Origin of the sequence: Bacillus sp. FSL W7-1085, from assembly GCF_038595035.1 — a bacterium.
Taxonomy (GTDB): domain Bacteria; phylum Bacillota; class Bacilli; order Bacillales; family Bacillaceae; genus Bacillus; species Bacillus altitudinis.
This window is the reverse complement of sequence record NZ_CP152000.1, coordinates 2,547,397-2,605,067: the sequence shown is the minus strand read 5'-3', so window position 1 is coordinate 2,605,067 and position 57,671 is coordinate 2,547,397. Positions and strand designations below refer to the sequence as shown.

Genomic DNA, 57,671 nt, shown 5'->3' with positions numbered 1-57,671 from the left:
TTTTTATGACAAAAGAAGATGCTCTTCAATCTGAAGCGTTTAAACAATGGGTACAGGATGAAACGAAGAAGAAATGGGTCTTTGATTCCAAAAGAGCGGTTGTTGCGCTCAGATGGCATGATGTTGATCTTAAAGGTGTCGATAACGATGTCCTGCTCGCTTCCTATGTGGTCAATCCGCAGAAATCCTATGAGGACGTTGCAAGTGTGGCGAAGGAATATGGCCTGAACATAGCCCTTTCCGATGAAAAAGTTTACGGAAAAGGAGCGAAACAGGCGATTCCACCTGAAGAAGAGCTAAAAGACCATCTTGGAAGAAAAGCAGCAGCGATCTCTGCGCTGCATGATTTGACCCTTGAAGCGTTAGAAAAAAATGATCAGCATGAGCTGTATGAAGATTTAGAGCTGCCTCTTGCCCTCATCTTAGGTGAAATGGAATCTCTTGGGGTAAAAGTGGATGTTGAACGTCTTCAGAAAATGGGTGAAGAACTCACGAAGAAGCTGAAGGAATATGAAGAAACCATTCATCGGTTAGCAGGAGAAACATTTAACATCAATTCACCGAAGCAACTTGGTGTGATTTTATTTGAAAAATTAGGACTGCCGGTTATCAAAAAGACCAAAACAGGCTACTCTACGTCTGCGGATGTCCTTGAAAAGCTTGAAGACAAGCACGAAATTATTCGGTCCATTCTGCATTACCGTCAAATAGGAAAGCTGCAATCTACTTATGTGGAAGGCTTAATGAAAGTGACGCGCAAAGATACGCATAAAGTGCACACAAGATTTAATCAGGCACTTACACAAACAGGAAGATTAAGCTCAACAGACCCAAACCTTCAAAACATCCCGATTCGTTTAGAAGAAGGCCGAAAAATTCGTCAAGCGTTCGTTCCGTCAAAAGAAGGCTGGCTCATGTTTGCAGCTGACTATTCTCAAATTGAGCTGCGTGTACTCGCGCACATTTCTCAAGATGAGAACTTGATTGAAGCCTTTACGCAAGATATGGATATTCACACGAAAACAGCCATGGATGTGTTCCATGTCTCAGAAGAAGAAGTGACTTCCTCTATGAGAAGACAGGCCAAAGCTGTCAACTTCGGAATCGTATATGGAATTAGTGATTATGGACTGTCTCAAAACCTTGGGATTACAAGAAAAGAAGCAGCGGCCTTCATTGAACGTTATTTAACAAGCTTTAAAGGCGTGAAAACCTATATGGAGGACATCGTGCAGGAAGCAAAACAAAAAGGGTATGTGACCACGCTTCTTAAACGCAGACGATATATCCCAGATATCACAAGCCGTAATTTTAATGTGAAAAGCTTTGCGGAAAGAACGGCAATGAACACACCGATCCAAGGCAGTGCTGCCGATATCATCAAAAAAGCGATGATTGATATGGCACGAAAGTTAAAAGAAGAGAATCTGCAGGCAAATCTGTTATTGCAAGTGCACGATGAACTGATCTTTGAAGCGCCAAAAGAAGAAATCGCCATATTAGAAAAAATCGTCCCTGAAGTCATGGAAAACGCACTTCAGCTCGATGTGCCACTAAAAGTCGATTTCGCTTCAGGTCCATCTTGGTACGACGCAAAATAAAGAGAGAGAAAAAGGAGCGAGGAGCATGCCGGAATTACCAGAGGTTGAGACCGTCCGGCGCACTCTTCAGCGGTTAGTCAAAGGAAAAACGATTGAAACGGTCGATATCAAATGGCCAAATATCATCAAACGTCCTGGGGAACCGGAAGAGTTCGCTAGAAGGATGGTAGGAGAAACCATTCAAACCATTGAAAGAAGAGGGAAGTTTCTACTCTTTCATTTAGACCACTATGTGATGGTCTCCCATTTAAGAATGGAAGGGAAATACCGTGTACATGAAACTGGTGAGCCTTATGATAAACATGTACACGTCGTCTTTACGTTCACAGACGGTACCGAACTTCGGTACCATGATGTCCGTAAATTTGGGACGATGCATCTATTTCAGCCAGGCGAAGAAGAAAAAGAACTTCCGCTATCACAGCTGGGGTATGAACCTTTTTCAGACTCATTTACACCAGACTATTTATGGGAGCAATTAAAGAAAACCTCCCGCGTGGTCAAAACGGCTTTACTTGATCAAAAAATCGTGGTTGGCCTTGGTAATATTTATGTAGATGAAGTGCTGTTTAAATCAGGCATTCATCCAGAAACAAAAGCGAATCAGCTAAGTCTTGCATCTTGCAAGGTGCTCCACAAACATATTATAGACACGCTTCAAGTGGCTGTTGATGCAGGAGGTAGCACCATTCGTTCCTACATCAATTCACAAGGTGATATTGGGACTTTTCAATTACAGCTTCTTGTATATGACCGGCGGGGAGAACCTTGCCAGACGTGCGGCAGTATCATAGAGAAAACAGTGGTGGGAGGGCGCGGCACTCATTTTTGTGTGACCTGCCAAAAACGCCCTTCATAAAGGTAAGCCGTCAGCATGCTTCCTTTTTGCCATGCATACGATAAAAAACATTCTTTTTTCAGTAAGGTGTAGACTGACACACAGCCCACCTGCTCTTCATATAGTGAAGAAGAGTCTAAGGACGCCTAGAGACTCTTGATCATCGTTGCATGAACAGAAAGGAAGAGTACAGGTATGATTTCGTTTTCGCTTCTGTTTTTAGCTATTGCCGTCAGCATTGACAGCTTTTCTGTAGGTTTTACGTATGGTCTTCGCAAGATGAGGATTCCATTTAAAGCCATCGTTATTATTGCTTGCTGTTCAGGAATTGTGTTGCTCATTTCCATGCTGATTGGCAGCCTGCTCACGACATTTCTCCCTGTCTCAGTGACAGATAAACTGGGTGGAGGCATTTTAATTGCCATCGGACTTTGGGTTCTGTATCAATTTTATAAACCAGCGAAAGAGCGTGATTTGCTCCTTCATGAAAAAACACTTCTCAATGTAGAAGTGCAGTCTCTTGGGCTTGTCATTCATATTTTACGAAAGCCTACAAGTGCAGATATTGACCGCTCTGGCACCATTAATGGAATGGAAGCGGTGCTTCTTGGAATTGCTTTATCCATCGATGCATTTGGTGCAGGGATTGGTGCAGCGATTCTTGGTTTTTCTCCAATTGTCATGAGCATCACGGTCGCTGTGATGAGTTCTCTTTTTGTATGCATCGGACTGCGTGCAGGTCATTATTTGGCCAATTGGCGCTGGATCGATAAACTCGCATGCTTACCAGGGCTGTTGCTCATTTTAATTGGGGTGTGGAAGCTGTAAAGGAGGAAACGAATTGACGCTCGTCATTGGATTAACAGGCGGGATTGCTAGCGGAAAAAGCACAGTCTCGCAGATGATAAAAGAGAAAGGCATTCGGGTGGTGGATGCTGATATCATTGCAAAAGAAGCGGTTTCTAAAGGATCGGCTGCCCTTCATCAAATCGTTCAAACTTTTGGTGAAGAGGTTCTTCTGCCAAATGGTGAACTGAACCGGCAGCAGCTTGGTGCGATCATTTTTTCTGATGAAGAGAAAAGAAAAAAGCTCAATGCCATCGTTCATCCTGAAGTCAGAAAGGAAATGCTCGAGCAGCGTGATGAAGGGGTGAGCAACAATGAAACATTCGTTGTGCTTGATATCCCGCTCCTATTCGAGAGCAAGCTGGAAGGTCTAGTCGACCGCATCATCGTTGTGTACACGACGCCTGAATTGCAGCTGTCGCGGCTCATGAATCGAAACGACCTGAGCGAGGAAGAAGCACTGAATCGCATTCACTCCCAGCAGCCTCTTGAGGAAAAATGCCAAAAAGCAGACCGCGTGATAGAAAACACAAAAGATCTTGCTTTTATTAGAAAGCAATTAGAGAACATATTAAACGAATGGGAACATACAGATAAGTAAGAGTACATACAGTACTCTTCTTTTTTTATGCTTTTTTCGTCAATTTCATTGCAAAGAACAGCCCTTTTTTGAAAATATACGTTTATATACTGGCAATTACATTCTAATGTGATATACTAATTTCATAAATAAATTTATTGAGTATAACACATAATAGAGGAGTGACCTGTTCATGAAGGTAAAAGCAGCGATCAATGGGTTTGGCAGAATTGGACGCATGGTCTTCAGAAAAGCAATGCTTGATGATCAAATTCAAATTGTAGCGGTGAACGCAAGCTATCCTGCCGAAACGCTAGCACATTTAATTAAATATGACACAAATCATGGACGTTACGAATGCGATGTGACAGCAGAAGATGACGCGTTGATTGTCAATGGCAAAAGAGTGCTTTTGCTCAATAATAGAGACCCAAAGCAGCTCCCATGGGGAGAGCTTGGGATTGATATCGTGATCGAAGCAACAGGGAAATTTAATTCAAAAGATCAAGCGATGGGCCATATAGATGCCGGAGCGAAAAAGGTCGTACTTACAGCTCCAGGTAAAAATGAAGACGTTACAATTGTAATGGGTGTCAATGAGGATGATCTTGATCCTGAAAAGCACGTCGTTATTTCAAACGCATCTTGTACAACAAACTGTTTAGCGCCAGTTGTCAAATTGTTAGATGATGAATTTGGCATCGACAACGGCTTAATGACAACGGTTCATGCTTATACAAATGATCAAAAAAATATCGACAACCCCCACAAGGATTTGCGCCGGGCAAGAGCATGTGCCCAGTCCATCATTCCAACGACGACGGGTGCCGCTAAAGCGCTTTCTTTAGTGCTGCCGCACATGAAAGGGAAATTACATGGACTTGCACTTCGCGTACCGGTTTCAAATGTATCGATGGTTGATCTTGTGGTCGACTTGAAAAAAGATGTCACAGCAGAAGAGGTAAATGCTGCCTTTGCAACGGCTTCAAAAACATCTCTTGCTGGCATATTAGACTACACAGATGAACCACTTGTCTCCACAGACTTTAACACAAACCCTTATTCTGCTGTCGTTGATGGACTTACAACGATGGTGATGGAAGGCAGAAAAGTAAAAGTTCTTGCATGGTATGACAATGAATGGGGCTATTCTTGCAGAGTGGTTGATCTTGTAAAGTTTGTTGGTTCCCAGATGAAAGAGCTTTCAGCTGTTTGAAATGAAGAAGACTGAACGTCCCTTTTCAAGAAATGAGAGAAAATCCCACTAAAAACACAGCTTGCAAAATGGGTCTAAACAAAGTATACTATTTTTCGTGAACTTCTTGTTCGCAGACTCATTCGGGTATACTTAAAGGGTTAGGACCTCTTTGGACTAACTTTCCCCCGTGGTATATGTCCGGTCCGGCTGCTTAGAACTTCACTCTTTCATTCTTGTTTAAGGGGGGTCCATGATGGAAACAATCGGACGTCACGTTATCTCCGAGTTATGGGGATGCGACTGTGATAAACTGAACGACATGGATTTTATTGAAAAAACGTTTGTAAATGCAGCTTTGAAATCAGGAGCTGAAGTAAGAGAGGTTGCTTTTCACAAATTTGCACCTCAAGGAGTAAGTGGAGTTGTCATTATTTCTGAATCTCATCTGACAATTCACAGCTTTCCTGAACATGGTTATGCGAGCATAGATGTTTATACTTGCGGCGATCTAGATCCGAATATTGCAGCAGATCATATCGGAGATGAACTAGGTGCTGAAACAAGAGAAAACATCGAAATTCCTCGAGGCATGGGACCTGTACAAGTGAAACAGGCGCAAGCCAAAGCACTGTAAACATAAAAAAGATTGCAATGGGAGCTGGCCAAAAGCATTAAATGCCTTTGTGTTATGCTCCTTTTTATATTTGTTCCATACACGACATCCAGCATGATCCAACCTGTCTATACTTTTGTTCTAGGAAAACAAAGGTTTTTTTTATAAAATAAAGAAGAGGGTTTATGACAAAGGGGATACGTGTATGACTTTAGGACAAAAGCTCAAACGATTCATTTCAAATCATACAGAAACATCTGACCATCATCCAGTGTCAGAGCTGAAAAGCCATTACTACAAATCGACACAAACTCAAGTTTTCCAAGCGGTAGAAGCCGTTCTTTCAAGAAACGATTCCTATCAAGTGACATCTGTTTCAGCAGAACGAGGTGAAATCAGCGCAAACATACGAACGCCGAAAAAAGCTTTTCTCGTGGCGACTGTCATTTCAATTCGTCCTTTTGAAACAGCTGTCGATTTTAATGTGACAACAGAAACAGCACTGCCAACAGACTTTGGCTACAGTCAAAAGGCTGTTTTGTCCCTTTATAAAGAACTAGACAAACAACTTCCAAGAAGAGATCGGAGCTGATGAAATGAAATGTCCCACATGTCAGCACCTTGGCACAAGGGTGCTTGATTCAAGACCAGTAGATGAAGGGAAGTCCATCCGTCGCAGAAGAGAGTGTGAAAGCTGTCAATATCGCTTCACGACGTTTGAAAAATTAGAAGAATTGCCATTGATTGTGGTGAAAAAAGAAGGAATTCGAGAAGAGTTCAGCCGGGAAAAGATGCTGAGAGGTCTCATTAAAGCATGTGAAAAACGTCCTGTCGCTTTAAAACAGCTCGAGGATGTCTGCTTTAACATCGAGAAGGAATTGCGTAACCAAGGCATGTCAGAGGTGAAAAGCGAGCTTGTAGGGGAAATGGTGATGGACGAGCTGGCGAAAATTGATGAAGTGTCTTACGTCAGGTTTGCCTCGGTATACCGTCAATTTAAAGATATCAATGTATTTATTGATGAATTAAAAGATTTATTAAAGAAAGAACGCTAAAAAAGAGCTGAAGATTCTTCATGCTCTTTTTCCTGCGTAAAGCGTAAAACGCAAAAAGAGTGTACAATGAAGACAACCGTATTAAGGGAGGATCAGCATATGACAGAGCATTGGAAGGAAGTGCTAGCCGTCGATCCGTATGTCGTCAAAAGCGCTTCATTGCTCGGTGACATCGATAGACAGCTTATTACTCTTTTATATCAGCCGCTTATTGGCATGTCCGCTTTCAGTTTATACATGACGCTGTGGGGAGAGCTGGAACAAAATCGAATGTGGGGGAAACCCGCACCTCACCGTCAGCTGATGGTGATGCTGCAAACGAATTTAAATGATATTTTTGAGGAGCGCTTAAAGCTTGAAGCGATCGGATTACTCCGCACATATGAACAGGAAACGGAAGAAGGCAGACTGTTTACATATGAGCTCGTGCCGCCGCTGAGACCGGATGAATTTTTCCAAGACGGTATGCTGAATGTCCTTTTGTATCATCGGGTAGAGAAAGCAAAATATATGCAGCTTCGTGATTATTTTTCTTATCCAGGAGTTCCTGCTGATGCAAAGAACATCTCCCGATCGTTTGAAGAAGTGTTTCACGTCTTGCAGCCAGGAGAGCGCAAGATGACAGAGGAAATCAATCAGGCGTCATCGCTTGACGAGGGCTACGAATATGTGACAGTTGGCTCAAGTCAGCCTGCACCGCTTTCAGATGAATCTTTTGATTTTGATCTATTGTTAGCAGGCATGTCGGATATGATGATTCCGAGAAAAGCTTTGACAAAGCAAGTGAAAGAGACAATTAAGAAGTTAGCGGTCGTCTATGGCATCACCCCGCTGCAAATGCAAAATATTGTCGCAGGTGCCTGTGGTTCAGATCAGATGATATCAACTGAGGATCTGCGAAAAGCAGCGAGAGACTGGTATCAAATTGAATACAGAGGTGAACAGCCGAAGCTGATTGATCAAAAACAGCCAAGGCATTTACGTCACAATGTCACGCAGAATTCAGGTGCAGATGCGCCTGATGCGAAATTGATTGAAAAGCTTGATCATATTTCGCCTAGAGAGCTTCTAAAAGATATGGCAGATGGCATTGAGCCGACGTATGCAGACTTAAGAATTGTTGAAGATATTATGCTTGAGCAGCAGCTAGAGCCTGGGGTCATGAATGTCCTGATCTACTATACACTGCTAAAAACCGATATGAAACTGTCCAAAACATATATGCAGAAAATCGCCGCCCACTGGGTGCGAAAGAAAATCAAAACAGTGGCAGCTGCTATGAAAATTGCCAAAGAAGAGAATAGGCAAATGACAGAATGGGCGCAGCAAAAAAATAAGCGTCAATCATATGGGTCAGGAAAAGTGATCCGCGAGGAGAAACTGCCTGACTGGATGAAGGAAGCTGAAACGAAAGAACAGCCAAAGGAACAGACAGATAACTTGTCTACAGAGGACCTCGAACGAGAAAAAGAAAAATTGTTAGATCAGTTTAATAATATGAAAAAGTACAATGCACATTAATGTGAGGTGAGATGGAGATGAAACCGATCGGTCGTTCATTTGATCAGCTAAAAGGGCGGGTAGATTTTCGCGTGAGATACAATCAGATTAAAGAAAGTGTCCTAGCTGATGAAGATGTAAAAGCTTTTTTAAAGGAGCATCAAGAGGACATCCAAGAAGACATGATCAATCGCAGCTTGAACAGGCTCTTTGAATATGTACAACAATCAAAGGGTTGTTCTTACTGCTTAGAGGAAGAGAATGTAAATGTCATTTTAGACGGGTATCACCCGAAGCTTGTGATCAAAGGTCAAAGCATTGATATTGAATATTCCCCTTGTCCTGTCAAACTGCGGCTTGATAGACAGAAAAAACAGCAAGAACTCATGAAAAGCATGTACATTCCGCAGAATGTTCTTCAAGCGACGTTTGCTGATTTAAATGTGGTTGGAAGACAAGAAGTCATTCAAAAAGTAGGTCAATTCCTGCAAAGTTATGATGAAACAGGTAAGGGAAAAGGCCTCTATTTACATGGAAAGTTTGGGGTCGGAAAAACATTTATTCTGGCAGCGATTGCGCAGCAGCTAGCGGTAAAAGAGTATCCATCTCTCCTTGTATACGTGCCTGAATTTGTGAGAGAGTTAAAAAATTCGTTAGCTGATCATACACTCGAAGAGAAGCTGAATATGGTCAAATCTACACCAATTTTAATGCTTGATGATATTGGAGCAGAGTCGATGACAAGCTGGGTACGAGATGAACTTTTAGGAACAATCTTGCAATACCGCATGGCAGAGCAGCTGCCGACTTTTTTCTCTTCTAATTTCTCACCGAATGAGTTAAAGCATCACTTTACGTACTCACAGCGCGGGGAAAAAGAAGAGGTGAAGGCAGCTCGATTAATGGAACGTATTCTCTACCTAGCTGAACCAGTTCTGCTTGAAGGAGAAAATCGCCGTCATTTATAAAAAGATAGGTCACGTGAAGGGGAGCGGATGAAATGAATAAAAGAAAATGGCTGCTTTTCCTCGTGATTGGGGTTCTAGCTGCTGTGCTATGGTGGCTCAACAAACAGCATTTTCAACTGTCGCCGAAAGATGTGAAGAATTGGATTCTTCAATTTGGGATGCTGGCTCCCTTTGTCTTTCTTTTCTTATCACTTTTTCGTCCATTTGTGCTTGTCCCTCTCACCGTCTTTTCGCTAGCAGCAGGTTTGGCATTCGGCAGTGTCCTTGGGACCATTTATGCCTTAGCTGGTGCGACAGCAGGTGCAACAGGATCTTTCCTGCTTGCCTCAACCTTCCGTTCAAACAAGCAGGAAACCGAATCAAGCAATCGGAAGCTAAAAGCGGTGACGTCCCGTATTCAAGAGCATGGATTTCTTTATATCCTCTTATTACGCATTGCGCCCATTCACTTTGATTTTGTCAGTTATGCCGCAGCAGCTTCACGTGCGAATTATCGTGCATTTGCGGCGGCGACTTTTTTAGGATTGATACCTGGTACTGTGGCGTTAAATGTCCTTGGATCAAGCTTTGTGAGCGGAAATTATGCCGCCTTAGCGATTGTTTGTTTGATTTATTTGATCTTTATCTCAGTGCCACTGATTTTAAAAAGAAAGATGCCTGATTTATTTTAGGCGTCTATTTTTTATGTTCTCCCCATATATATGTAACAGATGTCGTTAGGGGGGACAAACATGCTTGAAATAATCTTTGAAGATGAATATGATACCGCCGCTTTTTTACATCTTGCTGAACACTTTGACAGTCGGCATCACATTTCGATTCAACAAGGGAAAGACCGGCTTCTCATAGAAGCGAAAAAATCAGGAGAAGCCATTGAGCACATTGTGCGGACATTACTGATTCACTTTTTTTTGGAATGCAAAGAAAATGAACGCATGCGCAGCATCCTTGAAAACACATACTTATTTAAAGATCCAGAAGAGCAACACCAAATTCTTTCAATCGCCCATAGCATCATGAAAGGGGATCTAGATGATATTCCTGGAATTCATCAAGACCCACCGAGGGAGGATCTGTTAAAAAAAGAGCTTGAGACGATTTCTTTACAGAAAGGTGTTTTTTCCATTGGTTCATTTATGACATTTAGGCTCTCAGCGTATGACAGAAGGCTGAAGAACTATGTTGAAGTATCCATCGAAGAATATAAAATGGAACAAGAATATCAAAACTTTATTCAATCCCTTCGAGACTATGTGATGTCAAGAGAACCTAAGCTTGAAAAAGTACATGTTGTGCATCAGGACCGCCTGATGATTTGGGAATTTCGGTACGCTTCTGAGCGTGATCAAAAACAATACATAGACAGACAGTTTGTAAGAGAGCATCCAATGTATATTGATTCGCAGTTGATTGCACCGCTTGTATCCATTGCGCCACAAAAGATTGACCTATTTACAGATGATACAGGTCACTCGATGGTGCAAACCATTCAAAATATTTTTCAAGAAAGAGTTGAGGTATTCCCTTCTCATTCGTTTCAGGAACAGCATGTTCAATTTGTTCCTAGTCATTTGGAAAAGAAAAGTGAAAAGCTTTCTTGATTTTCACGAAAAAACGTTTTATAATACGGTGTAACTTCATACAGAGACCGTATTGATAAGGACATGAACAAATGAACACCCGCTTAAAGAGAGGGAAGCCGTGGCTGAAAGCTTCCTAGCAGAGGACCATTTGCTTTACCACCTTTGAACATCAGCTGTGAACTGTTTAGTAATAGCTGACGGGAATTCCCGTTATTGAACCACAAGCCGTATTTGCTTTTGACAAAGCAAGCTGCAAATACGGGAAAAAGGGTGGAACCACGATTCCGTTTATTCAACCTCGTCCCTTTCCAGGGGGCGGGGTTTTTATATTGCCAAAAAAAGGAGTGACTAGAGATGTCAGAACAAATTCAACTTACATTTCCAGATGGAGCAGTCAAGGAGTTTGACAAAACAGCTACAACAGAAGACATCGCGGCATCAATTAGCCCAGGCCTAAAGAAAAAAGCGCTTGCCGGTAAATTGAACGGCAAAGAAATAGATCTGCGTACGCCGCTGTTAGAAAGTGGAACAATCGAGATCATCACAGATAAGAGTGAAGAAGCGCTCGATATTATGCGCCACAGCACAGCGCATTTGCTTGCACAGGCAATCAAACGCATTTATGGAAAAGAGCATCACGTCCAGTTTGGCGTAGGCCCTGTCATCGAAAATGGCTTTTACTATGATGTCGACATCGATGTAGCGATTACACCTGAAGATTTACCAAAGATTGAAAAAGAAATGAAAAAAATCATTAACAGCAATTTGCCGATTGAGCGCATTGAAGTTTCAAGAGAAGAAGCGAAAGCACGCTTTGAAGCAATTGGCGATGAATTGAAGCTAGAGCTGTTAGAAGCAATCCCAGAAGGCGAAGCCGTCACAATTTATGAGCAAGGTGAATTCTTCGATCTATGCCGTGGTATTCACTTGCCGTCTACAGGGAAAATCAAAGAATTCAAGCTGTTAAGCCTTGCAGGTGCTTACTGGAGAGGCGACAGTAACAACCAAATGCTTCAGCGTATTTACGGAACAGCTTTCTTCAGCAAAGAAGAATTAAACGAGCATTTACGTCTGCTTGAAGAAGCAAAAGAGCGTGATCACCGTAAACTAGGCAAAGAATTAAAACTGTTTGCGAACTCTCAAAAGGTGGGCCAAGGTCTTCCGCTCTGGCTGCCAAAAGGGGCAACAATTCGCCGCGTCATTGAGCGTTATATTGTTGATAAAGAAGTACGCCTTGGTTATGAGCATGTGTATACACCCGTTCTTGCGAGTGTAGAATTGTATAAAACATCAGGCCACTGGGCGCATTATCAAGAAGACATGTTCCCTGTGATGGAAATGGACAATGAAGATCTTGTTCTCCGTCCAATGAACTGTCCGCACCATATGATGATTTATAAAAATGAACCGCATAGCTATCGCGAATTGCCAATTCGGATTGCAGAGCTTGGCACAATGCACCGTTATGAAATGTCAGGTGCTTTATCCGGCCTTCAGCGTGTTCGCGGGATGACATTAAACGATGCCCATATCTTTGTTCGTCCAGATCAAATCAAAGACGAATTCATTCGTACAGTTCGTTTAATTGAAGAAGTATACCAAGACTTCGGCTTAAATGATTATACGTTCCGCTTATCTTACCGTGATCCAGAAGATACTGAGAAGTATTTTGACGATGATGCAATGTGGAATAAAGCACAGTCTATGCTGAAAGATGCAATGGACGAGCTTGGACATGACAACTATGAAGCAGAAGGCGAAGCGGCATTTTATGGTCCGAAGCTTGACGTCCAAGTAAAGACAGCTCTTGGAAAAGAAGAGACTTTGTCTACTGTACAGCTAGACTTCTTACTTCCAGAGCGTTTCGATCTCACATATATCGGAGAAGATGGAAAACACCATCGTCCAGTTGTCATTCATAGAGGAGTTGTGTCCACAATGGAACGCTTCGTTGCCTTCTTAATTGAAGAATACAAAGGAGCTCTTCCAACATGGCTGGCACCTGTACAATTCCAAGTCATCCCGGTTTCACCATCTGTCCATCTAGATTACGCGAAAAAAGTGCAAGAACGTTTGCAGCTTGAAGGACTGCGTGTAGAACTAGACAGTCGTGATGAAAAAATAGGATACAAAATTAGAGAAGCGCAAATGCAAAAGATTCCGTACATGCTGGTTGTCGGTGATCAAGAAGCAGAAAATGGCGCGGTCAATGTAAGAAAATATGGGGAACAAGATTCAGAAACAATGGACCTCGAAGCTTTTGTGAAACATGCAGTAGCAGAAGCAAAAAAATAATGAAGGCGAACGAAACAGTCAGTGATCTCATCTATTGAGGTTGCTGGCTTTTTTCTTATGGAAAAAAATTCTCCACTAGTGATCCAAGTACGCAAATGATACGTTTAGATAGTACGAAAGTATGGGTAAGTATGTACTATTAGAGAGAGGCAAATTGGGGGAATGAAAGCGATGATTCAAACAACAAACACTTTATCAACACAAGTATTAGAGCAATCAGCCGTTCTTCGAGCGTTAGAACACTCACTGGCGATGATTGAATTTGATGTCACAGGTAAGGTCCTATGGGTCAATGATATTTTTGCAAAAGCCATGAAATATTCAAAGGAAGAAATGATTGGTTTAAAGCATAGACAGTTTTGTCCTCCGCATATTGCAGAAGACGCAAGTTATCAAATGTTTTGGAAGCGTTTGAAGAATGGTCAAGTGTTTCAGGAAAAGGTGCAGCGGATCACGAAGTACGGTGACACCTTATGGCTTGAAGCGACGTATACGCCAGTGCTCGATGAAGAGGGGAATGTAGTGGCTGTCGTGAAAGTGGCAACAGATATTACGGAGAGAGAAAACACAATGAAGCAGGTAGTAGAAGACCTAAAGGATATGTCTGCAAAATTAATGGAGCGAGCGGAAATCGGCATCCAGCATAGTCAAAGTGTAAATGCTTCTTTTGAACATATCGCGAATGAAACTGATCAAAACATGAGTTTGCTAGAAGGGTTAACAGAGCAGGTGGAGTCGATCAGCTCAATTGCTACAACGATTAACAGTATCGCTTCCCAAACGCAGCTGCTCGCATTGAACGCGGCCATAGAAGCTGCGCATGCGGGTTCCTATGGAAATGGTTTTAGTGTCGTCGCGGCAGAAATCCGTAAGCTTGCGACAGATTCAAAGGAAGCGATCGTAAAGGTGGATCGTTATGTGAAGGCGATCCATTTAGAAGTTGAAAAGGTCAGCAACGGAACAAGCCGTGCAAAGACAAGCGTGTTTACAAACCGGGATCTTGTCAAGCAGGCAAGCGAGGAATTCATGAATGTAGGAGAAGCAGCACGCGGCTTAGATCGTCAAGCACAAAGTTTAGCAGCAATTGTATAGCCCAAAACGAAAAAACACCCAATCTCGATCAGGAGAAGGGTGTTTTTCCTATGGTTTATTTTAAAATATCAAACAATTCGTGTAAGTCTTTAATTTCATAATCTGGTGTCACATCTGTTTCATTTTTCTTGCCATGACGATTGATCCAAACGGTTTGGATGCCAGCGCGAGAAGCGCCGAGAATATCTGTTTTTGGATTATCTCCTACCATGATGACGTCATCTTTTGTGAGATTTAACAGCTGAAGGCAGTGCTCAAAGATGCCAGGATCAGGCTTTCCTTTTCCGTAATCTCCTGAAATCACAATTTCATTAAAGTAAGGGGCAAGTTCCGGAACACCTGCAAGTTTTTCTTTTTGCAGACTAGGATCTCCATTTGTTAAAAGGAGTAATTCATAGGTGCCCTTCAGGCGCTCTAAAACAGGATACGTTTCTTCATAGACATACGGGCGTTTTCTACGCTCTGCTGCAAAGAAATCTGCTAAGTATTGACCAAATGCTTCATCATCAATTCCTGCCTCTTTTAAGCCGTTCGTCCAAGCATTTTTGCGATACTCTGGTGCAAGGGCGTTCAGCTTTTGAAAGCCTTCGCTAATTGGCTCACTAAAATTAGACCACAGTCCTTCAAAAGGATTAATGCCAATCATAACAGTATAATCATATGTTTCATAAGAAGAGTACAGCTTTCTTGCTTCTTCACGCACAATCTGTTCAAACGATTCTGGATCAAGTCCATATTTCTTTTCCGCTTCCCTGCATGTTTCCTGAAAAGTGGTATGAATGCTTTTTTCATCCCAAAGCAAAGTATCATCTAAATCGAAAAATACGGCTTTCATGATCTTCTCCCTTGTTATGTATGTAGTTACCCTCAATTGCATGTGACAGGCTCATGTTCATTTTACAATAGAAGTTTTAGAGTTTAAATAGATTATTTAGTAATAAAAAAAGTGCACAAAAATGTGCACTCTTACATTATTTTGATAAATCAATGGTCTTATACTTACCGCCAGTCCATCCTAGTCCTGATGAGACTTGAAGCGAGAATTTCTTTTCGTTTGGAACTTCAAAAGCAATTTTACCTTTTTTAGATAATTTAGGATTTATTTGTTTTAAGAAGAAACTTGAATCGATATCATTGACATACATGTTATTTGTTGCGAGTGATTTGTATTCTGTACCGTCTTTGCCAATTAACCTAAACATCTCAGTATCTACCGTTCTATCTTTTTTACCTGTATTTATGACCGTTACCTCAACAATCACGAATTTGCCGTCTGTCGTTACATCGCTCATATACTGTTTTTGTAAAGATTTCGCTTCTGTTACGCTGTTTACTTGATAAGTAAAGTCTTCGACTGCTACTTTATCTCCAATTTTATGCGTTTTTTCTTTATTATTTTTCTTTTCGCTACTCGTTACTGCATTTTTAGAACCAGTATTTGATGTATTATCTTTTTTGTTGCCGCCCCCAGCCATACAAGATACAAAGATAATAATCAAAATGAGAATAATGATACTAAGACACCCAATCTTAAAAAACTTTTTCAAATAAATCCCCTACTTTTCCTTATTTTATTAAATGAATTTGAATACCTCACCAATGATAAGTCTAAAGGATTATAAAATCAATCATTTTTTTGAAAAAATAGATATAATATCCTTTTTTATATGGAATATGATTTATATTTTGGTTTATTTTGTGTATACAACTTGATTTATATCGGTGTGTTAATGAAATATTGAAGGAATTGAAGAGACTTTATTTTCTTTTTAAATAAGTCTTGCCCAAAACGTTTCGTCATGCTAAAATGAAAAAGTTGTTTCAAGAGTTCGGTTACTTGACGGACAAATGAAAATTGTGTAGAATAGTTAACGAATTGAATAGATATCACAAGCAGAAGCACCCGCTTCTCACCTGATTGACACATGTTTGTAGTTGACAGGTTGACCGTACATTTATTTTTTCATGCAAATGTTCGCAGTGTGGGTGTTTTATATGCCCACACTTTTTGTTTGCCTGTAAAACATACAACGAAATGGTCAAAATGAATTGTGAACTCAATTCAAAATCTCATGGAGGTGGCTCACTATTAGCAAAGATCAATTAGTTAATGAAGGTATTCGTGCGCGTGAAGTTCGTTTGATCGGACAAAATGGCGATCAGCTGGGGATTAAAACCCGCCAGGAAGCTCTGGAAATTGCTACGAAAGCCAATCTTGACCTTGTGTTAGTTGCTGCAAATGCAAAACCACCTGTTTGCCGAATCATGGACTACGGTAAGTTCCGATTCGAACAACAGAAGAAGGAAAAAGAGGCACGTAAGAATCAAAAAATCATTAGCTTAAAAGAAGTTCGGTTGAGCCCGACAATCGATGAACATGATTTTAACACGAAGCTCCGTAATGCAATCAAATTCCTTGAAAAGGGCGATAAAGTGAAAGCTTCTATCCGCTTTAAAGGCCGTGCGATTACGCATAAAGAAATCGGACAGCGCGTGTTAGACCGTTTCTCTGAAGCTTGCGCTGAAGTAGCAACAGTAGAAACAAAACCTAAGATGGACGGACGCAGCATGTTCCTCATGCTTGCACCAAAAGTCGAAAAGTAAAAGTAACAGAGGGAGGAAACATCCAATGCCAAAAATGAAAACTCACCGCGGATCTGCTAAACGTTTCAAAAAAACAGGTTCTGGTAAACTTAAACGTTCTCATGCGTACACAAGTCACTTGTTCGCTAACAAATCTACAAAGCAAAAACGTAAATTGCGTAAGAGCGCAATCGTAAGTGCTGGAGATTTCAAACGTATCAAACAACAACTTGCAAACATCAAGTAATCTGGAATAGGAAACATAGGAGGGAATTACAATGCCAAGAGTAAAAGGCGGAACTGTGTCGCGTCAGCGTCGTAAAAAGGTTCTTAAATTAGCAAAAGGTTATTTCGGTTCAAAACATAGATTATATAAAGTAGCAAACCAACAGGTGATGAAATCTGGAAACTACGCTTTCCGTGACCGTCGTCAGAAAAAACGTGACTTCCGTAAACTATGGATCACTCGTATCAATGCTGCAGCTCGTATGAACGGTCTTTCTTACAGCCGTTTAATGCATGGCTTAAAGCTTTCTGGTATCGAAGTAAACCGCAAAATGCTTGCTGATCTTGCTGTGAATGACCTAAACGCATTCAACCAGCTTGCTGATGCTGCAAAAGCACAACTAGACAAGTAAGTCATATAAAAGATCATTCCGCCAAGGAGTGGTCTTTTTTTCTCATCATGTGAGGTGAAATCAATGAATATCGCTCTGATCGTGCTGCTCATCTCAGTCAATGTCTATGGGTTTTGTCTCATGGGAGAGGATAAACGCCGGGCGAAAGCACACAAATGGAGAATATCAGAAGCGCACTTATGGAGTGCCGCAGTACTTTTTGGTGCTGCTGGGTCATTTCTTGGCATGCAGTATTTCCGTCATAAAACAAAGCATCCTGCCTTTCAAATGGGTATGCCTGCTTTAATTGTTGTCCAATTGGTGATATTGGTCTATCTCAATCTCATCTGAAAAGGGAGCAGACGCCGTTAAGTCGGCGTGTCTGCTCCCTTTTTTTGTTTGATTTTTTTGATGGGCTGATCCCAATCAATTTTTGTTTGAGGATACCGTTCAATGATGTTTTCCTCAAGTTTTTCAAAGTCTTCTAATGTGAATTCATTTAGCTTCTCAGGTGACTCCGTCCAAACGTAAATGGAGTGGACAAACAGAGGATGATCCTTAGAAGGAACATGCTTCTCCCCTTCAAACAAGACACCTTTATAGACGAAATTAAAATTTTTGCGGGCATTTTGCTGTTCGTCCATAAAATAAAAGCCTTCTTTTAATTGTGCTTGTTTCAGCTTTCTTCTCGGGTTTGAGAAGAATTTTACCGCCATGTAGAAAATATAGACAAGCAATGCAACAAGAGCAAGTCTAATGAGGATGACAAACATGACAGGATGCACCTCCAATACCGTTATCTGATGTACTACGAATGAGAAAGACAAAAGGTTTCAACTTTTTTAAAAAAAATATTTCGATTAACGAAAAAATATTCATAAAAAGATCGTATTGAACGAAAGAGGTTTTGTATAATAAGAATGCACCATGAAGAAAAAGGAGGATACACAGAATGACAAAACTAGATCAAACATTAACTATGCTGAAAGACCTAACGGATGCAAAAGGGATTCCAGGAAATGAACGTGATGTAAAAAAAGTCATGCAGTCATACATAGAAACATATGCGGATGAAGTCTCTACAGATCGCCTTGGCAGCTTAATTGCTAAGAAGGAAGGAAATGCAAATGGGCCTAAAGTGATGCTTGCTGGCCACTTAGATGAAGTAGGATTCATGGTGACAAAAATCGATGACAAAGGCTATATTCGTTTTCAAACGGTCGGTGGCTGGTGGTCACAAGTTATGTTGGCGCAGCGTGTCACCATTGTGACGAAAAAAGGAGACATTACAGGTGTGATTGGTTCTAAACCGCCACATGTCTTATCACCAGAAGCACGAAAGAAATCAATCGAAATCACAGATATGTTCATTGATATTGGGGCTTCGAGCAAAGAACAGGCAATGGAATGGGGCGTCCTCCCTGGAGATCAAATCGTACCTTACTTTGAGTTTACGGTAATGAATGACGAAAAAATGCTTCTTGCAAAAGCCTGGGACAACCGTATCGGCTGTGCAGTAGCGATTGATGTCATGAAGAATTTAAAGGATACTCAGCATGAAAATATTGCATACAGTGTAGCAACTGTCCAAGAGGAAGTTGGCTTACGCGGAGCTAAAACAGCTGCAGCTACAATCCAGCCTGATATTGGATTTGCTATTGATGTTGGAGTAGCAGGTGATACACCAGGTATTACTGAAAAAGAAGCAACAAGCAAACTTGGCAAAGGACCAACGATTGTTGTATTCGACGCTTCCATGGTTTCTCATAAAGGGCTTCGCGATTTTGTTGTCCAAACTGCAGATGAATTAAACATTCCTTATCAATATGATTCCATGCCAGGTGGAGGAACAGATGCTGGAGGTATTCACTTAACAGGTCATGGCGTTCCATCACTATCCATCGGGATTCCAAGCAGATATATTCATACCCATGCAGCCATGATTCATCGAGATGATTATGAAAATGCGGTGAAGCTTTTAACAGAAGTCATCAAAAGACTTGATCAAAAAACGGTCGAACAAATTACGTACGGTTCTTAATGATGAAACCTTTCCTCAGTATGGGGAAAGGTTTTTTAATTGCGTTGAATTTCCCAGGAAATGAACTTTGGAATGTAAGTTGTGTCAAAAGAACTGTTTTCAGTAAATGAAGTGATATTTTTCTAGTGAGGAAGGCACATGTGATCCATCTTGTATTTATGTAAGATGAAATCAATAAAAAAGGACAGAGCCAATTGAGGCTCTGTCAAAAGAGAGTTTATGGAAGTAGGTGAAGCTTATTTTAGATTAAATCAATTATTCCTATTTGTAAACTCGGTTTTAAAAGAAAGAAAAATCACTCAATTTATGTTATATTTGTAACAAATTGTTTATAAAAAGGGGATGGTTAAATGAATGCGGTTTCAATTGTGATAGGATCGATGTGTATTTTAGCGATTGCCTATCGCCTCTATGGCACGTTTATGATGGTGAAGGTATTAAAGGTCACAGATGATCATCCTACACCGGCTCATGCACTCGAGGATGGGAAAGATTATGTGCCAACAAACAAATGGGTCACATTTGGGCATCACTTTGCTGCAATTGCCGCTGCTGGTCCATTAGTTGGTCCGATTTTAGCCGCACAATTTGGGTATTTACCTGGTCTCCTTTGGCTCTTAATTGGAGCGGTGATTGGCGGAGCTGTTCATGATCTTGTGGTCTTGTTTGCTTCGATGCGAAAAAAGGGGAAATCACTATCCGAGGTAGCGAAAGAGGAGCTTGGTCCTGTGGCAGGATTTTGCACAGGGCTCGCCATGTTATTTATTATTACAATTACAATGGCAGGACTGTCCATGGTTGTGCTTCATGCTTTAGAACGAAATCCTTGGGGAACCTTTGCAGTTGGTATTACCATTCCAATAGCGATGGGAGTCGGCCTTTATTATAAAAAGACTGGCAATTTAAAGCTGGCGACATCTGCGGGATTCATATTACTGATGTTGGGGGTATTCCTTGGACCGAATATTCAAGGAACAGCACTTGGAGAAATGTTAACACTTGATACAAAAACGCTTGCCCTTGCCCTGCCAATCTATGCGTTCTTTGCTGCGGCCCTGCCGGTTTGGTTGCTTTTGGCACCAAGAGACTATTTAAGCAGTTTTATGAAAATTGGTGTTTTCATCGCGCTGATTGCGGGAATCTTTGTGGTTAATCCAACCATCCAATTTCCGGCGTTTACGGAGTTTGTAAATGGAGGAGGGCCTGTCTTAGCTGGACCTGTATGGCCTTTTATTTCGATTACCATTGCTTGTGGTGCGATTTCTGGTTTTCATGCATTTGTTGGCTCTGGCACAACGCCAAAAATGCTAGATCGTTGGAGTGATATGAAGCCGGTGGCGTTTGGCGCGATGCTCGTAGAATGTTTAGTGGGAATCATGGCGTTAATTGCCGCTACTGCGCTTCATCCGGGAGATTATTTTGCAATTAATAGTACACCTGAAGTGTTCCGTACGCTTGGTATGAGTGTCGAGAATCTTCCTCAACTAAGCAAAGAAATCGGTCTTGACTTAGAAGGAAGAACAGGTGGAGCTGTTACATTAGCTGTAGGGATGGCGTACATCTTTACGGGTATTCCGTTCTTTAGTCATTTGGCCTCTTATTTCTTCCAATTCGTGATTATGTTTGAAGCCGTCTTTATTTTAACGGCGATTGACGCAGGAACCCGTGTCGCGCGATATTTGATCCAAGACTTCTTTGGAGAAGCATATAAACCGTTGAAACGAAATGACTGGGTACCAGGGTCAGTCTTTGCAAGTGCACTTGCTTGTTTTATGTGGGGATACTTGCTTTACTCTGGAGACATTGGATCCATTTGGGCACTCTTTGGCGTGTCAAACCAATTAATGGCCTCGGTCGGATTAATCATTGGGGCGACGGTTGTATTAAAAATTGCGGATAAAAGACGGTATATGTTGACTTGTTTAATTCCACTTGCTTACTTATATGTGACGGTGAATTATGCGGGTTATTGGATGGTTGCGAATGTCTATCTCAATCCTGAAGCATCTGGCTACAGTGTACTGAATGCCGTGCTTTCGATGATTATGCTGATTTTAGGTTTTGTCATTATCGTGTTCGCTATTAAAAAGTGGATCGAGATTTGGCGCGATCCAGCTCTTCGAATGGAGACGCCAATCACTGGCTAAATGAACAAAGCCGGCTTGCTCATAGATAAGCAAACCGGCTTCTTGTTATTGCTGATGCTCAGGCTTTAAGCCCTGCTCTAATGTTTCAAGAATTTCATTTTTTTCATCTTCTGATGCCTCTTGCCATAACACCTCAAACAAAACGCCAAGACCTGGCAGCATTTTTTCCTCGCCACTTTGAATCGCATCTAAAATTGTATGCTCAAGCTGCTCTTGATTATGACCAGTAATGTTTTGAATCACTGCGCCTCTTAAATTAAAATCCATTGCCCACACTCCTTTTTTGATGGTGATAGCCCTATTCTGTCTCAAAGACAGGTTTATTATGTAGTGTGCTTGAGATATAATAAATTCATGATATTTAAAGGAGTTAAAGTCGCTTGAAATATATAGAATCAGCTAAAAACGCACACATTAAACAATGGAAAAAGCTCCATACAAAAAAAGAACGAACGAAAACAGGGCTATTCCTTGTTGAAGGAAAACACTTAGTAGAAGAAGCATTGAAAAGCGGGGTTGTAAAAGAGTTAATGGTCGCAACGCCTGACATGCTCCCTGCTGACATCGAGCCTGACATTGAGCTGTATGAATTAAGTGAAGAGGCTTTTACTGCGATGACGGAAACGGAAACACCTCAGCAAATCGCAGCGGTTTGTACAATTCCTGTATTTGAGGAGAAAAAGTATGAACGAATGCTTCTGTTAGATGCAGTGCAAGATCCGGGGAATTTAGGCACACTCATTCGGACAGCAGATGCAGCGGGGCTTGATGCTGTGGTCCTAGGGGATGGAAGCGTTGATGCGTTTAACGGAAAAACGCTCCGTTCAGCACAAGGGTCTCATTTTCACCTGCCTATCTTCAAACAAACGCTACAACAGACAATTCCAGCATTAAAGGCGCAAGGCATATCTGTATATGGCAGTGCTTTGAAAGATGCGAAAGAGTATAGACACATAGCATCAGAAGGTCCATTTGCGTTAATTGTAGGCAACGAGGGAGCAGGTATTGATCCAGAGATTCTTCAAATGACAGATCAAAATTTATATGTTCCAATGTACGGACAAGCGGAATCATTAAATGTGGCTGTGGCAGCAGCGGTTCTTGTCTATCATTTGCGCGGATAGTGTTGCATCACGTCCTATTTTTCACTATAATGAAACTAATATTTTAAAAACCATGATAGAGGAAGATTGTTTCACGGAGCGTCCTAATAGGGAGAATGCATCGTAGACTGAAAGTGCATTTAAGGAATGCTGAAACAGGAATTCACCTCTGGAGTTGTCACCGGGACCGCAGGTTTTGCGTAAAGGTGGACCGGATTCGTTTGATTCCGTTATGTCAATGAAGCTTATTCGCACATATATTTGTGCTTAACAAGGGTGGTACCGCGACCACAACTCGTCCCTTCTTTTTTGGAGGGGCGGGTTTTTTTATTGTCTTCAAACAATCAAACACCCGTTTATTCAGACGGTTTTTTATATTAAAAGGAGGATAACACTCATGCAAGAAACGTTAAAACAGCTTGAAACAGAAGCGATAGCGAAGGTAGAAGCAGCCAGCTCGCTCAAAGAAGTCAATGATATTCGTGTTCAATATTTAGGGAAAAAAGGTCCGATTACAGAAGTGCTGCGCGGAATGGGCAAGCTTTCCGCTGAAGAAAGACCAAAAATGGGCGCACTTGCAAATGAAGTGAGAGAGCAGATTGCTGGTGCCATTGCTGAAAAAAATGAGCAGCTAGAAGCAGAAGAAGTGAAAAAGAAACTGGCTTCTCAAACCATTGATGTCACATTACCAGCAAGTCCGATCAAAATCGGGGCAAGGCATCCATTAACGATTGTCGTAGAAGATATTGAAGATTTATTTATCGGCATGGGCTATACCGTTGAAGAGGGCCCAGAGGTAGAAACAGATTACTATAACTTTGAAGCGCTCAATCTTCCAAAAGAACATCCGGCACGTGATATGCAGGACAGCTTCTATATTACTGAAGACACACTCATGAGAACGCAAACATCACCCGTTCAAGCGCGTACACTTGAGAAATATAAAGGCCAAGGTCCTGTGAAAATCATCTGCCCTGGTAAGGTATATAGACGTGACAGCGATGATGCCACTCACTCCCATCAATTCATGCAAATTGAAGGACTTGTGGTCGATCACAATATTAGCATGAGTGACCTCAAAGGGACGCTTGAGACAGTCGCAAGAAAAATGTTTGGTGAAGATCGTGAAATTAGACTGCGCCCAAGCTTTTTCCCATTCACAGAACCTTCCGTTGAAGTTGATGTGTCATGCTTTAAATGCGGCGGGAAAGGCTGTTCTGTATGTAAAGGAACAGGCTGGATTGAAATTTTAGGTGCAGGAATGGTTCACCCGAATGTATTGAAAATGAGCGGATTTGATCCAGATACTTACCAAGGCTTTGCTTTTGGAATGGGTGTTGAACGTATTGCCATGCTGAAATACGGCATAGATGACATTCGTCATTTCTACACAAATGATATTAGATTCACGAAGCAATTTAAGCAGGACTAAGAGGAGGAAATCAACATGTTTGTTTCATATAAATGGTTAGAGGACTATGTCGATTTAGAAGGCATTCAGCCGGATGAATTAGCAGAGAAAATCACAAGAAGCGGAATTGAAGTGGAAGCCGTTGAGTATAAAGGCGAAGGCATCAAAGGTGTTGTCGTTGGACACGTCATTGAACGTGAACAGCATCCGAATGCGGATAAATTAAACAAATGTCTTGTTGATATCGGCGAAGACGCACCGGTGCAAATTATATGCGGGGCTCCAAATGTGGATAAAGGACAGCATGTGGCCGTCGCAACGGTTGGTGCAGTCCTTCCTGGAAACTTTAAAATTAAAAAAGCAAAACTGCGCGGTGAAGAGTCTCATGGCATGATTTGTTCTCTGCAAGAATTAGGCGTAGAGAGCAAGCTCGTACCAAAAGAATATGCAGAAGGTATCTTTGTTTTCCCGAATGACGTGAAACCAGGAGATGATGCCCTTCAAGCGCTTCAATTAGATGACGCGGTACTTGAACTTGGCTTAACACCAAACCGTGCCGATGCCCTTAATATGCTAGGAGTGGCTTATGAGGTTGCTGCCATTTTAGGGAGAGACATCAAGCTTCCTGATACAGCGCATGACACTTCTTCTGAAAAAGCAGCAGACTATATTTCTGTTAAAATTGAGGATCAAGAAGCGAATCCACTTTATGCAGCGAAGATCATTAAAAATGTAAAGATTGGACCAGCACCACTTTGGATGCAAACAAGATTGATGAATGCAGGTATCCGCCCAATTAACAACGTCGTGGATATTACGAATTTTGTCTTACTTGAATACGGTCAACCTCTACATGCCTTTGATTATGACCGGTTTGGTTCAAAGCAGGTGGTCGTTCGTAAAGCGGCTGAAAATGAAATGATTCAAACTCTGGATGAACAAGAACGTACATTGTCTTCGAAGCATCTTGTCATTACAAATGGCACAAAAGCGCATGCTGTTGCAGGTGTCATGGGCGGTTTTGAATCAGAGGTGCGTGATGAGACGACAACGATTCTTTTAGAAGCGGCATATTTCAACGGTCAAACCGTCCGTCAAGCATCTAGAGACTTAGGGCTTCGCAGTGAATCAAGCACACGATTTGAAAAAGGGCTCGATCCGCAGCGGACGAAATCAGCAGCCGAAAGAGCAGCGCAATTGATCAGCATCTATGCAGGTGGTGAAGTGTTAAGTGGTACAGTTGAGGAAAACCACCTTGAAACAAGTATGAATGTCATCCACGTATCAACTGAGCGTGTGAACAAGGTGCTTGGCATGAGCATTTCAAAAGAAGATATGATTCAGATTTTCAACAAACTAGGCTTTACTGTGGGCGAATCAAATGATGTGCTTGTCGTAACGGTTCCTTCCCGCAGAATGGATATTACGATTGAAGAGGACCTCATTGAAGAAGTCGCGAGATTATACGGCTACGACAATATTCCATCTACACTGCCTACGACAGCTGGTACCGTTGGCGGTCTCACGCCATACCAAGTGAAGCGCAGAAAGGTGAGACGTTTCTTAGAGGGCGCAGGGCTTTCTCAAGCGATTACGTATTCATTAACGAATCAGCATAAGTCCACAGCCTTTGCTTTAAATTCAGCTTATCAAACAAGACTTTCCCTGCCAATGAGTGAGGAACGCAGTGTGCTGAGACAAAGCCTTCTGCCGAACTTACTTGATTCTGTCGCATATAACTTAGCAAGACAAGCTGATTCTTTTGCCTTTTACGAAACGGGTTCTGTTTTCTTAGCGGAAACGGAAGGTGCAAAACCAGTAGAGAAAGAGCATGTGGCAGGTGCTCTGACAGGTCTTTGGCATAAAAATCTTTGGCAGGGCGAGAAAAAAGCTGTCGATTTTTATGTAGCGAAGGGTATTGCAGAAGGGCTGTTTGAAAAGCTTGGTGTATCAGAAGAGATCACGTATGTTCAAGCAGAGCGTGAGGGCCTTCACCCAGGACGTACAGCCGATGTTCATTTAAATGGAAAAGTGATTGGCTTTGTAGCTGCACTTCATCCAGTAGTGGAAAAGGAATTAGATTTAAAAGAAACGTATGTATTTGAATTTGATTTAACAGATGTAATGACGTCTGAAACAGAGGATATGAAATATACGGCTATTCCGAGATTCCCAGCAGTGACAAGAGACATCGCACTTGTCGTAGATCAGCATATTTCAAGCGGACAGCTTGAGCAAGTCATTTATGAAGCTGGCGGCCAATTGCTCACAGACCTTTCCGTCTTTGATGTGTATGAGGGTGAGCATATGGAAGAAGGCAAGAAATCTGTTGCATTCTCTCTGCAATATTTAAACCCAGAACAAACGTTGACCGAGGAAGAAGTCACGGCTGTTCATACAAACGTATTGAAAGCATTAGAAGATACGTATCAAGCCGTCTTGCGCGGATAATAAAAAGAGCTATCGCTTTATGGGCGATAGCTCTTTTTTGATTATAACCATTTTTTCGCTTTTTGGGTGTTGGCAAAATGAAGTTTTGTAAATTGGCGTAAAGCCTCTTCGCCGTGCTGTTTCATCAGCTTTGCTGCCGCTTTGTCAACATGCGGACCGGCCCCTTTTGGAATGTCAAAGCCCGCTGCTTTTGATAATTTATCCATTTCAATTAAAAAAGCATACCTTGCAATAATAGAAGCTGCAGCAACCGATAAGTGGATGCCTTCTGCTTTCGTACTAAAATATGTACGCTCCCGAATGATCTTTTTCCCTGCAAGGTGCCTGAAATAAATGCCTGGTTCGGCAAATTGGTCAATGAGAATGGCTTCTGGTTTCTTGCCATCCAGTTTTTCTAGCACGGAGGTGATGACTTGGTTATGAAGCAGTGCCTTCATTTTCCCTTGGCTCATGCCCTTTTCCTGCATCGCATTGTATTTTTCATTCCGAAGCACGAGAAGGCTGAACGGGATGGTTTTGATCAAGTCTTTGGCAATGTTGATAATCTGCGGATCTTTTAGTCCTTTTGAGTCTTTCACCCCGAGCTCTTTCATGAGAGCAAGCTGACTGGAATCAACATAAGCCGCACAGACCGTAATGGGTCCAAAATAATCGCCAGTACCGACCTCATCTGAGCCAATAACCGACATGGAAGCGATGCCGGGTGGTGGGCTGTACTGTGTGATGGATGGCGTTTTTTTGCTTTTTGTTTCAGCTGTTTGTAAATGGTTGAACTGACTCGCTTCAGCTTCTGCCTTTTGTCCTTGGAACAGTACTTTTCCAGATTTGTAGGCTGTAATCGTACAGCCGGGAACCTTTGCTTGAAATAGAGCGCCTGGCGGCAAAGTGTCAGTTAAATGCTGAGCGTACACGCTCTTCATTTTTTTCATGTCTTCTGATGTTGCTTTTAAGACGGATTGGGGCACAGTGGATAACTCCTTTTTACCTTGATATCATTGATTTCTAAAGTGTACCATAACAGGGAAGGGCTCGTCTTTCCATTCAATGTCTAAACATGTTATGATAGAGACTAGGATTCTCGTGGAATGGAGGAGAAACGTTGTCTGACGGCGGTAAAACGAAAACAACAGTTGAGATTTACGGACAGTCCTATACGATCATCGGTCAAGAAACGAAGATGCATATGCGACATGTTGCTTCAATTGTTGATGATAAAATGAGAGAAATCAATGAAAAAAATCCATACCTTGATATAAACAAATTAGCTGTACTGACAGCAGTCAATGTCGTCCACGACTACTTGAAATTAAAAGAGCAATACGAAAAACTAGAGCTTCATCTAAAAGAAAAGGAATGAAATTACCGTGATCGATATCATCATTTTGTTTTTGCTTCTTATGGGAACGCTTGTCGGTCTAAAACGCGGGTTTATTCTTCAATTTATTAAATTGATTAGCTTTGTTGTTTCTATTTTAGTGGCTTCTATGTTTTATCAGTCACTTGCACCACAGCTTACGTGGATTCCAGCACCTAATTTTAGCGGCGGTCAAGCGCAGCTCGCTTTCTTTAGTGGGAATCTAGAAACAGCTTATTATAATACCATTGCGTTTATCATTCTGTTTATCTTGACCAAAATCCTGCTCGCTATCATCGGCGGATTGCTCACAACCATTGCAAGTATCCCTGTGATTAAACAGGTCAACAAACTACTTGGCGCTGTTTTAGGATTTCTTGAAACCTATCTATTTGTGTTTATTCTATTGTTTGTGGCTGCATTACTTCCAGTCGATGCGCTTCAAACCATGATGAGCAAATCAATGTTAGCAGATGTGATCGTAAATAGCACCCCTTACCTGTCCGGTCTTGTCAAAGACCTCTGGTCGACGTATGGAGTTTAAGAACTTCTCCTTTCTTGGAGAAGTTTTTTTCTCATTCCATGACAGAAAGTTGTAGGATGAAGGGAAAGTTTGTATATTTATATAGGAAGATGCCAAAGCGGCTGGAGGATGAGAGATGAATAAAAAAGATATTATCAAACTTCTTGAAACAATTGCAGTCTATATGGAGCTAAAAGGAGATAATCCTTTTAAAATTTCTGCCTTTCGTAAAGCAGCTGCGGCACTGGAACAAGATGACCGCAGTCTTTCTCAAATAGATGACCTATTAGCATTACCCGGCATTGGAAAAGGAACCTTTGCTGTGATCACAGAGTATATCGAAAAAGGACAGTCTGAAACACTCGAACAATTAAAAAAAGAAGTGCCTGAAGGACTTGTCCCGCTCTTAAAATTGCAAGGACTCGGTGGGAAGAAGATTGCTAAGCTCTACCAAGAGCTTGGTGTTCACGATGCACAGTCTTTAAAAGAAGCATGTGAAGCGGAAAAAGTACAAACGCTTGCTGGGTTTGGCAAAAAAACAGAAGAAAAGATTCTTGCCGCTCTTGAGGAGGCAGGAAAGCAGCCAGAACGACTGCCAATTGGTTTTGCATTAGATGTGGCAGAGCGAATTGATCATGCGCTGGAACAGATGGAGGGAATCATCCGCTTTTCAAGAGCGGGTAGTTTAAGACGTGCGCGTGAAACGGTCAAAGATTTAGATTACATCATTGCGACTGATAATCCTGAACAAGTGAGAGAACAACTTGTTGCTCTTGATGATGTCAAAGATGTCATTGCGAGCGGTGATACGAAGGTATCGGTCATGCTTGCACTTGATTTTGAAATCAGTGTAGATTTCCGGCTTGTGACAACAGACCAATTTGCAACAACACTGCACCATTTCACTGGCTCAAAAGATCATAACATTCGTATGCGCCAGCTTGCGAAGGAGCGCGGTGAGCGTATTAGTGAATATGGGGTTGAAACGATCGAAACTGGGGATGTGAAAACATTTGAAGACGAAAGCGCTTTTTATGCACATTTCCAACTTCCGCTCATTCCGCCAGAAATTCGTGAAACCGGAGCAGAGATTGATACGTATAAAGAAAGTATGCAATTTGTAGACCGAAAAGATATCAAAGGCGATCTTCATATGCACTCGACATGGAGTGATGGCGCTTTTTCTATTCGCGAAATGGCAGAGGCATGTATCGCAAAAGGCTATGAATACATGGCGATCACAGACCACTCACAATATTTAAAAGTAGCAAACGGTTTAACAAAAGAACGTTTGCGTTTGCAAGCAAAAGAAATTGACAAGCTGAATCAAGAATTCGAGCATTTTCACATTTTCAAAGGGGTCGAAATGGATATTCTGCCGGATGGATCGTTAGATTATGATGATGACTTTCTAGCAGACATGGATTTTGTCATTGCGTCTATTCATTCTAGCTTCTCTCAGCCGGAGGAAGTCATTATGGAGCGCCTAGAAAATGCCTTGAATAATCAGCATGTGGATTTAATTGCTCATCCAACTGGCCGTTTGATCGGTAGACGAGACGGCTATGCCTTAAATATTGATCAGCTCATAGAGCTTGCGAAAAAAACGGGCACTGCACTGGAACTCAACAGCAACCCGTCAAGACTTGATTTAAAAACAGAGCATTTAATGAAAGCAAACGAAGCGGGTGTGAACATCATGATCAACACAGATGCACACAACATCGCCATGCTCGATCATATGGACGTCGGTGTCACAGCTGCAAGAAAGGGCTGGACACCAAAAGCAAATGTCGTGAATACATTTTCACTCAATGAGATGAAAAAGTTTTTAACGCGTGACAGGTAGTCGTTAGGAGGCTGGACCATGCTGCAACAAAAAGTGTTAGCATCATTAGAATTTCATAAAGTAAAAGAAAAAGTCATGTCCTATACTGCTTCGACTTTAGGGAAAGAAAAAGCGCAGGACTTAATACCACTCACAGATATCGAGAGCATTCAGCATCTGCTAGAAGAGGTAGCAGAAGCGCAAGATGTGATTCGTTTAAAAGGATCTGCGCCATTTGGCGGGTTAACGGATATTAGACGAGGCGTCAAACGAGCAGAAATAGGCAGTATATTAAGCCCTTCTGAGCTGATGGAAATTGCGGCGCTGTTATATACCACAAAAAACATGAAGCACTTTCTCGCCTCTATGTATGAGGACGGAGTAGAGATACCCCGTCTTCATACATATGCAGAATCGCTGATTTTACTGCCAGACGTGAGAAAAGAAATCGAAAGCTGTATTGGTGATAATGGAGAAGTGCTTGATCACGCAACACCAGCCCTCCGCACCATACGAACGCAGTTACGATCACTAGAATCAAAAGTACGAGATAAATTAGAATCAATGATTCGTTCACAATCTGCCTCGAAAATGCTGTCAGACACCATTGTGACCATTCGTAATGATCGGTTTGTCATTCCCGTAAAACAAGAGTACCGCTCGAATTATGGAGGGATTGTTCACGATCAATCTTCTTCAGGCGCAACTCTTTTTATTGAGCCGCAAGTGGTCGTAGATTTAAATAACACCTTGCAGCAAACTCGCCTAAAAGAAAAGCAAGAGATTGAAAAGATTTTGCAAATGCTGACAGCGAGTGTGTCAGAGCACATTGATGAATTGCTTCATAATGTGAATGAACTTCAGACATTAGATTTTATTTTCGCCAAAGCCAAATATGCAAAAGCAGAAAAAGCCACAAAACCTACTGTGAATAACCAAGGGGAGATTTATTTAAAACGGGCAAGACATCCCCTATTGCCCCGAGATCAGGTTGTGGCAAATGATATTGAGCTAGGGAAAGATTTTTCTACGATCGTCATCACAGGTCCAAATACAGGCGGTAAGACCGTCACTTTAAAAACACTCGGACTTCTTACGCTGATGACGCAGGCAGGTCTTCATATTCCAGTCGAAGAAGGATCAGAAGTGGCTGTATTCGATCAAGTCTTTGCTGATATTGGAGACGAGCAGTCTATTGAACAGAGCTTGAGTACATTCTCATCTCATATGGTCAATATTGTGGATATCTTAAAGCATTTGACGTCTAATTCACTTGTGTTATTTGATGAATTAGGTGCGGGGACAGATCCTGCTGAAGGTGCAGCACTTGCGATGAGCATCTTAGATGAAGTTCATCAAACAAATGCGCGCGTCATCGCAACGACTCACTATCCTGAGCTGAAGGCATACGGGTATAACCGAGAAGGCGTCACAAATGCGAGTGTAGAGTTTGATATTGAAACCTTATCCCCTACATATCGCTTGCTCATCGGGGTGCCGGGACGAAGTAATGCATTTGAAATTTCCAAGCGTCTAGGACTGCCTCATCATTTAATTGACCGTGCAAAAGCAGATATGCACGCAGAACATAATGAAGTCGATCAGATGATTGCTTCATTAGAAGACAGCAAAAAACAAGCAGAAGAAGAACTGCATGAGACGGAATTCTATAGAAAAGAAGCAGAGAAGCTCCATAAAGAACTGCAAAAACAAATCCTTGAATGGAATGAACAAAAGGACAAACTGCTGGAAGAAGCTGAACAAAAAGCGGCAGAAAAAATTGAACAAGCAACAAAAGAAGCAGAAGAGATTATTCAAGAGCTTCGGTCCATTAAAAGTGAGCATCGTTCATTCAAAGAACATGAACTCATTGATGCGAGAAAGCGTCTTGAAGAAGCTGTCCCTGAGTTTGACCGTAAGAAAAAACCAGAGCCAGTGAAAAAAGCAGCAAGACAGCTAAAGCCAGGCGATGAAGTCAAAGTGCTGACGTTTGGCCAAAAAGGAACGCTCATCGAACAAACGGGTAACAAAGAATGGAGTGTCCAAATGGGCATTCTAAAAATGAAAGTAAAAGAAAAAGATATGGAATTTATCAAATCAGCACCGGAATTTAAACAAGAGAAAGCCATCACGGCGGTCAAAGGAAAAGACTATCATGTATCACTTGAGCTTGATTTAAGAGGAGAGCGTTATGAGAATGCCTTAAGCAGAGTCGAGAAATACTTAGATGATGCCGTCTTAGCTGGCTATCCGCGCGTGTCGATCATTCACGGTAAAGGCACTGGCGCCTTGAGAAAAGGGGTCCAGGAATTATTAAAACAGCACCGTAGTGTAAAAAATGCTCGTTTTGGAGAACAAGGCGAGGGAGGATCAGGCGTCACCATCGTCGAATTAAAGTAAAAAGGAGAAAACGCATGAAAGCCTTTTGGGAAAATGAACTTGTGGAAATTGCCGCCTATTACAGCGTGGCCGTCCTATGTCTTGTCTTATTTCTTACCATATTTGAACTCGTGACCTCCTATAAAAACTGGGAAGAGATTCAGCGGGGGAACTTAGCTGTTGCTATGGCAACCGGCGGGAAGATTTTTGGGATTGCCAATGTCTTTCAGCATTCCATCGCCCAGCACAACTCGCTTCTTCAAATGGTCGGATGGGGCGTATACGGCTTTGTGATGCTGCTCGTCAGCTATTTCATTTTTGAATTTTTAACACCACGATTTAAAGTAGACAAAGAGATTGAGAATGATAATAGAGCGGTCGGGTTTATTTCACTCATTATTTCTGTTGGGCTGTCTTATGTAGTAGCAGCCGGCATTTAAGGAGACGACATGGAAAAACTAGCCAAAGTATTAATTGTAGTTGCCTGCACTTTTGCGGTTATTGGTGCTGTTTACATGTTCCTGTAAAATGAAGAATACATTCTAGAAAGCTGTCAGGGAAAACCTTGACAGCTTTTCACTCATCAAAGGCGGCGAATCAGAATGAATCAAATCTTGCAAAAAGACGAACTCATAAAGCGCATTGACAGTTGTCTCAAAAAGACATCTCTTCCCCAAGACATATATGAACCGTATATTGCACGTCCTTTTCAAACGACTGGTTTTTTTGATGATTTGAGCCCCTATATTGAAATTGATCCAGCCGGCTATATTCTTATTCAATATGAACGAGGGATTAAAGTGCTTCATAAAAGAACAAAAGAGGCGGATGAAGTCGTTTATTGGATTTTAGAAGACACCATCTTTCTAACTGTGTATCTAGACATGATGAGACAATATCAAGTGGACAACATCCACACACATTTACCTAATGACCCTAGTATCCATAAACAGATTGTGGAGAGAGTCCATGAGTCATTTCGTGCGATCGGTGGATTATACGAAAAGTGGCATCATGAAGGGAAAAGAGCCTCTATAGAAACACCGGCGAAAAAATGAAGATGTGTCATGGAACGAGCTCGATTTGAAAAAAGCAAACAGCCATAAGGAAAAGTTTGCTATAATAAAATAGTACGAAAGTTCAGGAAGGAGGGTTTTTATGCAGTCAGATAAACGTTGGCTTCTGCATTACCCGAATCAAATTCCCCACGAACTCACCATCCCAAATGAAACGTTGCAATCTTACTTATTCAGCTCCGCAGAGGCAGCACCTGAGCATACAGCCATTCATTTTTTAGGAAAAAACATCACCTACCAGCAGTTACAAGAAGATGCACTGAAATTAGCCAGTCACTTGATTGACATCGGTGTCAAAAAAGGCGACAGAGTAGCGATTATGCTGCCAAACTGCCCGCAATCGGTGATTTCTTATTATGCGGTTTTAATAGCAGGCGGCATTGTCGTTCAAACCAATCCGCTTTATACGGAGAAAGAACTGGAATATCAAATGGAGGACAGCGGCTCTAAGGTGCTGATCACTCTCGATCTACTGTATCCAAAGGCCTATAAAATGAAAGCGCTGACAAGTATGGAACATTTGATCATCACAAAATTACAAGATTACTTGCCATTTCCGAAAAACATATTGTTTCCGATTGTCCAGCGAAGGAAAAACAACATGGTCATCCAAGTGGAGAAGAGTGAGACCATTCATCATTTCTCACAGATCATGAAAGAATCGTCAGGAGAACGGATTCCGCAAATATCCTTTCAACCGAAAGAGGATGTCGCAGTTTTGCAATATACAGGCGGAACGACCGGTTTACCAAAAGGGGTCATGCTCACACACGAAAATATAGTAGCCAATACAGAAATGTGTGCATCCTGGATGTATAAAACGAACCGCGGAAAAGAACGGATTCTTGGGATCATTCCGTTCTTTCATGTATACGGCATGACGACCGTGCTAAACCTTGCAGTCAAAGAAGGTCATCAAATGATTCTTCTTCCGCGTTTTGATGCAGCGGATGCCTTGAAGACCATTGAAAAACAGAAACCGACGCTGTTCCCAGGAGCACCAACGATGTATATTGCCCTGCTTCATCATCCGAATATTGAAAAGTATGACCTATCATCCATCACCGCATGCTTAAGCGGATCGGCCGCTCTTCCTGTTGAAGTCAAACAGAGTTTTGAAAAACTAACAGGAGGAAGGCTGGTGGAAGGGTATGGACTTTCAGAAACTTCTCCTGTCACTCATGCCAATTTCTTATGGGGAGCGAACAAAATAGGAAGTATCGGGTGCCCTTGGCCGAATACAGATGCCGGTATTTATTGTGAAGAAACGGGTGGACTCAAAGCGCCATATGAGCACGGAGAGATTATCGTCAAAGGTCCTCAAATCATGAAAGGATACTGGAATCAGCCGGAGGAGACAGCGGCAGTGTTAAGAGACGGCTGGTTTTTCACAGGAGACATTGGGTATATGGATGAGGATGGTTTTTTCTATATCGTAGACCGGAAAAAGGATGTCATCATCGCGAGCGGCTATAATATTTACCCAAGAGAGGTTGAAGAAGCCCTTTATGAGCATGAGCTTGTACAAGAAGTTGTTGTGGCGGGTATTCCAGATCCGTATAGAGGGGAAACAGTAAAAGCCTTTGTTGTCCCGAAAAAGGATGCCTATGTAACAGAGGATGAACTGGATCGTTTTGTTAGAACAAGAATTGCCTCATTTAAAGTGCCGCGTGTCTACGAATTTAAGGAATCACTGCCTAAAACGGCTGTAGGGAAAATCTTGCGCAGAGTGTTAATTGAAGAAGAAAAAAGAAAGCAATCATCTTCAACAGAAGAACCAGTCGATCGATGAGAGAATGAACCAGCATCATCCGGTCAAGCGGCCGGATGATTTGAATTGTACGTGTCTGCTCTGGTATGCTAAAGGTTGAAAAGAAAGAAGAACATCACTTGACAAATCACTCGTTTCTTTTTAACATAAAGTTATGAATGAATGCTCATTCAATTTAGAAAGGGACGAAGCACATTGAAGCAGAAAAGACCGAAGTACATGCAAATTATTGATGCAGCCGTTGTGGTGATTGCAGAGAACGGCTACCATCAATCACAAGTTTCAAAGATTGCCAAACAAGCAGGGGTAGCAGACGGAACCATTTATCTCTATTTCAAAAACAAAGAGGACATTTTGATCTCGTTGTTCAAAGAAAAAATGGGACAATTCATCGAACGGATGGAAACAGATATTCAAAAGAAACCGTCTGCCAAAGAAAAGCTTCTTCTCCTTATTCGAGAACACTTTCGCCTGCTATCGCAAGACCATCATTTGGCTCTTGTGACACAGCTTGAACTCAGGCAGTCAAACCTTGAACTGCGCCAAAAAATCAATGAGGTGCTGAAAGGGTATTTAAATATGCTAGACTCCATTTTAACCGAAGGAAAGAAGACAGGAGAATTTAGACAAAATCTAGATGTCCGCTTAGCGAGACAAATGGTATTTGGAACGATTGATGAAACCGCTACAACATGGGTCATGAATGATCAAAAGTATGACCTGCCTGCACTCGCAGAAAGTGTACATGATCTTCTCTTAAACGGAATACATCAATCTTAAAGACAATTGAAAAAGGATGATTGACATGGAAAAAATACTTAGCTTACACCAAGACGAACAGACAGCACTCATCACGATTCAACACCCACCTGCAAATGCCTTATCCTCTCAGCTTCTCACTGAACTCAACGACATGTTTGATCAGCTTGAGCAAAACAGTGAAGTGAGAGCTATTGTCATTCATGGAGAAGGTAGATTTTTCTCAGCAGGTGCTGATATTAAAGAATTTACGACCTTGCAGGAAGAGTCTGATTATGCCAGCCTTGCAGACAGAGGACAGCAAGTGTTTGAACGAATTGAACAATGTCCAAAACCGGTGATTGCTTCCATTCACGGGGCAGCATTAGGCGGCGGGCTTGAGTTGGCGATGTCGTGTGATATTCGAATCGCAACAAAAGATGCAAAGCTGGGACTGCCGGAATTAAATCTCGGTATTATCCCAGGATTCGGCGGAACGCAGCGCCTGCCTCGCTATGTTGGATCAGCTAAAGCACTTGAAATGATGGGAACAGCTGAGCCGATTACAGGAGAAGAAGCATTTGCCTGCGGACTTGTTTCAAAACTTGCGGAAACAGAAGAAGAAGCGCTGGAAACAGCCAAAACATTGGCTGCGAAATTTGCAGCGAAAAGCCCTAAAACACTTGAGTATGTGCTTGAGTTATTGAATGCGACAAAAGTGTACTCATATGATGGCGGAATGAAGCTGGAAGCCAAAAAGTTTGCTGAGGTGTTCCAGTCGAATGATGCCAAAGAAGGCATCCAGGCTTTTATCGAAAAGCGTAAACCGAATTTTAAAGGGGAATAAGGGATTAGTACGACACAAGGGGGAGAAATGAATGAATATTTTTGTTTTAATGAAGCGTACGTTTGACACGGAAGAGAAAATCTCTATTCAGTCTGGTGCTATTCAAGAAGATGGGGCAGAGTTCATTATTAATCCTTATGATGAGTACGCAATTGAAGAAGCGATTCAGCTTCGGGATGAGCACGGGGGAGAAGTAACGGTCGTGACAGTTGGCAATGAAGATGCGGAGAAACAGCTTAGAACAGCACTTGCAATGGGCTGCGATCAAGCCGTTTTATTAAATGTTGAAGATGATTTGGAGGAGTGGGATCAGTTTTCCGCTTCTACGATTCTATATCACTATTTCAAAGATAAAGAAGCTTCCTTAATTTTAGCAGGGAATGTAGCGATTGACGGCGGGTCTGGACAGGTGGCCCCGCGTCTTGCTGAATTACTCGGCTTTCCATATGTCACAACCATTACAAGTATTCAAATTGACGGCGGCTCAGCTTCAATTGAGCGAGATGCAGAGGGTGATGTGGAAGTGATTTCTGCCGAGCTCCCGCTAGTGGTCACCGCGCAGCAAGGTCTCAATGAGCCTCGTTATCCATCGTTACCAGGCATCATGAAGGCAAAGAAAAAGCCTTTAGAAGAATTAGAATTAGACGATCTAGATTTAGATGAAGACGATGTGCCATATAAAATCAAAACCATTGAACGTTTTTTACCGGAGAAAAAAGAGGGTGGCAAGGTGCTGAGCGGCGAGCTTCAGGATCAGGTCAAGGAACTGACAGACCTGCTAAGAAATGAAGCAAAAGTCATCTAAACATCCACTTTACGATATCACGAGAACAAGGGGGAGCTTAAAGGATGAGTAAAAAAGTTGTTGTACTTGGAGAAAGTCGTGACGGTAAATTAAGAAATGTGACTTTTGAAGCGATTGCTGCCGCTCGCGAGGTGGCTGATGGCGGTGAAGTGATTGGCGTTTTAATAGGGGATCACGTCAAAGATCAAGCGGATGAACTGCTTTATTATGGAGCGGATCATGTGATGATCGTCGAGCACCCGCATCTTTCTTATTATACGTCTGATGGTTTTGCGCAGGCGCTTCAAGCAATATTAGATCAAGTCAATCCTGATGCAGTGCTCTTCGGTCATACATCGATCGGAAAAGACTTGTCACCTAAAATAGCTGCACGCCTGCAAACTGGCTTAATTTCAGATGCAATAGATGTAAGCGTTACCGGTGAACATCTTGTTTTCACTAGACCGATTTATTCAGGAAAAGCTTTTGAAAAAGTCATTTCAACAGATCGTCTGCTTTTGGCTACTATCCGCCCAAACAACGTGGCACCACTGGAGCGTGATGCGTCACGCAGCGGAGAAGTAACGCCAGTTTCTGTCGATATTCAAAACCTAAGAACGATCGTGAAGGAAGTCATTAAAAAAACATCAGAAGGTGTAGATTTATCTGAAGCGAAGGTCATTGTCGCAGGAGGCAGGGGGGTCAAGAGCAAAGAAGGCTTTGAACCGTTGAAAGAACTTGCCCAAACGCTTGGCGCAGCAGTCGGTGCCTCGCGTGGTGCATGTGACGCTGACTACTGCGATTATGCCCTGCAAATTGGTCAAACCGGTAAAGTGGTCACACCTGACCTTTACATTGCCTGCGGGATTTCAGGAGCTATTCAGCATTTAGCCGGTATGTCCAACAGTAAAGTCATTGTTGCGATCAACAAAGACCCAGAAGCTGAAATCTTCAAAATTGCCGATTACGGAATTGTCGGTGACTTATTCGAAGTCGTTCCGCTTTTAAATGAAGAGTTAAAAAAGATGAATATCCATTCTTAACGCTCATACACTCAGAATGCCTAGGTATTCTGGGTTTTTTTGTATGTCATCACGAAACAAAGGAGCGGTTTACAAGTGAATGGGACAGTAAAAGTGAATGAAGTGATTGGACGCATTTCTAAACACATCTATGGACACTTTCAAGAGCATTTAGGAAGAGGAATTTATGACGGCATTTGGGTAGGGAAAGACTCATCGATTGACCATATTGAGGGGATTCGTACCGATGTACTAAAGGCACTTCAAGCCTTACATATCCCGGTGCTGAGGTGGCCGGGCGGCTGTTTTGCAGACGAGTATCATTGGGCAAACGGCGTCGGTGATCTGAGTGAACGAAAGCCGATGGTGAATACTCATTGGGGTGGCACCGTTGAATCAAATGCGTTTGGTACACATGAATTTATGAGACTGTGTGAATTACTTGAATGTGAGCCTTATATTTGTGGAAACGTTGGAAGCGGCTCTGTTCAAGAATTAGCAGAATGGATTGAATATATCACATTTCCTAAAGGGACACCTATGTCGGATTGGCGGATTCAAAATGGAAAACAAGAACCGTGGGAGCTGACGTATGTTGGTGTAGGCAATGAAAGCTGGGGATGTGGTGGAAATATGACGCCAGAGTATTATGCAGACTTATATAAACGCTACCAAACGTATGTGAGAGAGTTTGCTGGTCAGCGCATTTACAAAATCGCATGTGGTGCGAATTCAAATGATGTGAATTGGACAAAAGTATTAATGGAGCGTGCAGCGCCATGGATGGATGGGCTCAGTTTGCATTACTATACGGTCCCAGGAACATGGGAGAAGAAAGGGTCAGCGACTGATTTTGATGAGGATGAGTGGTTTACAACGCTGAAAAAGGCGTCTGAAATGGAGCGGCTTGTTGTAGATCACGGAGAGATCATGGATCGTTATGACCCAGACAAGCGAATCGGGATGATTATTGATGAATGGGGGACATGGTATGATCCAGAACCGGGGACAAATCCAGGGTTTTTGTATCAGCAAAACACATTAAGAGATGCTCTAGTCTGTGCCTTGCATTTTCATATTTTTCATCGCCATTGCCAGCGGATTCATATGGCGAATATTGCCCAGACCGTCAATGTGCTGCAAGCGATGGTGTTAACGCAGGACGAAAAGATGCTCCTGACACCTACCTATCACGTATTTCATATGTTTCAAGTGCATCAAGAAGAAGAAGCGCTTGAAGTAGAATTGAATGCTCCTTCGTATGAACGCCGGGGTGAAAAAATCCCTCAAGTCAGTGTGTCAGCCTCGCGGTCATCTGACAAGATGCATATTAGTTTATGTCATGTGAATCCTCATGAAAAAGCAGACGTATCTCTTGCGATAGAGGGAATCGTTGCAAAAACGAAGGTCACTGGCCGTGTGCTGACTGCTGATCGGATGAATGCGCACAACACGTTCGATGATCCTCATTCCGTTCAGCCTGCGGACTTTCGGCAATTTGCTGTTAAGCACGGCGAGCTGACTATTGATCTGCCGCCTATGTCGGTTGTAATGTTGACCGTCGATCTGGCTTGATCGCATATTTCAATGTTTGATGAGAAGAATGTTGGGGCATCATACATTGTAAATGAAGCGGAAAGGGAGTCATGTCATATGCTTAGAACCATTCTGATGATCATCGGTGCGATTGTTGTTATTGGTGCGATCATACGGTTTGTTTTTTAATTCATTTCATAAAAAATGATTCGTAAGCATTTCATTCGCAAGTCACATTGGTAGATGCTATACTAAAAAGCATAATTTACATTGGAGGAATGAATAATGGCAATCGTAAAAGCTACTGACGCAACATTTTCACAAGAAACTGCAGAAGGTGTTGTTCTTGCAGATTTTTGGGCACCTTGGTGCGGACCTTGTAAAATGATTGCTCCAGTTCTTGAAGAACTTGATCAAGAAATGGGCGATAAAATGAAAATTGTAAAAATTGATGTGGATGATAACCAAGAAACTGCTGGTAAATACGGCGTTATGAGTATCCCAACACTTCTTGTTTTAAAAGACGGTGAAGTCGTCGAAACGTCTGTTGGTTTCAAACCAAAAGAAGCACTAGCTGAGCTTGTAAACAAACATCTATAAACCGATCTATGCCCACGTGGCATGATCTCGAAAGCGGTTCTCGTATAGTCGAGAGCCGCTTTTCTTTCATCGTGGTATAAAACAAATGTTCGTGATACACTAGAAGGAGTGAAAGAGGAAAACAAGGACGGATGAAAAAATGAACAAATTGATCAAAGAAAAGCTGTCAGTCTTACCTGATCAACCAGGCTGTTACTTAATGAAAGATAGACAAAATACGATCATTTATGTGGGAAAGGCAAAGGTATTAAAAAATAGGGTCCGCTCTTATTTTACAGGATCTCATGATGCCAAAACGCAGCGGCTTGTCAGTGAAATCGAAGACTTTGAATACATTGTCACCTCTTCAAATATTGAGGCACTTATTTTAGAGCTGAATTTAATCAAAAAATATGACCCGAAATACAATGTCATGCTCAAGGATGACAAAACGTACCCTTTTATTAAAATTACGAATGAACGTCATCCTAAGCTGATTGTCACCCGCAATGTGAAAAAGGATAAAGGGAAATACTTCGGTCCATATCCAAACGTACAAGCAGCAAGAGAAACGAAAAAGCTGCTCGACCGTTTATATCCACTTAGAAAATGTGCGACACTCCCTGACCGAGTCTGCCTTTATTATCATCTTGGACACTGTCTTGCTCCGTGTGTGTATGATATTTCTGAAGAAACGAATAAACAGCTCGTCGACGAAATCACAAGATTTCTAAACGGAGGACATCAGCAAATCAAGAAAGAATTAACAGAGAAGATGCAAGAAGCGGCCGAACAATTAGAATTTGAGCGGGCAAAAGAGCTGAGAGATCAAATCGCATACATTGACTCAACGATGGAAAAGCAAAAGATGACGATGAGTGACTTATCCGATCGCGATGTGTTTGCCTATGCTTATGATAAGGGCTGGATGTGTGTCCAAGTCTTCTTCATCAGACAGGGAAAATTAATTGAACGTGATGTCAGCCTATTTCCGATGTATCAAGACCCTGAGGAAGAATTTCTCACGTTTATGGGGCAGTTTTATGAAAAGAACAACCACTTTCTGCCGAAGGAAATTTTGGTGCCAGACAGCGTCGATCAAGAATTGATTGAGCAATTGCTTGAAACGAATGTTCATCAGCCGAAAAAAGGAAAGAAAAAGGATTTGCTTTTACTTGCCCACCAAAACGCCAAAATCGCTCTCAAAGAAAAGTTCTCGCTTATAGAGCGTGATGAAGAACGGACAATTGGTGCAGTGGAGCAGCTTGGCGATGCACTCAATATTTATATGCCATACCGGATTGAGGCGTTTGATAACTCCAATATCCAAGGAGCAGACCCCGTATCCGCTATGGTTGTCTTCCAAGACGGGAAGCCGTATAAAAAAGAGTACCGAAAATACAAAATTAAAACCGTTGAGGGCCCCGATGATTATGCCTCCATGCGTGAAGTCATTAGAAGGCGGTATACCCGTGTGTTAAAGGATGAACTGCCGCTTCCTGATTTGATTTTAATTGACGGAGGAAAAGGACAAATCAACGCAGCCATAGATGTGCTCGAAAATGAATTAAATCTGTCTGTTCCTGTGGCAGGTCTAGTGAAAGATGAAAAACACAGGACATCGAATCTTATGATGGGTGATACGCTTGAAATTGTTGCGCTCGAGCGGAATAGTCAGGCCTTTTATTTATTGCAGCGTATTCAAGATGAAGTGCACCGATTTGCGATTAGTTTTCACCGGCAGCTGCGCGGGAAGAATGCATTCCAGTCTATTCTAGACGATGTCCCAGGTATCGGGGAAAAGCGCAAAAAGCAGTTACTTAAACATTTTGGCTCTGTGAAAAAGATGAAAGAAGCCTCTATCCAGGATTTTCAGGACGCTGGTATTCCGAAACAAACGGCTGAACTTTTAATGGAGGCATTAAAAAAATAGATTGTACTTTTTCCAAAAGTCTGTTAAGATGTGACTAATTTAATAAATGAACGTGTTGTTTGTTGAAGATAGAGGTGCGAACTTCAAGAGTAAGCCTTCAGAGATCGAGGGGATCTAGGAAGAGGGCTGAAAGGGGAGCGTCGCCGAAGTGAATAAAATCCACTCATTTTATTCGCTGGCTGTACATTGAAGAAATGTAGGGCTGTCAAGAATTCATTTCTTGGAGGGCTATCTCATTGTTTGCATCGTTTGATGATGATTTTAAAGCAATGGGAGATTTGTTCTCTCATTGCTTTTTTATTTGCAGTGCAGAGAGCAGTCTCCGCAGCCTCTTCTCTCACACGTGATCTTTTGGAAAAGGGTGGTAGACATGGGACTAATTGTACAAAAATTTGGTGGAACATCTGTTGGATCGACAGAAAAAATTCGCAATGCCGCAGAGAGAGTCATCGCTGAACGCGAGGCAGGAAATGATGTGGTCGTGGTTGTGTCTGCGATGGGCAAATCAACGGATGTTCTAGTAGACCTAGCGAAAGAACTCACAGATGATCCAAGCAAAAGAGAAATGGATATGCTACTGACAACTGGTGAGCAGGTGACCATTTCATTATTAGCGATGGCGCTCCAAGCAAAAGGTTATGATGCGATTTCCTTTACAGGCTGGCAAGCTGGGATGAAAACAGAGAAGGTGCACGGAAATGCAAGAATCGTGGACATCGATGAAGAAAGAATCCAAGAAGAACTGAGTGCGGGAAAAGTCGTCGTTGTAGCAGGTTTCCAAGGAATTGCGGATGATCTACATATTACAACACTTGGGCGTGGTGGATCAGATACGACAGCAGTGGCACTAGCTGCGGCACTCAAAGCGGACAAATGTGATATTTATACGGACGTACCAGGTGTGTTTACAACAGATCCTCGTTATGTACCGTCTGCGCGAAAACTTGCAGGAATTTCTTACGATGAAATGCTTGAGTTAGCCAATTTAGGAGCAGGTGTGCTGCATCCGAGAGCGGTCGAATTTGCGAAAAATTATCAAATCCCACTAGAAGTCCGTTCTAGTATTGAAAATGAATCGGGTACGTTAATTGAGGAGGAATCATCCATGGAACAAAATTTAGTTGTAAGAGGCATTGCATTTGAAGATCAGATGACACGCGTGACGGTATGTGGCCTTTCAAGCGGTTTAACAACGCTATCGACGATTTTTACGACACTTGCAAAGCAAAATATCAATGTCGATATCATCATTCAGTCTGTCACAAGCACCAATCAGACCTCCATCTCTTTCTCTGTGAAAACGGATGATTTGTCTAAAACAGTTGAAGTATTAGAAGAATACAAAGGTGCGCTTGGTTATGAGCAGATTGAGACAGAAAGCAAATTAGCCAAAGTATCTATCGTTGGCTCTGGTATGGTCTCAAACCCAGGCGTTGCGGCTGAAATGTTCGCTGTATTAGCTCAAAAAGACATTCAAGTGAAAATGGTCAGTACGTCTGAGATCAAAGTCTCCACAGTCGTTGATCGTGAAGATATGGTGAAAGCGGTAGAAGCCCTTCATGATGCGTTTGAATTATCAAAGGTGAGCGCCGCTGCTCATTCTTAAATCTTCAAAAGAGGTGTATCCCATAAAAAGATACACCTCTTTTTTATATTGGAAATCATCAGCATATGAAGAAAGAAAAACGTGCGTAAACCGTTACGCCAACTGTGCTATGATAGAAGGGTATATAAAAAAGGCGTGACACGAAGTCATCGCCTTTCATAAACAGTGTTAGCTAGGGTCTCTTAAATCCCATTTAACGGTTAAAATGACTTTATCAGCACGCTTTTTTACTTGTTCATAGGATTCAGCCACGTGCTCATTGAGAAGCTGAATCTGTTCAGCGATAAAACCTGCTTCCATTTGAAAGCATGGCTCCTTTTGATAGCTGAGTCGATTCGATACAAGTGGACCTTCGAGCTCAAACTCAATTTCCTGTTTTTTAGAATGGACCATCGTGAGAGTTCCCCATCCGGCATCATGGAAAAATTCGGGGATCTTTTCCCATGACTCTTGAGGAAATTTACGAGCAAGCAGTTTACCCGCAAAATACATCATAGATGAATGATCCTGACCAAGAATGTCAGGCAGCAGAACTTCGCGTATCAGCTCGTAGGCAAATCCATTGACTTCAATTTCTTTTAGCTGTTCTAAGTTAGATTCGAATTTATTCATTGTATGGCTCCCCTCTTTCAACAATTTATTATAGCTTATGTGGGCATATGATGACAGAGTTTTCCCTGAAGTCTAAGAAATTCTTATTGTAGTAAAACGAATTTTGATTTAAAACTTTTAAATTTCGGAAAATTTTAATTTATGTACGCGGTTTCTTGACGCTTTTTTGACATAGGAGTAAAATGAAATTGTCAATAAATTTGAATAAAGTGCTTACAATTGAAAGAAGCGGGGGTAAGACAATTTTCAAGCAATTGCACTTTTTTTACTAGGGGGTAAAGTAATGTCGGGGAACAAAGAATTTTTTTATCGGAGATTGCATTCTTTGCTTGGCGTCATTCCGGTCGGTCTATTTTTAGTACAGCACTTAGTGATTAACCACTTTGCGACGAATGGACCAGAGGCGTTTAACAAAGCTGCACACTTTATGGAACAGCTTCCATTCAGATATGCACTTGAGCTGTTCGTGATTTTCTTACCACTGATCTATCATGCTGTTTATGGGGTGTACATAGCCTTTACGGCACAAAACAACACGTCTCGCTTCAGTTACTTAAGAAACTGGTTGTTCAGACTGCAACGGATTACAGGTATCATCACATTGATTTTTGTCACTTGGCACGTATGGGAAACACGCATTCAAGCGCAGCTTGGAGCTGAAGTAAACTATGACATGATGGCGAATATTTTAAGCTCTCCATTTATGCTAGGTTTCTATATTGTCGGTGTTTTATCTACTATTTTCCACTTTGCTAATGGCTTGTGGTCATTTGCTGTCAGCTGGGGAATTACAGTTTCACCACGCTCACAAAGAATCTCCACATATGTGACATTAGGTATATTTATAGCGCTTTCATATGTAGGGCTAAGAGCAATTTTCGCTTTTGTTTAAGAGGAAATAGATTAGTAGAAGAGGGAGAGGGGCTACAATGAGTAATTCTAGCATCATCGTTGTCGGAGGCGGCTTAGCTGGTCTCATGGCAACTATCAAAGCAGCAGAAGCGGGAACAGCTGTTAAACTATTTTCAATCGTACCTGTGAAACGTTCGCATTCTGTTTGTGCACAGGGCGGAATTAACGGAGCGGTCAATACAAAAGGTGAAGGAGATTCACCTTATGAGCATTTTGATGACACGGTATATGGCGGAGACTTTTTAGCTAACCAGCCGCCAGTAAAGGCAATGTGTGAAGCAGCGCCGTCCATTATCCACTTACTTGATCGTATGGGTGTAATGTTTAACAGAACACCAGAAGGATTACTGGACTTCCGCCGTTTCGGGGGAACACAGCACCACCGTACAGCATTTGCTGGTGCGACAACAGGTCAGCAGTTATTATACGCACTAGATGAGCAGGTTCGCCGCTATGAAGTAGCGGGTCTTGTGACGAAATATGAAGGCTGGGAATTCCTTGGCGCTGTCTTAGATGACGAGGAAGTATGCCGAGGCATTGTCGCACAGAACTTGACGACAATGGAAATCGAATCCTTCCGTTCAGATGCTGTCATCATGGCAACAGGCGGCCCTGGTATCGTATTCGGTAAATCAACGAACTCCATGATTAATACCGGATCAGCTGCATCGATCGTTTATCAGCAAGGTGCTCATTATGCTAATGGAGAATTTATTCAAATTCACCCAACAGCGATCCCAGGAGATGACAAGCTGCGTCTCATGAGTGAATCAGCTCGTGGTGAAGGTGGACGTGTTTGGACATATAAAGACGGAAAACCTTGGTACTTCCTTGAAGAAAAGTACCCAGCATACGGGAACCTTGTACCGCGTGACATTGCAACGCGTGAAATTTTCGACGTATGTGTGGAGCAAAAGCTTGGCATCAACGGAGAGAACATGGTGTACCTAGATCTTTCTCACAAAGATCCAAAAGAGCTTGATATTAAGCTTGGTGGAATCATTGAAATCTATGAAAAATTCATGGGTGATGACCCGCGTAAGCTTCCGATGAAAATTTTCCCGGCTGTTCATTATTCAATGGGCGGATTATGGGTTGATTATGATCAAATGACGAATATCAAAGGCTTGTTTGCTGCCGGAGAATGTGATTACTCTATGCACGGCGGAAACAGACTTGGTGCAAACTCATTGCTTTCTGCGATTTACGGCGGGATGGTTGCTGGACCAAATGCTGTGAAATACATTAGCGGTCTTGAAAAGTCTGCAGAAGATTTATCATCTGCAACATTCGACAGTGCCGTGAAGAAAGAGCAGGAGAAATGGGACAACATCCTTAGCATGGATGGCACAGAAAATGCATATGTGCTTCATAAAGAGCTTGGAGAATGGATGACGGATAACGTTACAGTGGTTCGTTACAACGAGAAGCTCTTAAAAACAGACCAGAAGATCGAAGAACTAATGGAACGCTATAAGCATATTAACATCAACGATACAGCTTCATGGAGCAACCAAGGCGCTGCCTTCACGCGTCAGCTTGACAACATGCTTCAGCTGGCACGCGTCATTACGATTGGGGCTTACAACCGGAATGAAAGCCGAGGCGCACACTATAAACCGGAATTCCCAGAAAGAAACGATGAAGAATTCCTAAAAACAACGATGGCTACGTTCAAAGGGAAAAACCAAAAACCTGCATTCCACTATGAGGACGTCGATGTATCGTTAATTGCACCTCGTAAACGAGATTACTCGAAGAAAAAGGTGGAGAAATAAGATGAGTGAAAAAAATACGATTCAATTTATTATCACACGTCAAGATACAGCAGATGGCAAGCCTTATGATGAGGAATTCGAAATCCCTTACCGTCCGAATATGAACGTCATTTCCGCACTCATGGAAATCAGACGTAACCCGGTCAATAAAAAAGGTGAAAAAACAACGGCTATTAACTGGGACATGAACTGTCTTGAAGAAGTATGCGGCGCTTGTTCCATGGTCATTAATGGAACGCCTCGCCAGTCATGTACAGCACTAATTGACAAGCTAGAGCAGCCGATTCGTCTTCAGCCGATGAAAACTTTCCCGGTTGTGAGAGACTTGCAGGTTGATCGAAGCCGTATGTTCAATTCATTGAAAAAAGTCAAAGCATGGGTGCCGATCGATGGCACATATGATCTTGGACCTGGACCAAGAATGCCTGAGAAAAAGCGTCAATGGGCGTATGAGCTTTCAAAGTGTATGACATGTGGTGTCTGCCTTGAAGCTTGTCCAAACGTGAATGATAAGTCTTCCTTTATGGGCCCTGCACCGCTTTCACAAGTTCGTCTATTTAACGCACATCCGACAGGTGCAATGAATAAGTCTGACCGTTTAGAAGAAATTATGGGTGATGGCGGTCTTGCAAACTGCGGGAACTCTCAAAACTGTGTGCAGGCTTGTCCGAAAGGAATCCCGCTCACAACATCAATTGCAGCACTTAACCGAGATACAACATTACAAGCTTTCCGTAACTTCTTCGGAAGCGATCACGCAGAATAACATCACATTCAGTCCTCCTTGCCAATCATGATGAGTGTTTACAAGAGGCTGGATGCAAAACATAACAAACGCCTCTTCCAATAAGGGAGAGGCGTTTTGTTTGCGAATAAGGAGTGGATCAAATGAGGCTGCCGTCATATATTGAAGAACCGTTTGATGAGTGGAGGGCATCGTTTCGATTTTATGTGGAAACAACCGTCCGTTTTTCAGAAACGGATATGTTTGGTCACATGAACAATGTCACCCCGTTTGTGTATTTTGAAGAGGCGCGGATTGCCTTCTTTCAAAAAACGGGAATTGTAGATAAACGAATGAAGCGTGCGCGAGAGACGATTACGGTCGTGGCAAACCTTCAATGTGATTACATTAAGCAAGTGGAGATCGGTGAGAGACTGCGAGTGTATGTAAAGCCAGAAAAGGTTGGATCAAGCTCTCTCATCCTTCATTATTTAGGAGAAAATGAACAGCAAGAACCGTGTTTTACAGGCTCAGTCACCATGGTGCAAATAAGTAAAGATACAGGGGCACCTGTGCCGTTTACAGAAGAAGAAAAAGAGACTTTTCAGGCTCAGCGACATTAAAGGATCACGGTCACATGTTTCATTTTGTTATAATAAAAGAATCATAATGAAGAAGAAACAAAAGGAGAGCGCATGAAGATTTTTCAATACGACACCATTGATAGTACAAATAATGAAGCGAAAAGGCTTATTCAGCAAGGAGAAACCCCTTCATTTGCTGTATATGCCCGGCAGCAGACAGCGGGAAGAGGCAGGCTTGGCAGACCGTGGGAAACGCCTACAGGCAATGTGGCTGTCACGATGACAGTAAAACCGCCAGTAGATATCTCCACCCAATCAACGATTGCCCCGCTGACGGCACTCGCCATTTATGATGTACTCAAACCACTCATGAGAGTAGAGGATCAGCTGGCAATCAAATGGCCAAATGATCTATTGATTAATGAAGCGAAAGTATCTGGCACATTAATTGAAGCAGACCGCAGCGCCATTTACATCGGTGTGGGCATCAATGTAGAGACAAAGCCGGAGCACGTTCCGTATAAAACCGTTTGCCTATCAGAACTGACTGAGGTGAAAGCGGACCAGCTAGTGAAAGATTTGGCAGCGGCCTTTGAAAAATACCATGCACGCTGGCAAATGGAAGGATTTGAAGCCCTCACAGCCCTCTATAACAAACGATTATATCGGCTGAATCAACCGCTTCGTATTTCATTAGATCGTGAAAAGCAAACATGGCAGGAAGGGATTTGCTGTGGTGTGAACCGTTATGGTCATATTCAGTTAAAAGATGATCAAGGACATATAAAAGCCCATTCAGCAGGAGATATTGATGCACCGCCCAAGTAGACAATTTCTCGTTCGATGAGTGTGTAGACAAACCGTTGCATTCGATGTTAGAACGGAGTTGCTTTAAGATCTTCAAACTGAAAAAAAGACAAAGAGCTAAAATCAGTTCATTTTAGCTCTTTGTCGACATGATGACGTCTCATTTATGCTTCTCTTTTTATTTGAGGTTGAACCATGTAGTCTTTTTTTGTAAAGACCACTCCATCTAGAATTTCTCTTGCGGTTCGAATGACTTTCACTCTGTTTTGTGAGATATCAATTTCAGTTTGCATAATACCAGCAGGATGACCAATTCGAAGTGTATCATCTTGACCTTGAAACAGCTGTGCCGGAAGTGTTTGATCCATGAAACAGCTGGCTGACACACAGACAGATCCGGTAATGGCAAGTGCTTGGTGCGGTCTTTGCATCGATAGCATCCGAACGATGATGTCCATATCTGCTGCTCTTCTCAATATTCCATTTGTATCTACATAATCAGCAGGCTCGCTGATAATTGCAAGCTTTGGAACAGCTGGAGACTGTAATGTGGCCAGTTCTTTTGGTGCAAAGTGGCACATTTCAGCAGCGATGGAACGAATCTCTTCTAAATCATCCAGCAATTCGTCTGTAAACTCCTCAGGCAATTCAGTTCCTTTTAATTGAATATCTTTGGCACGGACAAAGGCGATTGGATTTGCAATGTCAACGATTGAGATCGGAATCTCTCCAAACTTTGTCTGGATCGTATCCATTTTGTTTCCAGTCGGAAAGGTTTTACCTGTGACAGCGCCTTCAGGTTTCTCAAAGGATAAATAAATGGGAGAACCTGTTCCTTTCACTCCTGGAATTTCTGCCTGTCCTTCAAATTTTACTTCTCCGTTCTCGACTTCTACCTCTGCCACAATGATTTTATTCGTGTTGGTATTCAGAATACGTACTGTTGTGACAGGCTCAACTGCTTGGACAAGTCCTTTAATGATGGCATACGGCCCAACTGCTGATGAGATATTCCCACAGTTTCCTTTAAAGTCGACAAATCTTTCATTGATGCTGACTTGTGCAAACGTATAGTTCACATCCACATCTGGACGAGTGGCTTTGTCGATAATGGCCACCTTGCTTGTTAAAGAATTGCCGCCCCCGATTCCATCAACCTGTAGCCGGTCAGGGCTGCCCATAATGTCTAATAAAAATGCTTCGAGCTCATCGTGTTCATATGGTGCATCATTGGCTTGAATGAAGACCCCTTTGCTTGTACCGCCTCGCATGATTGTGATTGGAACTTTTCTCATTGCTCTCACCCTCAATTGTTTAGTTACTATTTATCTAATCAAAATGGTAAAGTATAATAAGAAATAAGTTAAATACATTATTTTAAGAGAAACTGATAAAATATTTTTATAACAAGGTCAAAAGGAGGGCACACAATGGATGAGAAAGATTGGCGGTTTTTAAAGGTGCTATATGAAGAGAAGAACATCACAAAAGCGGCAGAAAAATTATTTGTCTCGCAGCCTGCCTTAAGTTATCGATTGAAACAGCTTGAAGAGGAATTTGACATGAAGCTTTTCTTTAAAAGAAAACGAGGCATTGAATTTACATCAGAGGGCGAATACTTGGCTAAATACGCAAATGACATGCTCAAGCAGCTCCAGCAAACGAAAGATGGCATGCTCAATATGCAAAAAAAGGTCAAAGGAACGATCCGACTAGGGGTGTCGAGTAACTTTGCTCAATATAAATTGCCGGAAATTTTAAGAGAGTTTTCTAAGCAGTATCCACATGTTCAATTTATGGTGAACACAGGATGGAGCACAAAAGTCATGGATTTATTAGGTACATCAAGTGTACATTTAGGGATTTTAAGAGGAGATTACGACTGGAATGGAGAGCGATTTTTGCTTGATAAAGAACGGCTTTGTATCATTTCAAAATCAGAAATACAGCTAAAGGACCTTCCGAAACTGCCACTCATTGACTATCACACGGATAGTTCATTAAAACGATTGATCAACAGATGGTGGCAGGAGACGTTCACGATGCCTCCGCTTGTGACAATGGAGACAGACAGGCAAGATACATCAAAAGAGATGGTGAAGCATGGTTTAGGTTATGCCATTGTCCCGGAAATTTGCCTTAGACCAAGTGATGAGCTATTTGTAAAAGGTCTTTCGTATAAAGATGGACAGCCTGTTTTAAGAGATACATGGCTCATGTACCAGCCGGATTCCCTTCATTTATCTGTTGTGAAAGCATTCATTGAGTTTTTAAGAAGTCAGCAAGGCTAATTATAAAAAAAATTTATTGAATAGACGAAAAAATCGATATTTTCATTATAAAAAAAGCTATTATATCCTTGAAATAGAAAGCGCTAACATTTCGGGCCGCAAGTGCAAAAGGGGCGCTTGTGGATCGTGTAAAGAAGAGGATGGAGGGATATGAAGTGCTAGCTATTTTAGGGATCTTGATGGTCGTGACTTTTACCTTTCTTATTATGACAAAACGTATGCATCCGGTGGTGGCTCTCACCGTTGTGCCAATCATCTTTGCATTAATCGGTGGATTTTACAGCGGATTAGGGGACATGATGCTTGATGGACTCAAGACCGTTGCACCATCTGCTGCTTTATTGTTATTTGCCATCTTATTTTTCGGTGTCATGCTGGATGCTGGATTGTTTGACCCATTGATCAAACTGATTTTACGTCTTGTGAAAGGCGATCCGGTCAAAATTGCTTTTGGGGTAGCGATTTTGTCTATGCTTGTTGCATTAGATGGTGATGGGACGACAACGTACATGATTACCGTATCAGCTATGTTGCCACTTTTCTTAAGAATTGGGATGAACCCACTGATTTTAGGGACGATTTCATTATTATCACTAGGCATTATGAGTGGAATGACGCCTTGGGGCGGTCCAGCTACTCGTGCGATTGCTGCACTTGGTTTAGATGCAGCGGAATTCTTCATTCCATTACTCCCGACGATGATAGGGGGCGGTCTTTTTATCCTTTTTACAGCGTATGTTCTTGGAAAAAAAGAACGGAAGCGCATTGGGGTTGCCGAGATTCAGTATAAAGAAGAGGTCTCGATCTCTCCTGAATTGGCGGCATCAATTGAAGATGGCGTAGCTGATATGAAGAGACCAAACTTGATTTGGGTTAACTTCTTCCTGACGATTGCTGTCATGGCCACACTTGTATTGGATATCGTACCGATTCCTGTACTCTTTCTCATTGGCTTTGTCATTGCGCTTATGATCAACTATCCAAAAGTTGAAGATCAGCGCGAGCGGATTTTATCGCATGCAGGAAATGCCTTAACGGTCATTACCCTTGTGTTTGCAGCAGGAATTTTCACAGGCATTTTTTCGGGAACAAAAATGGTGGAATCCATTGCTAACTTGGTCATTTACATGATTCCGGATTCATACAGCTCATTTTTTCCACTCATTGTCGCTTTGACGAGTATGCCATTTACATTTGTTCTTTCAAATGATGCTTATTATTTCGGGGTACTGCCAATCTTAGCTGAAGCCGGCGCAGCTTACGGAATTGATCCAGTGGAAATTGCGCGCGCCTCTATTATCGGACAGCCTGTCCATTTGCTGAGTCCGCTTGTCGCTTCCACATTACTGCTTGTGAGTATGTTGAATAAAGATATTGGTGATTTGCAAAAGTACGCACTGCTATGGACCGTACTCACAGCCCTGTTTACAACACTTATTGCTCTTTTAACAGGAGCCATTTCGATATTTTAAAAGCTTGTTTGATAAAGGACGATGTCTCTATAGGGGACTCGTCCTTTTTTGTGCGGTTTGAAGGCGAGGAAATTGGACGCTGCTCTGCGGGAATTCTCGATTTTAACGTCACCTACCTCAAGTACCCGGCATATGATATCTCGACTATACAGAATCCCATTCTATAGAGACTAGAGCTCTCACCTTAGCAAGGAGGGTTACAATACTTGAAGGAGAAAGAGTTTCAATCCAAGCCGCTATTAACCAAAAGAGAAAGAGAAGTATTCGAATTGCTCGTCCAAGATAAAACAACAAAAGAAATTGCAAGCGAGCTTTTTATTAGCGAAAAGACTGTTCGAAATCATATTTCGAATGCCATGCAAAAGCTAGGAGTTAAAGGTCGTTCACAGGCCGTAGTCGAGCTTCTGCGTATGGGTGAGCTAGAGCTCTAACGTCAGCCGGTTTTCCTTCCGCACCAGGGAGGAGCCGGTTATTTCTATATCGTTTCCATGAGTCTCTTCTTGCAATTTCATTGAAAAACGAGGAAAATAGGAATGTACGTTTTAATCAAAGTGAGATGCTATAGTGAGGTATCAATGAAATGGAAACGAATGAGTCAGGCCATGTTGCAGAAATTGAAAAATCATTGCGCCATATTGCTGCAATCATTAAGCAAAAAGGTAGAGAAATTCTGAATCAATATACGATTACACCTCCTCAATTTGTAGGGCTTCAGTGGCTTTATGAATTCGGAGATATGACAATAGGTGAGCTATCACAAAAGATGTATTTGGCTTGCAGCACGACAACCGATTTAATTGATCGAATGGAAAAAAGTGAACTTGTTGAACGGGTGAAAGATCCGTCTGACCGCCGCGTGGTTCGCATTCATTTATTGCCTGAAGGTGAGCGGATCATTCAAGAAGTGATTGTCAAACGCCAAGAATACGTCAGCGAACTTCTAGGGGCTTTCTCAGAAGAAGAAGCCATCGTTTTCAACCAATCTTTAACGAAACTACAGCAGCAAATGAAAAGAAAATGAGGCGATTTTGTTGGATCAACCAATCGGCGTGATTGATTCCGGCGTAGGCGGTTTAACCGTTGCGAAGGAAATCATGAGACAACTGCCAAAAGAAAAAATTATTTATGTAGGCGACACAAAACGATGTCCATACGGCCCTCGAGCAGAAGAAGAGGTTCTTCAATATACATGGGAAATGGCGCACTACCTATTAAGACACCACCATATTAAAATGCTTGTCATTGCGTGTAATACTGCGACGGCGATAGCACTTGATGAAATTAAAGCAACACTTGATATCCCGGTCATTGGCGTGATCCAGCCCGGAGCCCGCACAGCGATCAAAGTGACAAACAATCAGCATATTGGCGTGATCGGCACTGCCAATACGATCAAAAGTGAAGCCTATAAAGAAGCACTGCTTTCTTTAAAAGCAGGACTAACTGTTCAAAGTCTGGCATGTCCAATGCTTGTGCCGTTTGTGGAAAGTGGTACGTTTTTAGATCATACAGCAGATGAAGTCGTAAAGGCTTCTCTTGAACCGATGAAAGAAACAGGCATTGATACGCTCATTCTTGGTTGCACACACTACCCGATTTTAAAAGAACCGATTCAGCGCTTTATGGGCAGTGGCGTCAACATCATTTCTTCAGGAGACGAGACTGCGAGAGAAGCGAGCACCATTCTTTCATATAAAGGGCTGTTAAATGATTCGAAGGAAGAGCCTGTTCATACTTTTTATACAACAGGGCAGCAGCAAAACTTTCAAAACATCGCTCAAGACTGGTTCGGCTACCTGCCAGGAAAGGTCGAAACGGTTTCGCTTGAACACGTATATCAGCAATAACCTACTTCTCATGGAAGTGGGTTATTTTTTTATGAAAAGGGTCTAATCCTCTGAGGGAGCTCGTATACATACTAGTACAAACCACTAGAGGAGGGTGAAGTATGCTGAAAAAAGGAACTACAGCAGCTGTTACGTGTATTGCGTCAGCCATGCTTTTATCAGGATGCGGATTGTTTCAAACAGACCAAGCGAAAACAGAGATTGATCCACCACAAAATGTCACATTTGTGAAAGAAAATAAAGAAGAGAAACAAACAGCCAAAGAAGGAAAAGAAGAGAAGCAAGCAGATACCGTCATGAGAGAATTATATTTAATTGATAAAAATGGGTATGTTGTGTCTCAATCCATTCCGCTGCCGAAAAACGAAGGAAGTGCGAAACAAACACTTGAATACCTCGTAGACGGGGGACCGATTTCTAACCTGATGCCAAATGGGTTCAGAGCCGTGCTGCCGGCGGACACGAGCGTATCTGTCGATATTAAAGATGGCACTGCGGTTGTGGATTTCTCAAATGAATTCAAAAACTATAAAAAAGAAGACGAACAGCGCATTTTGCAATCGGTCACTTGGACATTAACGCAGTTTGATTCAGTAGCCAAAGTCAAATTAAAGATGAATGGCCATGAATTAAAAGAGATGCCTGTGAATGGGACGCCGATTTCAGATGATTTAAGCAGAGAGGACGGCATTAATATTCAGCACGAGGCTGCGGCTGATATGACATCGACAAAGCCTGTGACTGTCTACTATTTAGCTGAATCTGATAAACAGACGTACTATGTCCCTGTGACCAAAAGAGCACCAAAAGACGATGATGATCCAATTACAGCAGCCATTGATGAGCTCGTCTCTGGGCCAAGCAAAACAAGCCAATTGCTGACAGACTTTGATCAAGATGTGAAGCTGAATGATGTCCCGAAAGTAAAAGACGGTCATGTGACACTTGATTTCAATGAATCCATTTTTGGCAGTGCAGATGAAAAGAAAAAGGTCATTTCACAAAAAGTTCTTGATAGCATTGTGCTGACATTAACAGAGTTGCCAGATGTGAAAAGCGTGTCTGTGAAGGTAAACGGAAAGGCAGAGCTTGTGAACGAAAAAGGAACAGAGCTCACAAAGCCAGTTTCAAGACCAGAACAAGTGAATACAGGTAGTTTTTAACGTCACACATTGATATAATGAAGAAAAAGAGGCATGCACATTCGCTGCCTCTTTTTTATTCCAAGCGATTAGAACGGATCGAGGTTGTCAAAGTTAATAGGAGAACCCCGCTGACACCCGCGCGGAATGTATATTGTAACGGAGGTAAAACATGAGATTAGATGAAAGACAATACGACGAATTAAGAAAAATTGAAATACAGGCAGGCTACATTACGCACCCAGAAGGCTCTGTCTTAATCTCAGCGGGAAATACGAAGGTGATTTGTAACGCATCTATCGAGGACCGCGTACCTCCTTTTTTAAGAGGAGAAGGAAAAGGCTGGATTACAGCAGAATATAGCATGCTTCCAAGAGCAACGGCTCAAAGAACGATAAGAGAATCATCTAAAGGAAAAGTCACAGGACGTACAATGGAGATCCAGCGTTTAATTGGACGAGCTCTGCGCGCAGTCGTTGACTTAGAAAAGCTTGGTGAACGCACCATTTGGATTGATTGTGATGTCATTCAAGCAGACGGTGGAACACGCACAGCTTCTATCACAGGTGCATTTGTGGCCATGACACTAGCGATTCAAAAGCTTCAATCAGCAGGCGTTTTGAAAGAAAATCCGATCACTGATTATTTAGCCGCAATATCCGTCGGAATTGATTCTAAACAGGGACTTCTGTTAGATTTAAATTATGAAGAAGATTCTTCAGCTGAAGTGGATATGAATGTCATCATGACAGGCGCTGGACGCTTTGTTGAACTTCAAGGCACTGGCGAAGAAGCGACATTCTCAAGAGAACAACTAAACGGACTGCTTGATTTAGCCGAAAAAGGCATCAAAGAATTAATTGAAAAGCAAAAAGCAGTGACAGGAGAAGTTATCGAATAAAGAGAAGGGTTTGATCAGGATGAAAACTGCCATCATCGCAACGCACAATGCGGGCAAAGCGAAAGAATTCAAAGCCATTCTTGAGCCAAAAGGATTCACGGTC

The 57,671-nt window shown here is 42.1% G+C and carries 58 protein-coding genes, 1 riboswitch and 2 other annotated features (2 of these 61 only partly in view); of the genes, 51 read left to right on the top strand and 7 right to left on the bottom strand.

Annotated features, from left to right (window positions below):
- From polA to MKY11_RS13360, 14 genes are all read left to right on the top strand, one after another.
- Positions 1 to 1,601: the 3' portion of a DNA polymerase I gene (polA, locus tag MKY11_RS13425; RefSeq protein ID WP_045034149.1), read on the top strand. It extends 1,039 nt beyond the left edge of the window; the window shows 1,601 of its 2,640 coding nt (coding positions 1,040-2,640); the start codon falls outside the window, past its left edge; its stop codon occupies positions 1,599 to 1,601.
- Positions 1,602 to 1,626: 25 nt separating this feature from the next.
- The gene (gene mutM, locus MKY11_RS13420) at positions 1,627 to 2,460 is read left to right on the top strand and encodes a DNA-formamidopyrimidine glycosylase (RefSeq protein WP_007501686.1); all 834 of its coding nucleotides are present in this window, start codon (positions 1,627 to 1,629) and stop codon (positions 2,458 to 2,460) included.
- A gap of 174 nt (positions 2,461 to 2,634) precedes the next feature.
- Positions 2,635 to 3,267, top strand: a complete 633-nt coding sequence (gene ytaF / locus MKY11_RS13415; RefSeq protein ID WP_007501684.1) for a sporulation membrane protein YtaF — start codon at positions 2,635 to 2,637, stop codon at positions 3,265 to 3,267.
- Positions 3,268 to 3,280: 13 nt separating this feature from the next.
- Complete coding sequence (gene coaE, locus MKY11_RS13410; RefSeq protein ID WP_024718656.1) at positions 3,281 to 3,886, top strand: dephospho-CoA kinase; 606 nt, start codon at positions 3,281 to 3,283, stop codon at positions 3,884 to 3,886.
- Between the two features lie 172 nt (positions 3,887 to 4,058).
- Positions 4,059 to 5,081 (top strand): glyceraldehyde-3-phosphate dehydrogenase, encoded by a 1,023-nt coding sequence (locus tag MKY11_RS13405; protein WP_008346043.1) that lies wholly within the window; start codon positions 4,059 to 4,061, stop codon positions 5,079 to 5,081.
- 235 nt (positions 5,082 to 5,316) lie between these two features.
- On the top strand, positions 5,317 to 5,697 hold the full coding sequence (gene speD, locus MKY11_RS13400) for an adenosylmethionine decarboxylase (RefSeq protein ID WP_003216492.1): 381 nt from the start codon (positions 5,317 to 5,319) through the stop codon (positions 5,695 to 5,697).
- Between the two features lie 184 nt (positions 5,698 to 5,881).
- On the top strand, positions 5,882 to 6,268 hold the full coding sequence (locus tag MKY11_RS13395; protein ID WP_017358264.1) for a hypothetical protein: 387 nt from the start codon (positions 5,882 to 5,884) through the stop codon (positions 6,266 to 6,268).
- Between the two features lie 4 nt (positions 6,269 to 6,272).
- On the top strand, positions 6,273 to 6,731 hold the full coding sequence (nrdR, locus tag MKY11_RS13390; RefSeq protein WP_003216720.1) for a transcriptional regulator NrdR: 459 nt from the start codon (positions 6,273 to 6,275) through the stop codon (positions 6,729 to 6,731).
- A gap of 99 nt (positions 6,732 to 6,830) precedes the next feature.
- The gene (locus tag MKY11_RS13385; RefSeq protein ID WP_017367826.1) at positions 6,831 to 8,252 is read left to right on the top strand and encodes a replication initiation and membrane attachment family protein; all 1,422 of its coding nucleotides are present in this window, start codon (positions 6,831 to 6,833) and stop codon (positions 8,250 to 8,252) included.
- Between the two features lie 17 nt (positions 8,253 to 8,269).
- Positions 8,270 to 9,199: a primosomal protein DnaI gene (dnaI, locus tag MKY11_RS13380; protein WP_008346034.1), complete on the top strand. Its 930-nt coding sequence runs from the start codon at positions 8,270 to 8,272 to the stop codon at positions 9,197 to 9,199.
- 32 nt (positions 9,200 to 9,231) lie between these two features.
- A complete protein-coding gene (locus tag MKY11_RS13375; protein WP_058336551.1) occupies positions 9,232 to 9,870 on the top strand; it encodes a TVP38/TMEM64 family protein in 639 nt (212 codons plus the stop codon).
- Positions 9,871 to 9,930: 60 nt separating this feature from the next.
- Positions 9,931 to 10,800 carry a putative sporulation protein YtxC gene (ytxC, locus tag MKY11_RS13370; protein ID WP_259253269.1) on the top strand — a complete coding sequence of 290 codons (870 nt, stop codon included), beginning with the start codon at positions 9,931 to 9,933 and terminating at the stop codon, positions 10,798 to 10,800.
- A gap of 43 nt (positions 10,801 to 10,843) precedes the next feature.
- Positions 10,844 to 11,091, top strand: a binding site (T-box leader).
- Positions 11,092 to 11,136: 45 nt separating this feature from the next.
- The gene (gene thrS / locus MKY11_RS13365; protein WP_342501480.1) at positions 11,137 to 13,077 is read left to right on the top strand and encodes a threonine--tRNA ligase; all 1,941 of its coding nucleotides are present in this window, start codon (positions 11,137 to 11,139) and stop codon (positions 13,075 to 13,077) included.
- Between the two features lie 171 nt (positions 13,078 to 13,248).
- Complete coding sequence (locus MKY11_RS13360; protein ID WP_256688579.1) at positions 13,249 to 14,169, top strand: methyl-accepting chemotaxis protein; 921 nt, start codon at positions 13,249 to 13,251, stop codon at positions 14,167 to 14,169.
- 55 nt (positions 14,170 to 14,224) lie between these two features.
- Here the strand turns inward: MKY11_RS13360 and MKY11_RS13355 are convergent, their stop codons facing one another.
- Positions 14,225 to 15,004, bottom strand: a complete 780-nt coding sequence (locus MKY11_RS13355; protein ID WP_024718651.1) for an HAD family hydrolase — start codon at positions 15,002 to 15,004, stop codon at positions 14,225 to 14,227.
- Positions 15,005 to 15,140: 136 nt separating this feature from the next.
- Entirely contained in the window at positions 15,141 to 15,716 is a 576-nt protein-coding gene (locus tag MKY11_RS13350) for a DUF4352 domain-containing protein (protein ID WP_268356004.1), read from the bottom strand.
- A gap of 338 nt (positions 15,717 to 16,054) precedes the next feature.
- Positions 16,055 to 16,186, top strand: a sequence feature (ribosomal protein L20 leader region).
- A 71-nt stretch (positions 16,187 to 16,257) separates the two neighbouring features.
- Between MKY11_RS13350 and infC the strand changes: the two genes are divergently transcribed.
- The 4 genes from infC (at position 16,258) to MKY11_RS13330 (ending at position 17,720) form a co-directional block, all read left to right on the top strand.
- Positions 16,258 to 16,773: a translation initiation factor IF-3 gene (gene infC, locus MKY11_RS13345; RefSeq protein WP_024718649.1), complete on the top strand. Its 516-nt coding sequence runs from the start codon at positions 16,258 to 16,260 to the stop codon at positions 16,771 to 16,773.
- Between the two features lie 25 nt (positions 16,774 to 16,798).
- Complete coding sequence (rpmI, locus tag MKY11_RS13340) at positions 16,799 to 16,999, top strand: 50S ribosomal protein L35 (RefSeq protein WP_003216324.1); 201 nt, start codon at positions 16,799 to 16,801, stop codon at positions 16,997 to 16,999.
- Positions 17,000 to 17,030: 31 nt separating this feature from the next.
- Positions 17,031 to 17,390: a 50S ribosomal protein L20 gene (gene rplT / locus MKY11_RS13335; RefSeq protein WP_007501659.1), complete on the top strand. Its 360-nt coding sequence runs from the start codon at positions 17,031 to 17,033 to the stop codon at positions 17,388 to 17,390.
- Positions 17,391 to 17,453: 63 nt separating this feature from the next.
- On the top strand, positions 17,454 to 17,720 hold the full coding sequence (locus MKY11_RS13330; RefSeq protein ID WP_096881722.1) for a DUF1294 domain-containing protein: 267 nt from the start codon (positions 17,454 to 17,456) through the stop codon (positions 17,718 to 17,720).
- A 17-nt stretch (positions 17,721 to 17,737) separates the two neighbouring features.
- On the opposite strand, the gene MKY11_RS13325 is transcribed toward MKY11_RS13330, so the two are convergent.
- Positions 17,738 to 18,142, bottom strand: a complete 405-nt coding sequence (locus tag MKY11_RS13325; RefSeq protein WP_008346017.1) for a hypothetical protein — start codon at positions 18,140 to 18,142, stop codon at positions 17,738 to 17,740.
- A gap of 179 nt (positions 18,143 to 18,321) precedes the next feature.
- Between MKY11_RS13325 and MKY11_RS13320 the strand changes: the two genes are divergently transcribed.
- Positions 18,322 to 19,410: a M42 family metallopeptidase gene (locus tag MKY11_RS13320; protein WP_017358255.1), complete on the top strand. Its 1,089-nt coding sequence runs from the start codon at positions 18,322 to 18,324 to the stop codon at positions 19,408 to 19,410.
- A gap of 350 nt (positions 19,411 to 19,760) precedes the next feature.
- Positions 19,761 to 21,557, top strand: a complete 1,797-nt coding sequence (cstA, locus tag MKY11_RS13315; protein ID WP_217967927.1) for a carbon starvation protein A — start codon at positions 19,761 to 19,763, stop codon at positions 21,555 to 21,557.
- Between the two features lie 45 nt (positions 21,558 to 21,602).
- On the opposite strand, the gene sspI is transcribed toward cstA, so the two are convergent.
- Complete coding sequence (gene sspI / locus MKY11_RS13310) at positions 21,603 to 21,824, bottom strand: small acid-soluble spore protein SspI (protein ID WP_008346010.1); 222 nt, start codon at positions 21,822 to 21,824, stop codon at positions 21,603 to 21,605.
- A gap of 113 nt (positions 21,825 to 21,937) precedes the next feature.
- Between sspI and MKY11_RS13305 the strand changes: the two genes are divergently transcribed.
- The 3 genes from MKY11_RS13305 to pheT all read left to right on the top strand — a co-directional run bounded on the left by MKY11_RS13305 (position 21,938) and on the right by pheT (position 26,522).
- A complete protein-coding gene (locus MKY11_RS13305; protein ID WP_060781262.1) occupies positions 21,938 to 22,681 on the top strand; it encodes an RNA methyltransferase in 744 nt (247 codons plus the stop codon).
- 376 nt (positions 22,682 to 23,057) lie between these two features.
- Positions 23,058 to 24,092: a phenylalanine--tRNA ligase subunit alpha gene (pheS, locus tag MKY11_RS13300; protein ID WP_008346004.1), complete on the top strand. Its 1,035-nt coding sequence runs from the start codon at positions 23,058 to 23,060 to the stop codon at positions 24,090 to 24,092.
- 15 nt (positions 24,093 to 24,107) lie between these two features.
- A complete protein-coding gene (gene pheT / locus MKY11_RS13295) occupies positions 24,108 to 26,522 on the top strand; it encodes a phenylalanine--tRNA ligase subunit beta (protein ID WP_342501479.1) in 2,415 nt (804 codons plus the stop codon).
- A gap of 41 nt (positions 26,523 to 26,563) precedes the next feature.
- On the opposite strand, the gene rnhC is transcribed toward pheT, so the two are convergent.
- Positions 26,564 to 27,487 carry a ribonuclease HIII gene (gene rnhC / locus MKY11_RS13290; RefSeq protein ID WP_024718641.1) on the bottom strand — a complete coding sequence of 308 codons (924 nt, stop codon included), beginning with the start codon at positions 27,485 to 27,487 and terminating at the stop codon, positions 26,564 to 26,566.
- 134 nt (positions 27,488 to 27,621) lie between these two features.
- Between rnhC and zapA the strand changes: the two genes are divergently transcribed.
- From zapA to MKY11_RS13215, 15 genes are all read left to right on the top strand, one after another.
- Positions 27,622 to 27,879 (top strand): cell division protein ZapA, encoded by a 258-nt coding sequence (zapA, locus tag MKY11_RS13285; protein ID WP_008345998.1) that lies wholly within the window; start codon positions 27,622 to 27,624, stop codon positions 27,877 to 27,879.
- A 7-nt stretch (positions 27,880 to 27,886) separates the two neighbouring features.
- Positions 27,887 to 28,420: a CvpA family protein gene (locus MKY11_RS13280; protein WP_008345997.1), complete on the top strand. Its 534-nt coding sequence runs from the start codon at positions 27,887 to 27,889 to the stop codon at positions 28,418 to 28,420.
- Positions 28,421 to 28,535: 115 nt separating this feature from the next.
- Positions 28,536 to 30,248 carry a DNA polymerase/3'-5' exonuclease PolX gene (gene polX / locus MKY11_RS13275; RefSeq protein ID WP_331832391.1) on the top strand — a complete coding sequence of 571 codons (1,713 nt, stop codon included), beginning with the start codon at positions 28,536 to 28,538 and terminating at the stop codon, positions 30,246 to 30,248.
- A gap of 21 nt (positions 30,249 to 30,269) precedes the next feature.
- Complete coding sequence (locus MKY11_RS13270) at positions 30,270 to 32,627, top strand: endonuclease MutS2 (protein ID WP_024718639.1); 2,358 nt, start codon at positions 30,270 to 30,272, stop codon at positions 32,625 to 32,627.
- 14 nt (positions 32,628 to 32,641) lie between these two features.
- Positions 32,642 to 33,046: a DUF350 domain-containing protein gene (locus MKY11_RS13265; protein WP_007501637.1), complete on the top strand. Its 405-nt coding sequence runs from the start codon at positions 32,642 to 32,644 to the stop codon at positions 33,044 to 33,046.
- Positions 33,047 to 33,208: 162 nt separating this feature from the next.
- Positions 33,209 to 33,664: an Imm63 family immunity protein gene (locus MKY11_RS13260; RefSeq protein WP_007501636.1), complete on the top strand. Its 456-nt coding sequence runs from the start codon at positions 33,209 to 33,211 to the stop codon at positions 33,662 to 33,664.
- A gap of 100 nt (positions 33,665 to 33,764) precedes the next feature.
- Positions 33,765 to 35,474, top strand: coding sequence for an AMP-binding protein (locus MKY11_RS13255; protein ID WP_073413715.1), 1,710 nt, complete (start codon positions 33,765 to 33,767; stop codon positions 35,472 to 35,474).
- A gap of 174 nt (positions 35,475 to 35,648) precedes the next feature.
- Complete coding sequence (locus MKY11_RS13250) at positions 35,649 to 36,233, top strand: TetR/AcrR family transcriptional regulator (RefSeq protein WP_017358246.1); 585 nt, start codon at positions 35,649 to 35,651, stop codon at positions 36,231 to 36,233.
- A gap of 25 nt (positions 36,234 to 36,258) precedes the next feature.
- A complete protein-coding gene (locus tag MKY11_RS13245) occupies positions 36,259 to 37,038 on the top strand; it encodes an enoyl-CoA hydratase (RefSeq protein WP_017358245.1) in 780 nt (259 codons plus the stop codon).
- 31 nt (positions 37,039 to 37,069) lie between these two features.
- The gene (locus tag MKY11_RS13240; protein WP_035391188.1) at positions 37,070 to 37,843 is read left to right on the top strand and encodes an electron transfer flavoprotein subunit beta/FixA family protein; all 774 of its coding nucleotides are present in this window, start codon (positions 37,070 to 37,072) and stop codon (positions 37,841 to 37,843) included.
- A 44-nt stretch (positions 37,844 to 37,887) separates the two neighbouring features.
- The gene (locus MKY11_RS13235; RefSeq protein WP_039166889.1) at positions 37,888 to 38,865 is read left to right on the top strand and encodes an electron transfer flavoprotein subunit alpha/FixB family protein; all 978 of its coding nucleotides are present in this window, start codon (positions 37,888 to 37,890) and stop codon (positions 38,863 to 38,865) included.
- Between the two features lie 75 nt (positions 38,866 to 38,940).
- Positions 38,941 to 40,419, top strand: coding sequence for an alpha-N-arabinofuranosidase (locus tag MKY11_RS13230; RefSeq protein ID WP_039166891.1), 1,479 nt, complete (start codon positions 38,941 to 38,943; stop codon positions 40,417 to 40,419).
- A 246-nt stretch (positions 40,420 to 40,665) separates the two neighbouring features.
- Positions 40,666 to 40,980, top strand: coding sequence for a thioredoxin (gene trxA / locus MKY11_RS13225; protein WP_007501629.1), 315 nt, complete (start codon positions 40,666 to 40,668; stop codon positions 40,978 to 40,980).
- 139 nt (positions 40,981 to 41,119) lie between these two features.
- The gene (gene uvrC / locus MKY11_RS13220) at positions 41,120 to 42,892 is read left to right on the top strand and encodes an excinuclease ABC subunit UvrC (RefSeq protein WP_342501478.1); all 1,773 of its coding nucleotides are present in this window, start codon (positions 41,120 to 41,122) and stop codon (positions 42,890 to 42,892) included.
- A gap of 61 nt (positions 42,893 to 42,953) precedes the next feature.
- A riboswitch (Lysine riboswitch) is annotated at positions 42,954 to 43,131 on the top strand.
- 131 nt (positions 43,132 to 43,262) lie between these two features.
- Positions 43,263 to 44,498: an aspartate kinase gene (locus MKY11_RS13215; protein WP_326110785.1), complete on the top strand. Its 1,236-nt coding sequence runs from the start codon at positions 43,263 to 43,265 to the stop codon at positions 44,496 to 44,498.
- Positions 44,499 to 44,666: 168 nt separating this feature from the next.
- Here MKY11_RS13215 and MKY11_RS13210 read toward each other — a convergent pair whose 3' ends face one another.
- Complete coding sequence (locus MKY11_RS13210; RefSeq protein WP_008345974.1) at positions 44,667 to 45,110, bottom strand: YslB family protein; 444 nt, start codon at positions 45,108 to 45,110, stop codon at positions 44,667 to 44,669.
- Positions 45,111 to 45,393: 283 nt separating this feature from the next.
- Here MKY11_RS13210 and MKY11_RS13205 point away from each other — a divergent pair, with 283 nt between their 5' ends.
- From MKY11_RS13205 to MKY11_RS13185, 5 genes are all read left to right on the top strand, one after another.
- The gene (locus MKY11_RS13205; protein ID WP_007501622.1) at positions 45,394 to 46,002 is read left to right on the top strand and encodes a succinate dehydrogenase cytochrome b558 subunit; all 609 of its coding nucleotides are present in this window, start codon (positions 45,394 to 45,396) and stop codon (positions 46,000 to 46,002) included.
- Positions 46,003 to 46,039: 37 nt separating this feature from the next.
- Entirely contained in the window at positions 46,040 to 47,800 is a 1,761-nt protein-coding gene (sdhA, locus tag MKY11_RS13200) for a succinate dehydrogenase flavoprotein subunit (protein ID WP_008345971.1), read from the top strand.
- A 1-nt stretch (position 47,801) separates the two neighbouring features.
- On the top strand, positions 47,802 to 48,566 hold the full coding sequence (gene sdhB, locus MKY11_RS13195; protein ID WP_008345969.1) for a succinate dehydrogenase iron-sulfur subunit: 765 nt from the start codon (positions 47,802 to 47,804) through the stop codon (positions 48,564 to 48,566).
- A gap of 122 nt (positions 48,567 to 48,688) precedes the next feature.
- Positions 48,689 to 49,147 carry a thioesterase family protein gene (locus MKY11_RS13190; RefSeq protein ID WP_073413707.1) on the top strand — a complete coding sequence of 153 codons (459 nt, stop codon included), beginning with the start codon at positions 48,689 to 48,691 and terminating at the stop codon, positions 49,145 to 49,147.
- 72 nt (positions 49,148 to 49,219) lie between these two features.
- Complete coding sequence (locus tag MKY11_RS13185) at positions 49,220 to 49,936, top strand: biotin--[acetyl-CoA-carboxylase] ligase (RefSeq protein ID WP_125589921.1); 717 nt, start codon at positions 49,220 to 49,222, stop codon at positions 49,934 to 49,936.
- 143 nt (positions 49,937 to 50,079) lie between these two features.
- Here the strand turns inward: MKY11_RS13185 and MKY11_RS13180 are convergent, their stop codons facing one another.
- Positions 50,080 to 51,210 carry a PrpF domain-containing protein gene (locus tag MKY11_RS13180; RefSeq protein WP_017367811.1) on the bottom strand — a complete coding sequence of 377 codons (1,131 nt, stop codon included), beginning with the start codon at positions 51,208 to 51,210 and terminating at the stop codon, positions 50,080 to 50,082.
- Positions 51,211 to 51,345: 135 nt separating this feature from the next.
- On the opposite strand from MKY11_RS13180, the gene MKY11_RS13175 reads away from it, so the two are divergent.
- The 8 genes from MKY11_RS13175 to MKY11_RS13140 all read left to right on the top strand — a co-directional run.
- Positions 51,346 to 52,206, top strand: coding sequence for a LysR family transcriptional regulator (locus MKY11_RS13175; RefSeq protein WP_007501609.1), 861 nt, complete (start codon positions 51,346 to 51,348; stop codon positions 52,204 to 52,206).
- Positions 52,207 to 52,361: 155 nt separating this feature from the next.
- Positions 52,362 to 53,678, top strand: a complete 1,317-nt coding sequence (locus MKY11_RS13170; RefSeq protein ID WP_024718630.1) for a citrate:proton symporter — start codon at positions 52,362 to 52,364, stop codon at positions 53,676 to 53,678.
- Between the two features lie 206 nt (positions 53,679 to 53,884).
- Positions 53,885 to 54,109, top strand: a complete 225-nt coding sequence (gerE, locus tag MKY11_RS13165; protein WP_003184172.1) for a spore germination transcription factor GerE — start codon at positions 53,885 to 53,887, stop codon at positions 54,107 to 54,109.
- A gap of 149 nt (positions 54,110 to 54,258) precedes the next feature.
- Entirely contained in the window at positions 54,259 to 54,699 is a 441-nt protein-coding gene (locus tag MKY11_RS13160; protein ID WP_007501606.1) for a MarR family transcriptional regulator, read from the top strand.
- A gap of 7 nt (positions 54,700 to 54,706) precedes the next feature.
- Positions 54,707 to 55,525 (top strand): glutamate racemase, encoded by an 819-nt coding sequence (racE, locus tag MKY11_RS13155; RefSeq protein ID WP_089374140.1) that lies wholly within the window; start codon positions 54,707 to 54,709, stop codon positions 55,523 to 55,525.
- A 101-nt stretch (positions 55,526 to 55,626) separates the two neighbouring features.
- A complete protein-coding gene (locus MKY11_RS13150) occupies positions 55,627 to 56,688 on the top strand; it encodes a GerMN domain-containing protein (protein ID WP_035701809.1) in 1,062 nt (353 codons plus the stop codon).
- Positions 56,689 to 56,839: 151 nt separating this feature from the next.
- The gene (gene rph, locus MKY11_RS13145; RefSeq protein ID WP_024718627.1) at positions 56,840 to 57,568 is read left to right on the top strand and encodes a ribonuclease PH; all 729 of its coding nucleotides are present in this window, start codon (positions 56,840 to 56,842) and stop codon (positions 57,566 to 57,568) included.
- A gap of 10 nt (positions 57,569 to 57,578) precedes the next feature.
- Positions 57,579 to 57,671, top strand: the 5' portion of a protein-coding gene (locus MKY11_RS13140; RefSeq protein ID WP_342501477.1) for an XTP/dITP diphosphatase. 510 nt of this gene lie beyond the right edge of the window; the window shows 93 of its 603 coding nt (coding positions 1-93); its start codon is at positions 57,579 to 57,581; the stop codon falls past the right edge of the window.

Bases quoted from the DNA above. Each gene is read 5' to 3' on its own strand.
- thrS (WP_342501480.1), top strand. From the start codon at position 11,137: ATGTCAGAACAAATTCAACTTACATTTCCAGATGGAGCAGTCAAGGAG.
- MKY11_RS13375 (WP_058336551.1), top strand. From the start codon at position 9,232: ATGAATAAAAGAAAATGGCTGCTTTTCCTCGTGATTGGGGTTCTAGCT.
- MKY11_RS13395 (WP_017358264.1), top strand. From the start codon at position 5,882: ATGACTTTAGGACAAAAGCTCAAACGATTCATTTCAAATCATACAGAA.
- pheS (WP_008346004.1), top strand. From the start codon at position 23,058: ATGCAAGAAACGTTAAAACAGCTTGAAACAGAAGCGATAGCGAAGGTA.
- sspI (WP_008346010.1), bottom strand. From the start codon at position 21,824: ATGGATTTTAATTTAAGAGGCGCAGTGATTCAAAACATTACTGGTCAT.
- MKY11_RS13235 (WP_039166889.1), top strand. From the start codon at position 37,888: ATGAGTAAAAAAGTTGTTGTACTTGGAGAAAGTCGTGACGGTAAATTA.
- trxA (WP_007501629.1), top strand. From the start codon at position 40,666: ATGGCAATCGTAAAAGCTACTGACGCAACATTTTCACAAGAAACTGCA.
- uvrC (WP_342501478.1), top strand. From the start codon at position 41,120: ATGAACAAATTGATCAAAGAAAAGCTGTCAGTCTTACCTGATCAACCA.
- MKY11_RS13320 (WP_017358255.1), top strand. From the start codon at position 18,322: ATGACAAAACTAGATCAAACATTAACTATGCTGAAAGACCTAACGGAT.
- MKY11_RS13190 (WP_073413707.1), top strand. From the start codon at position 48,689: ATGAGGCTGCCGTCATATATTGAAGAACCGTTTGATGAGTGGAGGGCA.
- MKY11_RS13325 (WP_008346017.1), bottom strand. From the start codon at position 18,142: ATGTTTGTCATCCTCATTAGACTTGCTCTTGTTGCATTGCTTGTCTAT.
- MKY11_RS13240 (WP_035391188.1), top strand. From the start codon at position 37,070: ATGAATATTTTTGTTTTAATGAAGCGTACGTTTGACACGGAAGAGAAA.
- ytaF (WP_007501684.1), top strand. From the start codon at position 2,635: ATGATTTCGTTTTCGCTTCTGTTTTTAGCTATTGCCGTCAGCATTGAC.
- MKY11_RS13260 (WP_007501636.1), top strand. From the start codon at position 33,209: ATGAATCAAATCTTGCAAAAAGACGAACTCATAAAGCGCATTGACAGT.
- MKY11_RS13160 (WP_007501606.1), top strand. From the start codon at position 54,259: ATGGAAACGAATGAGTCAGGCCATGTTGCAGAAATTGAAAAATCATTG.
- MKY11_RS13210 (WP_008345974.1), bottom strand. From the start codon at position 45,110: ATGAATAAATTCGAATCTAACTTAGAACAGCTAAAAGAAATTGAAGTC.
- cstA (WP_217967927.1), top strand. From the start codon at position 19,761: ATGAATGCGGTTTCAATTGTGATAGGATCGATGTGTATTTTAGCGATT.
- rph (WP_024718627.1), top strand. From the start codon at position 56,840: ATGAGATTAGATGAAAGACAATACGACGAATTAAGAAAAATTGAAATA.
- dnaI (WP_008346034.1), top strand. From the start codon at position 8,270: ATGAAACCGATCGGTCGTTCATTTGATCAGCTAAAAGGGCGGGTAGAT.
- mutM (WP_007501686.1), top strand. From the start codon at position 1,627: ATGCCGGAATTACCAGAGGTTGAGACCGTCCGGCGCACTCTTCAGCGG.
- MKY11_RS13360 (WP_256688579.1), top strand. From the start codon at position 13,249: ATGATTCAAACAACAAACACTTTATCAACACAAGTATTAGAGCAATCA.
- sdhA (WP_008345971.1), top strand. From the start codon at position 46,040: ATGAGTAATTCTAGCATCATCGTTGTCGGAGGCGGCTTAGCTGGTCTC.
- MKY11_RS13385 (WP_017367826.1), top strand. From the start codon at position 6,831: ATGACAGAGCATTGGAAGGAAGTGCTAGCCGTCGATCCGTATGTCGTC.
- rpmI (WP_003216324.1), top strand. From the start codon at position 16,799: ATGCCAAAAATGAAAACTCACCGCGGATCTGCTAAACGTTTCAAAAAA.
- MKY11_RS13330 (WP_096881722.1), top strand. From the start codon at position 17,454: ATGAATATCGCTCTGATCGTGCTGCTCATCTCAGTCAATGTCTATGGG.
- MKY11_RS13205 (WP_007501622.1), top strand. From the start codon at position 45,394: ATGTCGGGGAACAAAGAATTTTTTTATCGGAGATTGCATTCTTTGCTT.
- MKY11_RS13150 (WP_035701809.1), top strand. From the start codon at position 55,627: ATGCTGAAAAAAGGAACTACAGCAGCTGTTACGTGTATTGCGTCAGCC.
- MKY11_RS13255 (WP_073413715.1), top strand. From the start codon at position 33,765: ATGCAGTCAGATAAACGTTGGCTTCTGCATTACCCGAATCAAATTCCC.
- nrdR (WP_003216720.1), top strand. From the start codon at position 6,273: ATGAAATGTCCCACATGTCAGCACCTTGGCACAAGGGTGCTTGATTCA.
- sdhB (WP_008345969.1), top strand. From the start codon at position 47,802: ATGAGTGAAAAAAATACGATTCAATTTATTATCACACGTCAAGATACA.
- polX (WP_331832391.1), top strand. From the start codon at position 28,536: ATGAATAAAAAAGATATTATCAAACTTCTTGAAACAATTGCAGTCTAT.
- MKY11_RS13175 (WP_007501609.1), top strand. From the start codon at position 51,346: ATGGATGAGAAAGATTGGCGGTTTTTAAAGGTGCTATATGAAGAGAAG.
- MKY11_RS13185 (WP_125589921.1), top strand. From the start codon at position 49,220: ATGAAGATTTTTCAATACGACACCATTGATAGTACAAATAATGAAGCG.
- MKY11_RS13355 (WP_024718651.1), bottom strand. From the start codon at position 15,004: ATGAAAGCCGTATTTTTCGATTTAGATGATACTTTGCTTTGGGATGAA.
- MKY11_RS13180 (WP_017367811.1), bottom strand. From the start codon at position 51,210: ATGAGAAAAGTTCCAATCACAATCATGCGAGGCGGTACAAGCAAAGGG.
- rplT (WP_007501659.1), top strand. From the start codon at position 17,031: ATGCCAAGAGTAAAAGGCGGAACTGTGTCGCGTCAGCGTCGTAAAAAG.
- MKY11_RS13215 (WP_326110785.1), top strand. From the start codon at position 43,263: ATGGGACTAATTGTACAAAAATTTGGTGGAACATCTGTTGGATCGACA.
- MKY11_RS13245 (WP_017358245.1), top strand. From the start codon at position 36,259: ATGGAAAAAATACTTAGCTTACACCAAGACGAACAGACAGCACTCATC.
- MKY11_RS13265 (WP_007501637.1), top strand. From the start codon at position 32,642: ATGAAAGCCTTTTGGGAAAATGAACTTGTGGAAATTGCCGCCTATTAC.
- ytxC (WP_259253269.1), top strand. From the start codon at position 9,931: ATGCTTGAAATAATCTTTGAAGATGAATATGATACCGCCGCTTTTTTA.
- MKY11_RS13405 (WP_008346043.1), top strand. From the start codon at position 4,059: ATGAAGGTAAAAGCAGCGATCAATGGGTTTGGCAGAATTGGACGCATG.
- speD (WP_003216492.1), top strand. From the start codon at position 5,317: ATGGAAACAATCGGACGTCACGTTATCTCCGAGTTATGGGGATGCGAC.
- pheT (WP_342501479.1), top strand. From the start codon at position 24,108: ATGTTTGTTTCATATAAATGGTTAGAGGACTATGTCGATTTAGAAGGC.